Origin of the sequence: Streptomyces bullii, from assembly GCF_042657145.1 — a bacterium.
GTDB classification, from domain to species: Bacteria; Actinomycetota; Actinomycetes; order Streptomycetales; family Streptomycetaceae; genus Streptomyces; species Streptomyces bullii.
In genome coordinates this window covers 1-57671 of sequence record NZ_JBHSNY010000004.1, presented here as the reverse complement: position 1 = coordinate 57671, position 57671 = coordinate 1, and the positions used below count along the sequence as shown (strand labels likewise).

Annotated in this window: 42 protein-coding genes, 1 tRNA gene, 2 rRNA genes and 4 pseudogenes (1 of these 49 running past the window's edge); 15 read left to right on the top strand and 34 right to left on the bottom strand. The window is 71.3% G+C overall.

Annotation, left to right across the window (positions count from 1 at the left end):
• On the top strand, nt 1-985 hold the 3' portion of the coding sequence (locus tag ACFPZJ_RS11640) for a trypsin-like serine peptidase (RefSeq protein ID WP_381020255.1). Its footprint begins 245 nt before the window's first position; the window shows 985 of its 1230 coding nt (coding positions 246-1230); its start codon lies beyond the left edge, outside the window; its stop codon occupies nt 983-985.
• 144 nt (nt 986-1129) lie between these two features.
• Here ACFPZJ_RS11640 and hflX read toward each other — a convergent pair whose 3' ends face one another.
• The 6 genes from hflX to miaA form a co-directional block, all read right to left on the bottom strand.
• Complete coding sequence (gene hflX / locus ACFPZJ_RS11635) at nt 1130-2629, bottom strand: GTPase HflX (protein WP_381020253.1); 1500 nt, start codon at nt 2627-2629, stop codon at nt 1130-1132.
• A 368-nt stretch (nt 2630-2997) separates the two neighbouring features.
• Entirely contained in the window at nt 2998-4530 is a 1533-nt protein-coding gene (locus tag ACFPZJ_RS11630; RefSeq protein WP_381020251.1) for a M1 family metallopeptidase, read from the bottom strand.
• A 102-nt stretch (nt 4531-4632) separates the two neighbouring features.
• Nucleotides 4633-6804, bottom strand: coding sequence for a RelA/SpoT family protein (locus ACFPZJ_RS11625; protein ID WP_381020249.1), 2172 nt, complete (start codon nt 6802-6804; stop codon nt 4633-4635).
• Between the two features lie 283 nt (nt 6805-7087).
• Entirely contained in the window at nt 7088-7966 is an 879-nt protein-coding gene (gene dapF, locus ACFPZJ_RS11620; protein WP_381020248.1) for a diaminopimelate epimerase, read from the bottom strand.
• A 42-nt stretch (nt 7967-8008) separates the two neighbouring features.
• Nucleotides 8009-8509, bottom strand: a complete 501-nt coding sequence (locus ACFPZJ_RS11615) for a hypothetical protein (protein WP_381021276.1) — start codon at nt 8507-8509, stop codon at nt 8009-8011.
• Nucleotides 8510-8617: 108 nt separating this feature from the next.
• Nucleotides 8618-9556: a tRNA (adenosine(37)-N6)-dimethylallyltransferase MiaA gene (gene miaA / locus ACFPZJ_RS11610; RefSeq protein ID WP_381020246.1), complete on the bottom strand. Its 939-nt coding sequence runs from the start codon at nt 9554-9556 to the stop codon at nt 8618-8620.
• 181 nt (nt 9557-9737) lie between these two features.
• Between miaA and ACFPZJ_RS11605 the strand changes: the two genes are divergently transcribed.
• Both ACFPZJ_RS11605 and ACFPZJ_RS11600 read left to right on the top strand, forming a co-directional pair.
• Nucleotides 9738-10016, top strand: a complete 279-nt coding sequence (locus ACFPZJ_RS11605) for a hypothetical protein (protein ID WP_381020244.1) — start codon at nt 9738-9740, stop codon at nt 10014-10016.
• A 25-nt stretch (nt 10017-10041) separates the two neighbouring features.
• On the top strand, nt 10042-10311 hold the full coding sequence (locus ACFPZJ_RS11600; protein ID WP_381020243.1) for an antitoxin: 270 nt from the start codon (nt 10042-10044) through the stop codon (nt 10309-10311).
• 599 nt (nt 10312-10910) lie between these two features.
• On the opposite strand, the gene ACFPZJ_RS11595 is transcribed toward ACFPZJ_RS11600, so the two are convergent.
• The 4 genes and pseudogenes from ACFPZJ_RS11595 to ACFPZJ_RS11580 form a co-directional block, all read right to left on the bottom strand.
• On the bottom strand, nt 10911-11624 hold the full coding sequence (locus ACFPZJ_RS11595) for a class III extradiol dioxygenase subunit B-like domain-containing protein (protein ID WP_381020241.1): 714 nt from the start codon (nt 11622-11624) through the stop codon (nt 10911-10913).
• Between the two features lie 119 nt (nt 11625-11743).
• Nucleotides 11744-13264, bottom strand: a complete 1521-nt coding sequence (gene miaB / locus ACFPZJ_RS11590) for a tRNA (N6-isopentenyl adenosine(37)-C2)-methylthiotransferase MiaB (protein WP_381020239.1) — start codon at nt 13262-13264, stop codon at nt 11744-11746.
• Between the two features lie 65 nt (nt 13265-13329).
• Nucleotides 13330-13452 (bottom strand): annotated as a pseudogene (locus tag ACFPZJ_RS11585) (LuxR C-terminal-related transcriptional regulator); the annotation flags it as partial.
• 125 nt (nt 13453-13577) lie between these two features.
• Nucleotides 13578-13985, bottom strand: a complete 408-nt coding sequence (locus ACFPZJ_RS11580) for a pyrophosphohydrolase domain-containing protein (RefSeq protein WP_381020237.1) — start codon at nt 13983-13985, stop codon at nt 13578-13580.
• Between the two features lie 131 nt (nt 13986-14116).
• On the opposite strand from ACFPZJ_RS11580, the gene ACFPZJ_RS11575 reads away from it, so the two are divergent.
• Nucleotides 14117-15112, top strand: coding sequence for a TAXI family TRAP transporter solute-binding subunit (locus ACFPZJ_RS11575; RefSeq protein ID WP_381020235.1), 996 nt, complete (start codon nt 14117-14119; stop codon nt 15110-15112).
• A gap of 141 nt (nt 15113-15253) precedes the next feature.
• Here ACFPZJ_RS11575 and ACFPZJ_RS11570 read toward each other — a convergent pair whose 3' ends face one another.
• A complete protein-coding gene (locus tag ACFPZJ_RS11570; RefSeq protein ID WP_381020233.1) occupies nt 15254-16660 on the bottom strand; it encodes a sensor histidine kinase in 1407 nt (468 codons plus the stop codon).
• A gap of 9 nt (nt 16661-16669) precedes the next feature.
• Nucleotides 16670-17356: a response regulator transcription factor gene (locus ACFPZJ_RS11565; protein WP_381020232.1), complete on the bottom strand. Its 687-nt coding sequence runs from the start codon at nt 17354-17356 to the stop codon at nt 16670-16672.
• A gap of 290 nt (nt 17357-17646) precedes the next feature.
• Between ACFPZJ_RS11565 and ACFPZJ_RS11560 the strand changes: the two genes are divergently transcribed.
• The 6 genes and pseudogenes from ACFPZJ_RS11560 to ACFPZJ_RS11535 form a co-directional block, all read left to right on the top strand.
• Nucleotides 17647-18423, top strand: coding sequence for an amino acid ABC transporter ATP-binding protein (locus ACFPZJ_RS11560; protein WP_381020230.1), 777 nt, complete (start codon nt 17647-17649; stop codon nt 18421-18423).
• Between the two features lie 102 nt (nt 18424-18525).
• Complete coding sequence (locus ACFPZJ_RS11555) at nt 18526-19374, top strand: glutamate ABC transporter substrate-binding protein (RefSeq protein ID WP_381020229.1); 849 nt, start codon at nt 18526-18528, stop codon at nt 19372-19374.
• A gap of 132 nt (nt 19375-19506) precedes the next feature.
• Nucleotides 19507-20184 (top strand): amino acid ABC transporter permease, encoded by a 678-nt coding sequence (locus tag ACFPZJ_RS11550; RefSeq protein WP_381020227.1) that lies wholly within the window; start codon nt 19507-19509, stop codon nt 20182-20184.
• Nucleotides 20181-21086: an amino acid ABC transporter permease gene (locus ACFPZJ_RS11545; RefSeq protein WP_381020225.1), complete on the top strand. Its 906-nt coding sequence runs from the start codon at nt 20181-20183 to the stop codon at nt 21084-21086. The genes ACFPZJ_RS11550 and ACFPZJ_RS11545 overlap by 4 nt, the downstream gene beginning before the upstream one ends.
• A gap of 242 nt (nt 21087-21328) precedes the next feature.
• Entirely contained in the window at nt 21329-22936 is a 1608-nt protein-coding gene (locus ACFPZJ_RS11540; RefSeq protein WP_381020224.1) for an FAD-dependent monooxygenase, read from the top strand.
• Between the two features lie 25 nt (nt 22937-22961).
• Nucleotides 22962-23144, top strand: a pseudogene (locus tag ACFPZJ_RS11535) (rhodanese-like domain-containing protein); the annotation flags it as partial.
• Nucleotides 23145-23182: 38 nt separating this feature from the next.
• Here the strand turns inward: ACFPZJ_RS11535 and recX are convergent.
• The 4 genes from recX to ACFPZJ_RS11515 form a co-directional block, all read right to left on the bottom strand.
• A complete protein-coding gene (gene recX / locus ACFPZJ_RS11530; protein ID WP_381020222.1) occupies nt 23183-24043 on the bottom strand; it encodes a recombination regulator RecX in 861 nt (286 codons plus the stop codon).
• Between the two features lie 3 nt (nt 24044-24046).
• A complete protein-coding gene (gene recA / locus ACFPZJ_RS11525) occupies nt 24047-25174 on the bottom strand; it encodes a recombinase RecA (protein ID WP_381020221.1) in 1128 nt (375 codons plus the stop codon).
• Nucleotides 25175-25531: 357 nt separating this feature from the next.
• Nucleotides 25532-26800, bottom strand: a complete 1269-nt coding sequence (locus ACFPZJ_RS11520) for an AI-2E family transporter (protein ID WP_381020219.1) — start codon at nt 26798-26800, stop codon at nt 25532-25534.
• 60 nt (nt 26801-26860) lie between these two features.
• Entirely contained in the window at nt 26861-27055 is a 195-nt protein-coding gene (locus tag ACFPZJ_RS11515) for a DUF3046 domain-containing protein (protein ID WP_381020217.1), read from the bottom strand.
• 79 nt (nt 27056-27134) lie between these two features.
• Here ACFPZJ_RS11515 and ACFPZJ_RS11510 point away from each other — a divergent pair, with 79 nt between their 5' ends.
• Nucleotides 27135-28079, top strand: coding sequence for a hypothetical protein (locus ACFPZJ_RS11510; protein WP_381020215.1), 945 nt, complete (start codon nt 27135-27137; stop codon nt 28077-28079).
• Nucleotides 28080-28136: 57 nt separating this feature from the next.
• On the opposite strand, the gene ACFPZJ_RS11505 is transcribed toward ACFPZJ_RS11510, so the two are convergent.
• The 3 genes and pseudogenes from ACFPZJ_RS11505 to ACFPZJ_RS11495 form a co-directional block, all read right to left on the bottom strand.
• Complete coding sequence (locus ACFPZJ_RS11505; RefSeq protein ID WP_381020214.1) at nt 28137-28442, bottom strand: AzlD domain-containing protein; 306 nt, start codon at nt 28440-28442, stop codon at nt 28137-28139.
• On the bottom strand, nt 28439-29170 hold the full coding sequence (locus ACFPZJ_RS11500) for an AzlC family ABC transporter permease (protein WP_381020212.1): 732 nt from the start codon (nt 29168-29170) through the stop codon (nt 28439-28441). The genes ACFPZJ_RS11505 and ACFPZJ_RS11500 overlap by 4 nt, the downstream gene beginning before the upstream one ends.
• A pseudogene (locus tag ACFPZJ_RS11495) lies at nt 29095-30035 on the bottom strand (AraC family transcriptional regulator). Before ACFPZJ_RS11495 ends, ACFPZJ_RS11500 begins: the two are co-directional and overlap by 76 nt.
• 117 nt (nt 30036-30152) lie before the next feature.
• Here ACFPZJ_RS11495 and ACFPZJ_RS11490 point away from each other — a divergent pair.
• Both ACFPZJ_RS11490 and ACFPZJ_RS11485 read left to right on the top strand, forming a co-directional pair.
• On the top strand, nt 30153-35219 hold the full coding sequence (locus tag ACFPZJ_RS11490) for an ATP-dependent helicase (RefSeq protein ID WP_381020210.1): 5067 nt from the start codon (nt 30153-30155) through the stop codon (nt 35217-35219).
• Nucleotides 35220-35264: 45 nt separating this feature from the next.
• Nucleotides 35265-36089 (top strand): Fpg/Nei family DNA glycosylase, encoded by an 825-nt coding sequence (locus tag ACFPZJ_RS11485; RefSeq protein ID WP_381020209.1) that lies wholly within the window; start codon nt 35265-35267, stop codon nt 36087-36089.
• Between the two features lie 6 nt (nt 36090-36095).
• On the opposite strand, the gene ACFPZJ_RS11480 is transcribed toward ACFPZJ_RS11485, so the two are convergent.
• The gene (locus ACFPZJ_RS11480; protein WP_381020207.1) at nt 36096-36581 is read right to left on the bottom strand and encodes an SRPBCC family protein; all 486 of its coding nucleotides are present in this window, start codon (nt 36579-36581) and stop codon (nt 36096-36098) included.
• Nucleotides 36578-36952, bottom strand: coding sequence for an ArsR/SmtB family transcription factor (locus tag ACFPZJ_RS11475; protein ID WP_381020205.1), 375 nt, complete (start codon nt 36950-36952; stop codon nt 36578-36580). Before ACFPZJ_RS11475 ends, ACFPZJ_RS11480 begins: the two co-directional genes overlap by 4 nt.
• Before the next feature lie 105 nt (nt 36953-37057).
• Between ACFPZJ_RS11475 and ACFPZJ_RS11470 the strand changes: the two are divergent.
• Nucleotides 37058-37484, top strand: a pseudogene (locus ACFPZJ_RS11470) (SDR family oxidoreductase).
• A 1085-nt stretch (nt 37485-38569) separates the two neighbouring features.
• On the opposite strand, the gene ACFPZJ_RS11465 reads toward ACFPZJ_RS11470, so the two are convergent.
• The 9 genes from ACFPZJ_RS11465 to ACFPZJ_RS11425 all read right to left on the bottom strand — a co-directional run bounded on the left by ACFPZJ_RS11465 (nt 38570) and on the right by ACFPZJ_RS11425 (nt 53218).
• Nucleotides 38570-39040: a Dps family protein gene (locus tag ACFPZJ_RS11465; RefSeq protein WP_381020203.1), complete on the bottom strand. Its 471-nt coding sequence runs from the start codon at nt 39038-39040 to the stop codon at nt 38570-38572.
• A gap of 250 nt (nt 39041-39290) precedes the next feature.
• Complete coding sequence (locus ACFPZJ_RS11460) at nt 39291-39671, bottom strand: helix-turn-helix domain-containing protein (protein WP_167997591.1); 381 nt, start codon at nt 39669-39671, stop codon at nt 39291-39293.
• 94 nt (nt 39672-39765) lie between these two features.
• Entirely contained in the window at nt 39766-40326 is a 561-nt protein-coding gene (locus ACFPZJ_RS11455; RefSeq protein ID WP_381020202.1) for a CinA family protein, read from the bottom strand.
• Nucleotides 40323-41210 (bottom strand): CDP-diacylglycerol--glycerol-3-phosphate 3-phosphatidyltransferase, encoded by an 888-nt coding sequence (gene pgsA / locus ACFPZJ_RS11450; protein ID WP_381020201.1) that lies wholly within the window; start codon nt 41208-41210, stop codon nt 40323-40325. Before pgsA ends, ACFPZJ_RS11455 begins: the two co-directional genes overlap by 4 nt.
• The gene (gene rimO, locus ACFPZJ_RS11445; protein ID WP_381020199.1) at nt 41207-42679 is read right to left on the bottom strand and encodes a 30S ribosomal protein S12 methylthiotransferase RimO; all 1473 of its coding nucleotides are present in this window, start codon (nt 42677-42679) and stop codon (nt 41207-41209) included. Before rimO ends, pgsA begins: the two co-directional genes overlap by 4 nt.
• 92 nt (nt 42680-42771) lie before the next feature.
• Nucleotides 42772-43611 (bottom strand): helix-turn-helix domain-containing protein, encoded by an 840-nt coding sequence (locus ACFPZJ_RS11440; RefSeq protein ID WP_381020197.1) that lies wholly within the window; start codon nt 43609-43611, stop codon nt 42772-42774.
• Between the two features lie 265 nt (nt 43612-43876).
• Nucleotides 43877-46597 (bottom strand): DNA translocase FtsK, encoded by a 2721-nt coding sequence (locus tag ACFPZJ_RS11435; RefSeq protein ID WP_381020195.1) that lies wholly within the window; start codon nt 46595-46597, stop codon nt 43877-43879.
• Between the two features lie 167 nt (nt 46598-46764).
• Nucleotides 46765-47445 (bottom strand): response regulator, encoded by a 681-nt coding sequence (locus tag ACFPZJ_RS11430; protein ID WP_381020194.1) that lies wholly within the window; start codon nt 47443-47445, stop codon nt 46765-46767.
• 307 nt (nt 47446-47752) lie between these two features.
• Complete coding sequence (locus ACFPZJ_RS11425) at nt 47753-53218, bottom strand: HAMP domain-containing protein (RefSeq protein WP_381020192.1); 5466 nt, start codon at nt 53216-53218, stop codon at nt 47753-47755.
• 396 nt (nt 53219-53614) lie between these two features.
• Between ACFPZJ_RS11425 and ACFPZJ_RS11420 the strand changes: the two genes are divergently transcribed.
• Nucleotides 53615-56371 carry a SpoIIE family protein phosphatase gene (locus ACFPZJ_RS11420; protein WP_381020190.1) on the top strand — a complete coding sequence of 919 codons (2757 nt, stop codon included), beginning with the start codon at nt 53615-53617 and terminating at the stop codon, nt 56369-56371.
• A gap of 44 nt (nt 56372-56415) precedes the next feature.
• On the opposite strand, the gene ACFPZJ_RS11415 is transcribed toward ACFPZJ_RS11420, so the two are convergent.
• The 4 genes from ACFPZJ_RS11415 to ACFPZJ_RS11400 form a co-directional block, all read right to left on the bottom strand.
• Nucleotides 56416-56491 (bottom strand) — tRNA-Thr (locus ACFPZJ_RS11415).
• Between the two features lie 76 nt (nt 56492-56567).
• Nucleotides 56568-57230 (bottom strand): DegT/DnrJ/EryC1/StrS family aminotransferase, encoded by a 663-nt coding sequence (locus ACFPZJ_RS11410; RefSeq protein ID WP_381021274.1) that lies wholly within the window; start codon nt 57228-57230, stop codon nt 56568-56570.
• Between the two features lie 114 nt (nt 57231-57344).
• Nucleotides 57345-57461, bottom strand: a 5S ribosomal RNA gene (rrf, locus tag ACFPZJ_RS11405).
• Between the two features lie 105 nt (nt 57462-57566).
• Nucleotides 57567-57671 (bottom strand): 23S ribosomal RNA (locus tag ACFPZJ_RS11400); the annotation flags it as partial.

Below are 57671 nucleotides of genomic sequence, written 5' to 3'. Positions count from 1 at the left end.
CAAGTGGAAGAACGGCGCCTGGAAGAACTGGGACAGGGACGACTGGCTGCGCGAGGCCAACGAGTTCATCAACCCCATCATCGAGGGCCTGTGGGACCCGGACCGCATGCGGGAGGCCGAGGAACCGGACGACCAGGGTGTCGACGACAGCGACCTCTCCGGTGACCAGGGTGTGACCGACCCGGAGCCGCGGCCGGTCCAGGCGCAGGCCGTGCCGCCGTCGTACCACGCCAACGCCCCCACGGCGGGCAAGGTGTTCTTCGACTCCCCCGAGGGCACGATGGTGTGCTCGGCGACGGTCGTGCAGGACCCGGCGCATCCCGGCAAGTCCAACCTGGTGTGGACGGCGGGGCACTGTGTGCACGCGGGCAAGAAGGGCGGCTGGTACCGCAACATCGCGTTCGTGCCGTCGTACAACGACAAGGGCATGTCCAGCGCGCAACTCCAGGACGCCGCGCGTGAGGAGGTCGCTCCCTACGGTGTCTGGTGGGGCGACTGGGCGCAGACCTCCGACCAGTGGATCGAGCAGGGCGGCGCGACGGGCGGCGACGGCGCCTCGTACGACTTCGCCGTCATCCACGTGACGCCGGAGGAGGGCAGCGGCGGCAAGTCGCTGGAGGAGACGGTCGGTTCGGCGCTCCCGGTGGACTTCAAGGCCCCGGCCGTGCCGCAGGTCAAGAGCGTGACCGCGATCGGCTACCCCGCCGCGCCGCCGTACGACGGCCAGACGCTGTACCGGTGCCAGGACCGGCCGGGACGGCTGTCGCTCAGCGCTTCCGACCCGACGATGTATCGCATCGGCTGCTCCATGACCGCCGGTTCGTCCGGCGGCGGCTGGGTCGCGACCGGCTCGGACGGCAAGCCGGCGCTCGTCTCCAACACCTCGATCGGCCCGGTGACGTCGGGCTGGCTGGCGGGCCCGCGGCTCGGCGCGGAGGCCAAGGGCGTGTACGACGGCGTCAGCGAGAAGTTCGCCGACCGGTGACGATCGGGCGCACCCTGGCAGCCGGCTGAGCCGAAGCCGGAAGGACGGCGGCCGGTGATTCCGACAAGCTGGAGGCCCGCTCCCTCGCGGTCAGCGGGGAGCGGGCCTTCCGGCTGTGGGCGTCAGACGACGGGAGCCGGAGCGTCAGACAGCGGGAACCGGCGCCGGAGCGTACCGCGTGAGCTCCGCGGCCAGCTCCTCGTGCACCCGCACCTTGAGCAGGGTGCCCTCCGCGGTGTGTTCCTCGGAGATCACCTCGCCCTCGTCGTGGGCGCGGGCGACCAGCTTGCCGTGGGTGTACGGCACGAGCGCCTCGATCTCGACCGACGGCCTCGGCAGCTCGTTGTCGATGAGCGAGAGCAGCTTGTCGATGCCCTTGCCGGTACGGGCCGACACCGCGATCGAGTGCTTCTCGACCCGCAGGAGCCGCTGAAGGGTCAGCGGGTCGGCCAGATCGGCCTTGTTGATCACGACGATCTCGGGTACGTCGGTGGCGCCGACGTCCCTGATCACCTCGCGCACGGCGGCCAGCTGCTCCTCCGGGTTCGGGTGCGAACCGTCCACCACGTGCAGGATCAGGTCGGACTCGCCGACCTCCTCCATCGTGGAGCGGAACGCCTCGACCAGGTGGTGCGGCAGATGGCGCACGAAACCGACCGTGTCGGCCAGCGTGTACAGCCGCCCGCTCGGCGTCTCGGCCCGGCGCACGGTCGGGTCGAGGGTCGCGAACAGGGCGTTCTCCACCAGCACGCCCGCGCCCGTGAGGCGGTTGAGCAGCGAGGACTTGCCGGCGTTGGTGTAGCCCGCGATGGCGACCGAGGGCACCTTGTGGCGCTTGCGCTCCTGGCGCTTGATGTCGCGGCCGGTCTTCATCTCCGCGATCTCCCGGCGCATCTTCGCCATCTTCTCGCGGATCCGGCGCCGGTCCGTCTCGATCTTGGTCTCACCGGGACCACGGGTGGCGAGACCGCCGCCCTTGCCGCCGCCCATCTGCCGGGACAGCGACTGACCCCAGCCTCGCAACCTCGGCAGCATGTACTGCATCTGCGCGAGCGCGACCTGCGCCTTGCCCTCCCGGGACTTGGCGTGCTGGGCGAAGATGTCCAGGATCAGGGCCGTACGGTCGACGACCTTGACCTTGACGACGTCTTCGAGGTGGATGAGCTGGCCCGGGCTGAGCTCACCGTCGCAGATGACGGTGTCCGCGCCCGTCTCGAGGACGATGTCGCGCAGCTCCTCGGCCTTGCCGGAGCCGATGTACGTCGCCGCGTCGGGCTTGTCGCGGCGCTGGATCACGCCGTCGAGGACGAGGGCGCCGGCCGTCTCCGCGAGGGCGGCGAGCTCCGCGAGAGAGTTCTCCGCGTCCTGCACGGTTCCCGAGGTCCACACGCCGACGAGCACGACGCGCTCCAGGCGGAGCTGGCGGTACTCGACCTCGGTGACGTCCTCGAGCTCGGTGGAGAGGCCCACGACGCGGCGCAGAGCCGCGCGCTCGGAGCGGTCGAACTGGTCGCCGTCCCGCTCTCCGTCGATCTCGTGGCTCCAGGCGACGTCCTCTTCCATCAGGGCATCGGCCCGAAGGCCCTCGGGATAGGTGTACGCGAGGCGCTTGGTGTCCTGGGAAGGGGAAGAAGAGGAGGTCATTGGGTCCTTACGTCGATGGGAAACCGTCTGCGGCGACGGAGCGGAGCTTCGGATGCCTCGGCGAGCCTCGGCCGGTTCGGAGTGAATCCGTCACTGCTCACAACGCACGAGTACCCCGGGAGATTCCCGCGTCCCGTGCGCGCCGACCTCACGATGGTCGCACGGCACGCCCCGTCTCGTCACCGTGTTATCACGCGCCCGGCTCCCCCGGACGCGCCCGCCCCCCGGACTCACCCCGTCCCGGACACGGCCGCCAACCGGACGCCTCCCGCCCTCCCCGGCGTCCCCCGAGCACCCGCCCTCCCCAGACGTCCCCCCGCTCCGACCCAGCCGCCTGACCGCACGCCCCACCACCCCCTTGCCCCCGACTAACCCGACACGCCCGCCCCCCTCACCAGCGCGCCCCGCTTCATCGCTGCGGTGTCCTTCCCCCCTCGGGCCGCCTTCCAGCCCGCGTGACCGGGCATCGGCGGGGTCTTCTCGCCGTACAGCCACGCCTGGAGGAAGCCACCCAGGTCACGCCCGGCGACCTCGGAGGCGAGCCGGACGAAGTCACCGGTCGTGGCCGTGCCGTCCCGGTGGCGGTCCACCCAGAACCGCTCCAGGCGCTCGAAGGCAGGGCGGCCGATCTCCTGGCGCAGGGCGTACAGCACGAGCGCGGCGCCGTCGTAGACGTTCGGCCGGAAGATGCCGATCTTCTGCCCGGGCTTCGGAGCCTTGGGCGCCGCGGGCGGCCCGCCGGACGCCCGCCAGCGGTCGGAGGCGCCGTACGCGGCCTTCATGCGCGCCTCCAGCGACTTGCCCGCCTTCTCCTCCGCGTACAGGGCCTCGTACCAGGTGGCGTGCCCTTCGTTGAGCCACAGGTCGGACCAGGCACGGGGGCTGACGCTGTCGCCGAACCACTGGTGGGCCAGCTCGTGCACCATGATCGACTCGACGTACCACTTGGGGTAGGAGGACCCGGTGAAGAGTCCCCGCTCGAAGAGGGCCAGGGTCTGCGTCTCGAGTTCGAAGCCGGTGGTGGCGTCGGCCACGAGCAGGCCGTACGTCTCGAAGGGGTAGGCGCCGACCTTGCTCTCCATCCAGGCGATCTGGTCGGGGGTCTTCTGCAGCCACGGTTCGAGGGCGGCGCGGTGTTCGGTCGGCACGACGTCCCGGACGGGCAGGCCGCGCGGGCCGGTGCGGTGCAGGACCGTGGAGCGGCCGATGGAGACCTGCGCGAGTTCGGTGGCCATGGGGTGCCGGGTCCGGTACGTCCAGGTCGTCGTCCCGCCGGACCTGTCCACGTCGGTGGGCAGGCCGTTGGCGACGGCCGTGTGGTCGTCGGGCGCGGTGACCCGGATGGTGAAGAGCGCCTTGTCGGAGGGGTGGTCGTTGCACGGGAACACCAGATGGGCGGCGTCGGCCTGGTTGGCCATGGCGAGACCGTCGGCGGTGCGCACCCAGCCGCCCTCCCGGCCCTTCGGAGAGGCGGGGTCGCTGGTGTGCCACACGGTGATCCGCATCCAGTTGCCCCGGGAGACCGGCTCCTCGGGCGTGATCACGAGGTCCTCGCCGGCGTCGGCGAACGCGGCGGGCCGGCCGTCGACCTGGACGGAGTGGACCGTGCCGTGGGCGAAGTCGAGGTTGACGCGGTCCAGGTCGGCGGTCGTCCAGGCGTCGATCGTGGTGACGGCCTGGAGGGGCTCGGTGTTGGCGCCCGGGTAGCGGAAGGCGAGGTCGTACGCGGCCACGTCGTATCCGGGGTTGCCCAGGTACGGGAAGAGGCGGTCGCCGACCCCGAGCGGGACCGCGGGGGCTCCGGCGGCCACCAGGCAGAGGGAGACGGCGGAGGCCAGCAGCGCCGCGGCCGTACGACGGCGGAGGCGGGGGCCCTGGGAGCGGAGCGGAGTGCGCGGCATGCACCACGGCTACCAGCGCGCGCGTGCGCCGCGGCGGCGACGCGCGACCGGCCCACCCGAACCGGGGAACGTCGCCTGCGCCGGGTGCCGAGGGGACGCCGGCTACGAGCGTGACTGCGCCTGCGCGTGGGCGCGGCTCACGTCGTACACGCCGGCCACGTTGCGCATCGCCCGCATGAGGACGGGCAGGTGGGCGGCGTCCGGCAGCTGGACGGTGTACGTGTGGCGTACGCGCTGCTGCGTGGGGGGTTCCACGGTCGCGGAGACGATCTCGGCGCCTTCGCCGGCCATCGCCTCGGTGAGGTCGGCGAGCAGATGGGGACGAACGAACGATTCGGCGACCAACGTGACCCGGCACTCGGTGGTGTCGCCCCAGCGCACGACGGTCTCCGCGCGCCCCGCGCTCCGCATGCGCGCCACCGCCGCGCACCCGACACGGTGCACGGTCACCACTCCGCCGCGCACGACGAAGCCGGTGACCTCGTCGGGCGGTACGGGCGTGCAGCAGCCGGCGAGCCGTACGGTCGCGCCGGGCCGGTCGACGAGGACACTGGCGGCGCGGCCGTCGGCGGACCCCTCGACGCTCGGGCCGGCGGCCGGGCCCTCAGTGCCGGAGCCCTGACCGGCGGGCCCGTCCGCGCCGGGCCGGAAGGCCGTCACGGGTTCCTCGGGCACGGGCGAGCCGTCCTGCGCCGGGTGGGTGGCCAGCCAGCGCTGGATGGCGATCCGGGCGGCGGGCGTGTGGGCGTGCTCCAGCCACTCCCTGGAGGGCCCGGAGGCCGGGTCCTGGCCCATGAGGAGCTGGACGGTGTCGCCGTCCCTCAGGACGGTGCTCAGGGTCGCCAGACGGCCGTTGACGCGGGCGCCGATGCACGCGTGCGCGTCCTCGCCGTACTGCGCGTAGGCGGCGTCCACGCAGGTCGCCCCCTCGGGCAGGCCCAGCGTGCCGCCGTCGGGCCGGAAGACGGTGATCTCGCGGTCCTGGGCGAGGTCCTCGCGCAGGGTGGACCAGAAGGTGTCCGGGTCGGGTGCGGCCCGCTGCCAGTCGAGGAGCCGGGAGAGCCAGCCGGGCCGGGTGGGGTCGACGCGTTCGCCGTCGGCCGGGTCGTCGGGCGCGGGCGCGTACGGGTTGCCGAGGGCGACGACACCGGCCTCGGCGACCTTGTGCATCTGGTGCGTGCGGACGAGGACCTCGACGACCTGTCCGTCCTCGCGCGCGACGGCGGTGTGCAGCGACTGGTAGAGGTTGAACTTCGGTACGGCGATGAAGTCCTTGAACTCCGAGACGACCGGCGTCATACAGGTGTGCAGTTCGCCCAGGACGGCGTAACAGTCGGCGTCCTCGTTGACGAGCACCAGCAGGCGCCCGAAGTCGGCGCCGCGCAGCCGGCCGCGTTTGCGGGAGACGCGGTGCACGGAGACGAAGTGGCGGGGCCGGATGAGGACCTCGGCCGGGATGCCGGCCTCCTTCAGGACTTTGCGCGTCTCGTCGGCGACCTCGGCGAGCGGGTCGTCCGCGCGGGAGGCGTTATCGACGATCAACGCCCTGGTGCGCTCGTACTCCTCCGGGTGCAGGATCGCGAAGACGAGGTCTTCCAGCTCGGTCTTGAGGGCCTGTACGCCGAGCCTTTCGGCGAGCGGGATGAGGACGTCACGGGTCACCTTGGCGATGCGCTCCTGTTTCTCGGGGCGCATCACGCCGAGGGTGCGCATGTTGTGCAGCCGGTCGGCGAGTTTGATCGACATCACCCGCACGTCGTTGCCGGTGGCGACGAGCATCTTGCGGAAGGTCTCGGGCTCGGCGGCGGCGCCGTAGTCGACCTTCTCCAACTTGGTGACGCCGTCGACGAGATAGCGGACCTCCTCGCCGAACTGCTCCCCCACCTGATCGAGGGTCACCTCGGTGTCCTCGACGGTGTCGTGGAGCAGGGAGGCCGTCAAGGTGGTGGTCTCGGCGCCGAGTTCGGCGAGGATCAGGGTCACGGCGAGCGGGTGCGTGATGTACGGCTCGCCGCTCTTGCGCATCTGGCCGCGGTGCGAGGACTCGGCCAGGACGTAGGCGCGGCGCAGGGGTTCCAGGTCGGCGTCGGGGTGGTGGGCACGGTGGGCCTCGACGACATGGCTGATGGCGTCGGGCAGCCGGTCGCGGGCGGCGGGCCCGAGCAGCGCGGCCCGGCCCAGGCGGCGCAGGTCGAGGCGTGACCGGGCCTTCCTGCGTGGCGCGGTGGGCACTACCGGGCCTGGGCTCGCAGGGTTCGTGGCATCCGCGCTCATGGGCACCTCCGGCTGCGTGGACCGGCGGACGGGGTGCCCCAGGGCGTACGGAGGCACCGGGGATGGCGACCGGATCCCCCGTCCGGGCCGGTGCTTGATGCTATCGAGCCCAGCACGCGCGCCTGACCGCCTCTCGCCGAGCGTGAAACGGATCACCCATTCGAGCGAAGGCCTGCGGGGTGACGTTTCTGCACCGCGAGGCGCGCGGCGAGAAGCGGTTTCCGGCCACCTGGCGTGAAGCAGCCGGTAACGCACCCTGAACGAACCGGGTACCGTGCCGGTGTCAGGCCCTCCGGCGGACGGCGTCCTCCAGCCACTCAGCGTCGATCTCGCCCTCGGCGACGATCACCGCGGGGCCGGTCATCTCGATCTCGCCGTCGGGGCGCTCGGTGATCACGAGTGTTCCGCCGGGGACGTCCACGGTGTACGTCGCCGGGGTGCCCGAGACCGCCGGGTCGATGCCGTCGCGGCGGGCGGTGGCCACAGCGACCGCGCACGCGCCCGTGCCGCAGGAGCGGGTCTCGCCGGCGCCGCGCTCGTGCACGCGCATCGCCACGTGCCGCGGACCGCGGTCGACCACGAACTCGACGTTCACACCGTCCGGGTAGGCGGCGGCCGGGCTGAACGGCGGCGGGGAGTGCAGGTCGCCGGCGTGCCCGAGGTCGTCGACGAAGGCCACCGCGTGCGGGTTGCCCATGTTCACGTTCCGCGCGGGCCAGCTGCGCTCGCCGACGCTCACCGTGACGTCCCCCTCGGGCAGCAGCGCGCGGCCCATGCCGACGGTGACGTCACCGTCCTTCGCCAGGTGCACGGTCTTCACGCCGCCGCGCGTGGCCACCGCGAGGTCCCCCTCGGCGACGTGTCCGGCGCGCTGGAGGTACCGCGCGAACACCCGCACGCCGTTGCCGCACATCTCCGCGACGGAGCCGTCGCCGTTGCGGTAGTCCATGAACCACTCCGCGTCGGCCGCCATGTGCCGGGCCTCCGGGTGCGCCGCGGACCGCACCACGTGCAGCAGTCCGTCACCGCCGATGCCGGCGCGGCGGTCGCACAGGGCGGCGACGGCGGCCGGGGGCAGGTCGATGACGTTGTCGGGGTCCGGGACGATCACGAAGTCGTTCTCGGTGCCGTGCCCCTTGAGGAAGGCGATCCGCGTGCTCATTCCTCGATCGTACGGGGTGGGTACGACAGACCGACGTGGGCGTCAGCCACGCAGCCGGGCGACTCTCCACACCGCCAGGACGACCACCGCGGCGACCACCACGACGTACGCGGCCACGACCCGCCAGTCGAGTCTGCGCCCGGAACCCCGGGCCGGCAGGCCCGGCCAGGTGTAGCCGACGCGGCGGGCGGCCATCATGCCCCAGCCGGCCGCGCACGAGCAGATCAGCAGTCCCAGCATGGCGATCACGGCCCCGCTGTCGCCGAAGTCGAAGGCGAGCGGGAAGGCGAACATCAGGGAGCCGACCGCGGCCAGGCCCACGATGGGCGCGAGCTGCCAGAGCCGCAGCCTGCGCTGTGGACGCAGCTCGACCTCGACCTCGCCGCCCAGCATCTCGTCGGGCTCGGGGCCGTCGTCGGTCACGCCGCCCTGCGTCTCGTCGGGCCCGTCGGAGCTGAGACGGCCCGCCTCCTGCTCCGGTTCGCTCCGGTCGACGGGAACGGGTTCGGTGCTCTGTGCGGTGTCGCGAGGGCCGGCCTCCATCGCCACGCGCCCTCCCAACTAGGACTCCACTTGGTCGATCGAAGCTCGATGATGGCACGGCACGACAGGGCTCGATGACGGCCTGGACGTCCCGATGCCATGACGTGATCAGGCTGTAACCGGTCGTTCGACCAAGGACAGCGCGACCTGCGGAAGTTCCGTGAGGTCCGCCGCGGCCCCACTCAACCAGTGCACCCGCGGATCGCGCCTGAACCACGAATCCTGACGGCGCGCGAAGCGTTTGGTGGCACGTACGGTCTCGGCCCGGGCCTCCTCCAGCGTGCACTCCCCGGCGAGCGCCGCGAGCACCTGCTGGTATCCCAGCGCGCGCGAGGCCGTACGCCCCTCGCGCAACCCCTGCGCCTCCAGTGCGCGCACCTCGTCGACCAGGCCGGCCTCCCACATCCGGTCCACCCGGCGCGTGATGCGCTCGTCCAGCTCGGGGCGGGCGACGTCGACGCCGATCTGGAGGGTGTCGTAGACGGAGTCGTGGCCGGGGAGGTTGGCGGTGAAGGGCTTGCCGGTGATCTCGATGACCTCCAGGGCCCGGACGATGCGGCGGCCGTTGCTCGGCAGGATGGCGCGCGCCGCCTCCGGGTCGGCGGCGGCCAGGCGGGCGTGCAGGGCGCCGGAGCCGCGCAGCGCCAGCTCCTCCTCCAGGCGGGTCCGGACCTCGGGATCGGTGCCGGGGAACTCCAGGTTGTCGACGGCCCCGCGCACGTACAGGCCGGAGCCGCCGACCAGGATCGGCCAGCGGCCCTCGGCGAGCAGCGCGTCGATCCGCCGCCGGGCGAGGCGCTGGTACTCGGCGACGGACGCCGTGACCGTCACGTCCCAGATGTCCAGCAGGTGGTGGGGGACGCCACCGCGCTCCTCGGGCGTCAGCTTGGCGGTGCCGATGTCCATCCCTCGGTAGAGCTGCATGGAGTCGGCGTTGACGACCTCGCCGCCGAGCTGTTGGGCCAGGAAAACGCCCAGATCCGACTTTCCGGCCGCGGTCGGTCCGACGACGGCGATGACGCGGGGGGCGGGGGGTGCACTGCTCACCGACACAGTCTCGCAAACCTCGCACCGTGACCTCGAACGAGTTACGTGACGGTGCGGGCGCGAGGTCGTTGCCCGTTGCGAGGTTCCTGCCGCCGGATCACAGAGGCGGTGGCCCGGCCGGCGCAAACGGACGCACCGGGCGACGCGGGATTTCGCCCGCACGAGTAACGTTGGAGTGGATATGGGCGTTTTTGCACGGCTTCTTCGGAGGTCGAAGGCCACGGGGGAGGCACCGGCCACCGAGGCCGCGGCCGAGACTTCGGCAACCGGGCCCGCGGCGGAGGAGAAGTCCGAGGCGGCTGAGGCGAAGGGGTCCTCCTCCGAGGCGGCGGGGACGACGGGGACGGAGCCGACGGCGGATTCCGCCCAGGGCACCGGCACCGAGGGAGTCGAGATCCCCAGGCAGCAGTCCACCGAGGAGGCGGCCGACAACGAGGCCGGCGAGGGCGCCCGCGCGTAACCCGCCTCGCGAGGGAAGGTGAACCATGGGTCTCCTGGACAACGTGAAGGCCAAGCTGGGCCCGGCCAAGGCCAAGGTCTCCGACCTGGCGCTGCGGCACGAGGACAGGATCCAGCACGGCCTGGACAGGGCTGCCCAGGTCGTCGACAAGAGGACCAAGGGCAAGTACAGCGACAGGATCCAGAAGGGCACGGGCAGGGCCAAGGGGGCCATGGACCGACTCGCGCACAAGGGCGACACCGGACCGGAGACGGGCGGCACCACACCGCCGGCCGCGCCACCGCCCACTTCCTGAACGGCGCATCGACGGACGGCCGCGGAGCACGAGGGCTCCCGGCCGTCCGCCGTATCCGGCATCGGTACGGCCCGCAGTGTCGCCGCGGTGCGGCCCGCCCCGGCGGCTCGGCTCGCCTCCTCCTGCGGTTCCGCTCGCCCCGTCGCCACGGTGCGGCGCCCGTCTCCGCGGTGGGGCACGCCTCTGCCTGCGATTCCCCTCGCCCCGTCGCCGGGGGCGGTTCGACGCGGCCCCGCGGTTCCGCACGCCTCCGCCCGCGATTCGGCCCACCCGTCGCTACGGTGCGGTTCGACGCGGCCCCGCGGTTCGGCACACCTTCCTCCGCGATTCGGCCCGTCCGTCGCTACGGTGCGGTTCGACGCGCCCCCGCGGTTCGGCACACCTTCCTCCGCGATTCGGCCCGTCCGTCGCTACGGTGCGGTTCGACGCGCCCCCGCGGTTCGGCACACCTTCCTCCGCGATTCGGCCCGTCCGTCGCTACGGTGCGGCTCGCCCCCGCCTGCGATTCGGCCCACCCGTCGCTACGGTGTGGCTCGCCCCGACGCTGCGGTTCCCGCTCGCCCGTCCCGGCGAATCGGCCCGCCCGTCAGCGCCGGTTCCTACGACCAGGCCGCCACGACGTACCCCACGCCGTACGGCGCGTCCTCGTACAGCAGTGCCCCGTCGAGGGGCGTGCTGCCGGCGGCGCCCGCGAGGACCTGCCACGGAGCCCGGCCCGACACCTTGAGCTCCCGTGCCAGCTCGGTGTCCAGCGCCTCCAGCGCGGTCACGTCCGCCGTGCCCAGCGCACGCGCCACCTGTGCGTCGAAGTATTCCGCCCGCTCGTCTAGGTACCCCGGTGCCTTGAGCGAGCGGCACGCGCTGGCGTCACCCATCACCAGCAGTGCCACCCGCTCGGGCCGCCCGCCGATCTCCCTGCCGATCTGGATGCACCGCTCGGGCGCGAGAGGTCCCCCCACGGCGAGCCCCTCGATCGGGGCGTCGGCCCACCCGGTCCGCTCCAGCAGCCACGCCGCCACGGCGAGGGAGTACGGCAGCCGCCGCTCGCCTCCCGTGTCGTTGCCCGCGCCCAGGCGCACGTCCACGTCCACGCCGAAACCGCGGAACGATCCCCGCGCGCCCTCCGGGTACTGTTCGGGCCCGGCGCTGTCCGCGGGTCCCACGACCACGAGCCGGTCGGGCCGGGCGGCGGCGAGCACGCCGAGCGCGTCCGTGCACGCGGTGCGCGCCGCGTCCAGCTCGGGTGCGGCGCCCGCGGCGACCTCCGGGACCAGCAGGGGCGGGCAGGGGCAGACTGCGGCGGCGACAAGCATGATCGGCAGCGTAACCCGGAGGTGACGTCCTCGATGGAGCGGCCCGCGTCGCCTCGTCGCCGTGGACCGGGTGGGAGAGCTGGTGCAGCGGGCGGTCGCCCCCGTGGCGCGGCAGGACCTCAGTCGCAGCCGCAGCCGCTTCCCGTGGCGACCGGCAGCTGCTGTGGCACCCCGATCTTGGGAAGGCCGAGCATGACGCCGGCCGGCTTGGCGGCCTTCTCGGCGTTGCGCTTCTCCCAGGCGTCGCCCGCGCGCGTGCGGCGCACGTGCAGCACGGGGCCCTCGGCGAGGAGGTGGTGCGGGGCGGCGTAGGTGACCTCGACGGTGACCACGTCGCCGGGGCGGATCTCCTGCTCCGGCTTGGTGAAGTGCACCAGGCGGTTGTCGGGGGCGCGGCCGGACAGGCGGTGGGTGGTGCCGTCCTTGCGGCCCTCGCCCTCGGCGACCATCAGCTCCAGGGAGCGGCCGACCTGCTTCTTGTTCTCCTCCCAGGAGATCTCCTCCTGGAGGGCGACCAGACGCTCGTAGCGCTCCTGGACGACCTTCTTGGGGATCTGGCCGTCCATCTCGGCGGCCGGGGTGCCCGGGCGCTTGGAGTACTGGAAGGTGAACGCCTGGGCGAACCGCGCCTCGCGCACCACGTGCAGCGTCTGCTCGAAGTCCTCCTCGGTCTCGCCGGGGAAGCCCACGATGATGTCGGTGGTGATGGCCGCGTGCGGGATGGCCTCGCGCACCTTGCGGATGATGTTCAGGTACCGCTCCTGGCGGTAGGAGCGGCGCATCGCCTTGAGGACGGTGTCCGAACCGGACTGCAGCGGCATGTGCAGCTGCGGCATCACGTTCGGCGTCTCGGCCATGGCGGCGATGACGTCGTCGGTGAAGTCGCGCGGGTGCGGGGAGGTGAAGCGCACCCGCTCCAGACCGTCGATCGTCCCGCAGGCGCGCAGCAGTTTGCTGAAGGCCTCGCGGTCGCCGATGTCGGAGCCGTAGGCGTTGACGTTCTGGCCGAGCAGGGTGATCTCGGAGACGCCCTCGCCGACCAGGGCCTCGATCTCGGCCAGGATGTCGCCGGGCCGGCGGTCCTTCTCCTTGCCGCGCAGCGCGGGGACGATGCAGAAGGTGCAGGTGTTGTTGCAGCCGACGGAGATGGAGACCCAGGCCGCGTAGGCACTCTCGCGCCGGGTCGGCAGCGTGGAGGGGAACGCCTCCAGCGACTCGGCGATCTCGACCTGCGCCTCCTCCTGCACGCGCGCGCGTTCCAGCAGGACGGGCAGCTTGCCGATGTTGTGCGTGCCGAAGACGACGTCCACCCAGGGCGCCCGCTTCACGATGGTGTCGCGGTCCTTCTGCGCCAGACAGCCGCCGACCGCGATCTGCATCCCGGGCCGCCTGGCCTTCTTCGGGGCGAGGTGGCCGAGGTTGCCGTACAGCTTGTTGTCGGCGTTCTCGCGGACCGCGCAGGTGTTGAAGACGACGACGTCCGCGTCGCCGTCGGAGCCCTCGGGGGCGCGCACATAGCCCGCGTCCTCCAGCAGCCCGGCCAATCGCTCGGAGTCGTGGACGTTCATCTGGCACCCGTAGGTGCGTACCTCGTATGTGCGCGTGCCGCCCACTGACTGGCTCCGGTCGATGCTGCTCATGGGACAAGGGTAGGCGGTCGGCGGATGTGGCTCGGGCCACCTGTGGATATCGGCGGCGGGCGGGTTCAGGGGTCGGTCAGGCCCGCGCGGATCGCGTACCGGGTGACCTCCAGGCGGTCGCGCAGGCCGAGTTTGCGCAGCAGGTCGGCGCGGTGACGTTCGACCGTCCTGACACTGATGAGGAGCAGCGAAACGGCGGGCGGACGCGCAGCCCAACGGCACCACCGCGCAGACCGCCCGCCACCCGCGGACAGGTCCACGTGCCGTACCAGACCGGCAATGAGGCAGAAGGGCACACAGCGCATGCCCCCCGTCACTCAGCCGCGCCCGGCACCCACCCCTGCCGCCGCAGTACGCCCGACACGTCCGGGGGCTCGTAGTGCTCGCCCTTGAGGACCTTGCCGTCCGCGCGGCGGGTGACCTGGCCGTCGGGGCCCAGCTTGGTCATGTTGGAGCGGTGGATCTCGGCTATCACCGCGTCGAGGTCGATGCCGTGCACGAGGGCGGTGCCGTACGCCACATAGACGACGTCGGCCAGTTCGTGGGCGAGCCTGTCGAGCGGGCCCCGCACCGATACCTCGGCGACCTCCGCGGCCTCCTCCGCGAGGAGTTCGCCGCGGTGGGCGGCCAGTTCCGGTGAGACCTCGGTGGGTATGTCGCGGGCGTCCAGCCCGAAGGCGAGGTGGAAGGCACGGACCAGGTCGGCGGGCGAGGAGCTCATGCCGCGACTGTAGCGACCGCCTGTGACAGTCATTCCCGGTGCTCCCTTGGGCTCACCTCCGCCCCTGCAGGACCGGGCCCCCGTGCCCCCGCCCTGGTCAGCGCGGCGTACGAGCTGGCAGGATCGCGCGCATGTCCAAGGTGTTGTCCCGTATCGGCAGACGCCGGGCCCTGCAGGGCGCGGCCGCCGGCGTCGTGGTGCTCGGGTTGCTGCTGTGGTGGCTGCGGCCCTGGGCCGAGGAACCGCCGGCCGGGTCGATCACGTTCAGCACGGGCACGCGCGCGGGGGTCTATCAGAAGTACGGCGCCCTGCTGCGCAAGGAACTCGGCAAGGACATGCCGGACCTGAAGGTGCGGCTGCAGACCAGCCCGGGCTCGCAGGAGAACGTCAAGCGCGTGGCCACCGGGAAGGCCGACTTCACCATCGCCGCGGCCGACGCGGTGGAGACGTACAAGCTCGAAGACCATGCCGGTGCCGACCGGCTGCGCGGTGTCGCCCGCCTCTACGACGACTACGTGCAGCTCGTCGTCCCGCCCGACTCCGACATCCGTTCCGTCGCGGACCTGCGGGGCAAGCGCGTAGCCATAGGGCTGCCCGACTCGGGGGTCCGGCTGATCGCCAACGCGGTGCTCCAGGCGGTCGGCATCGACCCCGAGAGGGATATCACCCCCTCGTCGGACGGCATCGACACCGGTCCGAGGAGGCTGGGGCACGGCCTGGACGCGTTCTTCTGGTCGGGCGGGCTGCCCACGGGCGGGCTGCAGGGGCTCGCCAAGAAGTCCGCCTTGCGGTTCGTGCCGATCGATGCCTCCCTCGTAGCCAAGCTGCACGACCGGGGCGGTGCCACGCGGTACTACCGCGCGACCAGCATGCCGGAGACGGCCTACCCGGCCGTCCAGCAGGGCAAGTCGGTGCCGACGCTGGCGGTGTCCAACCTGCTGGTGACACGGGAGGACATGGACGACCGGATCACCGAGTGGCTGACCCGTACCGTGATCAACAGCCGCGACCGCATCGGCGATCGGGTCCACTCGGCCCAGCTGGTCGACGTCCGTACAGCCATCTACACCGACCCGCTTCAGCTGCACGAGGGAGCCCGGCGCTACTACCGCTCGGTCAAGCCGTGACGGCCGTGCCCGAGGGCGGTCGCTGACGGCCGACCGACGGTGGTCCGTTGCGGCCGTACCGACGGTGGTCCATGACGGCCGCACCCGAGCTATGAGGCGTGACAGCCGCAGCAACGGTCGTACGTGGCGGCTGCCGGTGGTTCACGCTGCCGGTGCCGACCTCGGTACCGTCACCGTCACCTTCAGCCCGTGCGGCTCGTGGTGGTCGTACCCGATCGAGCCGCCGCCCGCCGCGAGCAGGGCCCGGGAGATGGACAGGCCGAGGCCGGAGCCCTTGATGTTCTGGTGGCGGCCGCTGCGCCAGAAGCGGTCTCCGACGCGGGCCAGCTCCTCGTCGGTCAAGCCGGGGCCGGTGTCGGTGACCACGACGGTCGAGCTGCCGCCGTCGGAGGCGACGGTCACCTCGACCGTCCCGTCCTTGGGCGTGAACTTCACCGCGTTGTCGATGACCGCGTCCAGCGCGCTGGACATGGCGACCGGGTCGGTCCACGCCGTGGTGGGCGGGCAGGTGCCCACCAGCCGTACGCCCTTGGCCTCGGCGGTCGGGGACCAGGCCGCGACCCGTTCGGCGGTGAGCGCGCCGATGTCGGTGATCTTCAGGTCGGCGTCGGTGTGCTCGGCGAGCGCCAGATCGAGCAGGTCGTCCAGGACCTGCGCCAGGCGCTTGCCCTCCGCCTGGACCGAGGCGATCTCCTCGTTGCCCTCGGGCAGTTCGAAGGCGAGGAGCTCGATGCGCAGCAGCAGCGCCGAGAGCGGGTTGCGCAGCTGGTGCGAGGCGTCGGCGACGAAGGCGCGCTGCTGCTCCAGCACGTTCTCCACGTTGTCCGCCATCTCGTTGAACGACCGGGCCAGCCTTCTGAGTTCCGGCGGCCCGCTCGCCACCGCGACCCGGGACTTCAGGCGCCCGGTGGCGATGTCGTGGGTGGTGGCGTCCAGGATCCGTACGGGTTTGAGGACCCAGCCGGTCAGCCGCAGCGCGGCGCCGACGGCGAGCAGCATCGCGGCGCTCTCGCCGGCGCCGATGAGCAGCCAGCCCCGCAGGGTGCGGGAACGCATCTGCCCGGTCGGCGAGTCGGTGACGACGACCGCGACGACGTCGCCGTCCCGGATGACCGGCGAGGCCACCACCAGGGTGCGCCGCTGCCAGGGCCAGACCTGCTCGGGGTCGTGGCTGCGGCGGCTGAGCAGCGCCTCGGCGAAGGCCGCGCGCACCTCGCCCGTCTTGGGCAGGCGCCAGGAGGACGGGGCGTGGGCCATCGGCTGTTCCGTGCGGTAGAAGACACCGGCCCGTATGCCGTAGACCTTGTAGTAGCTGTCGAGCTCGCTCTGCAGGGTCTCCTTGCGCTCGTTCGTGGCCTCGGCGGGGGACGTGGTGGGCGTCTCGGTGACGAACTGGGCGAGGGCCGCGAAACGCGCGGTGTCGTCGATCCGGTCCACCACGACCTTCTGCTGCTGGGCACCGGCCAGGCTGACGGCGAGCGGGACGCCGAGCGCGAGCAGCACGGCCGCCATCAGGACGATGAGCAGCGGGAGCAGACGTGTGCGCACCCTGCCCCGCTACCCGGTGGGCGCGACGAGCCGGTAGCCGACGCCGCGCACGGTCTCGATGAGGGCGGGCATCCGCAGTTTGGCGCGCAGGGAGGCGACATGGACCTCCAGGGTGCGTCCGGTCCCCTCCCAGCTGGTGCGCCACACCTCGCTGATGATCTGTTCCCGGCGGAAGACCACCCCGGGACGCTGGGCCAGCAGGGCCAGGAGGTCGAACTCCTTGCGGGTGAGCTGGACGACCGAACCGTCGACGCTGACCTGGCGCGTCGGCAGTTCGATGCGCACGGGGCCGAGGAGCAGTTCGGTCTCGCTCCCGCTCTGCGGGTCCTCGTGGACGGTGCGGCGGCTGACCGCGTGGATCCGGGCGAGGAGCTCCCCGGTGTCGTACGGCTTCACCACGTAGTCGTCGGCTCCCAGGTTGAGGCCGTGGATGCGGGAGCGCACGTCGGAACGCGCGGTCACCATGATCACCGGGGTGCTGGTGCGCTTGCGGATCTTGCCGCAGACCTCGTATCCGTCCTGGTCGGGAAGGCCCAGGTCGAGGAGGACGACGCCGAAGCCGTTGCCCTCGGGGACGAGGGCCTGGAGTGCCTCCTCACCGCTGCGCGCGTGAGTGACGTCGAAACCGTGCCGCGCCAGGACCGCCGACAGCGCTGCCGCGACGTGGTTGTCGTCCTCGACGAGCAGCAGTCTCATCCGGGCCCCCTTCGGTTCATCGGCCGTACGATCTGGGTGTGTACAAAAAGGCGTGCACGCGCGCGCGTGCACCTTGTGCAGTCACGCTGATGGATGAGGACGGCGTCAAGAGGGTTCCGGTTGCGCGTCGCTTCCGTTATCCGGCCGATATGAGCCCTGCTGACAAGTGCTACGACACGTGTCCGATTGCTATCGGATCGTGATGCTCAGATTCCCCTCAAGAGTAATGACGCAGGTCGTAGAGGGTTACTACTGTCCTCCGAAACCGAGGAGGACGGAGCCTGAGAGCGATGACCGAAGTATCGGTGGCCAAGGAAGACGTGGCCGCGACCGGCGAACTGGTCGTCCTGAAGAGCGTCAACAAGCACTTCGGCGCGTTGCACGTTCTCCAGGACATCGACCTGACGATCGCCCGCGGAGAAGTCGTCGTCGTCATCGGACCCTCCGGGTCCGGCAAGTCCACCCTGTGCCGCACCATCAACCGCCTGGAGACGATCGACTCCGGGACGATATCGATCGACGGCAAGCCGCTGCCCGCCGAGGGCAGGGAGCTGGCGCGGCTGCGGGCCGACGTCGGCATGGTCTTCCAGTCCTTCAACCTCTTCGCGCACAAGACCGTGCTCGAGAACGTGATGCTGGGCCAGATCAAGGTCCGCAAGAAGGACAAGGCGCAGGCCGAGGAGCGGGCCCGGGCCCTGCTCGACCGGGTGGGCGTCGGCGCACAGGCCGACAAGTACCCGGCACAGCTCTCCGGTGGTCAGCAGCAGCGCGTCGCCATCGCGCGGGCCCTGGCCATGGAGCCGAAGGTCATGCTCTTCGACGAACCGACCTCGGCTCTCGACCCGGAGATGATCAACGAGGTTCTGGAGGTCATGCAGCAGCTCGCTCGCGACGGCATGACCATGATCGTCGTGACCCATGAGATGGGTTTCGCACGATCGGCGGCAAACCGCGTGGTGTTCATGGCCGACGGCCGCATCGTCGAGGAGGCTGCGCCCGACCAGTTCTTCAGCAATCCGCGCAGCGACCGCGCCAAGGACTTCCTGTCCAAGATCCTGCACCACTGACGGCGCCCGTCGCGCCCCGCGACGACCAGCGTCACCCGCATCAACGGCTTTCATCGACGCTATTCATCGACGGCTCTCTCTTCACGGCAAAGGATGTTCACCATGAAGTTCCGCAAGGTCACCGCGGCGTCCGCCACCGCTCTCGTCCTCGCTCTGACCGCTACCGCGTGTGGTGGTGACAACGGCGGCGACTCGAACGGCGGCTCGGGCTCCGGCGGCGGCGACAAGATCAAGATCGGGATCAAGTACGACCAGCCCGGCCTCGGCCTGAAGGAGCCGGACGGATCCTTCTCCGGCTTCGACGTGGACGTGGCGACGTACGTCGCCAAGGAACTGGGCTACGAGCCCAACCAGATCGAGTGGGTCGAGACCAAGAGCGCCGACCGTGAGAACGCGCTGGCCCGTGGGGACGTGAAGTTCATCGCGGCCACCTACTCGATCACGGACGAGCGCAAGCAGAAGGTCGACTTTGCCGGTCCTTACCTGCTGGCCCACCAGGACCTGCTGGTCAAGGCGGACTCCGACATCAAGGAGGGAACCGACCTCAACGGCAAGAAGCTCTGCTCGGTGACCGGTTCCACCTCGGCGCAGAACGTCAAGAACGAGATCGCGCCGAAGGCTCAGCTGCAGACGCTCGGCGGCTACTCGGAGTGCATCGCGGGTCTGCAGAGCGGTGCCCTCGACGCCGTGACCACGGACGACGCCATCCTCGCCGGCTTCGCGGCGCAGGACCAGTACAAGGGGCAGTTCAAGCTCGTCGGGCTCAAGCTGAGCAACGAGAACTACGGCATCGGTGTGAAGAAGGGCGACACCGCGACCGTGAACAAGATCAACGACGCCCTGGAGAAGATGGTCAGCGACGGCTCCTGGAACAAGGCCGTCACGGAGAACTTCGGGCCGGCGAACTACAAGAACGAGGAAGCCCCGAAGATCGGCCAGATCGTCCAGTAACGCGGGACTCCGCCGACGCAGGATCCCCGCGGTCGCAGCGGGGATCCGCAGGCGCGCCGCCGCCCGTCGCTTCTCCGGCGGCGGCGCGGCACGTCCGCCACGTATGCCACACACCCGGAAGCGCGGGAGATCGTGTTCGACTTTCTTTCTGACTATGACAACCCGACCCTGCTGGGCGCCTTCTGGGTCACGGTGCAGCTCACCGTCTTCTCGGCCATCGGCTCCCTGATCTGGGGCACCCTGCTGGCGGCCATGCGGGTCAGCCCGGTTCCGCTGATGCGCGGATTCGGCACCGCCTACGTGAACATCGTCCGGAACATCCCCCTGACCGTCATCATCGTCTTCACGTCCCTCGGCCTCGCCAACATCTTCGGCGTGACCATGGGTGCGCCCGACGACTTCGAGGCCAAGGCCTTCCGCCTCGCGGTCCTCGGCCTCGTCGCCTACACCGCGGCCTTCGTGTGCGAGGCCATCCGCTCGGGCATCAACACGGTGCCCGTCGGACAGGCCGAAGCGGCCCGCGCCATCGGGCTGAGCTTCAGCCAGGTTCTGCGTCTCGTCGTGCTGCCGCAGGCATTCCGGTCCGTCATCGGCCCGCTGGCCAACGTGCTCATCGCCCTGACCAAGAACACGACCGTGGCAGCCGCGATCGGCGTGGCGGAGGCCGCCCTCCTGATGAAGGAAATGATCGAGAACGAGGCACAGACGCTGCTCATCGGGGCGATCTTCGCCTTCGGATTCGTGGTACTGACCCTGCCCACCGGCCTGATCCTCGGTTGGCTGAGCAAGCGACTGGCGGTGAAGCGGTGACCTCCGTTCTCTACGACGCCCCTGGCCCGAGGGCCAAGCGGCGCAACCTGCTCCTCTCGGTGGTCTTCTTCGTCCTGCTCGCCCTGCTGCTGTGGTGGGTCTGGCAGACGATGGACGACAAGGGGCAGATGCAGTGGTCCCTGTGGAGGCCCTTCACCACGTCCGAGGCCTGGACGACGTACCTGCTGCCGGGCCTGGCCGACACCTTGAAGGCCGCGGTGCTGGCCATGGTCATCGCGCTCCCGCTGGGCGCCGTCCTCGGCATCGCACGCCTTTCCGACCACCGCTGGGTGCGCATTCCGGCCGGCGCGGTCGTGGAGTTCTTCCGGGCGATCCCCGTGCTGCTGCTGATGCTGTTCGCCAACGAGTTCTACGTCCGCTCCACGGACATCTCCAGTGACGTGCGGCCCATGTACGCGGTCGTTACCGGCCTGGTGCTCTACAACGCCTCGGTCCTCGCCGAGGTCGTCCGCGCGGGCATCCTGTCCCTGCCGAGGGGGCAGTCGGAGGCCGCGATGGCGATCGGCCTGCGCAAGACCCAGACGATGACCAACATCCTGCTGCCGCAGGCAGTCACCGCCATGCTGCCCGCCATCGTCAGCCAGTTGGTCGTGATCGTGAAGGACACGGCGCTGGGCGGCGTGATGCTCGGGTTCACCGAGCTGCTCAGCACGCGCGCCACGCTCGCGGCCAACTACGCGAACGTGATTCCCAGCTTCATCGTGGTGGCGGTCATCTACATCATCCTGAACTTCATCCTCACCTCCTTCGCCTCCTGGCTGGAGGCCAGGCTGCGCCGCAGCAAGCGCAGCACGGGTGCGGTGGTCGGCGCCGAGGAGGTCGATGACCTCAACGCAGCCGAGATCGGTGGTCATGCCAAGACCGAGGGTGGCACCACCTGACACGGGTCAAGCGATCACAATGCGAGGGGCAGTGGCGCGATCGCCACTGCCCCTTCGTCGTCGCGGCCGGGAACACCGACCGCTTCCCCGACCGGGTCACTGACACAGCCGCACCGGCTCGTCCGTCGCTTGACGCAAGCACCGGCAATAGGTTGCATACGTTCTGTGATCGTGCACCCTGCTCCACCTTCCTGTTCAGCTGCGTTCCTCATGACGTCACCACGGGCAGGGGGCGCCGCGCCGTGGATCCGGTGATCATCGTCGGAGCGGGGCCCGTCGGGCTCACGCTCGCACTGGCGCTGGCGCGTCAGGAAGTGCCGTCCGTCGTCCTCGACGAGGGACCGGGCAAGGACGAACAGCGCCCCGCGCGCACCGTCGTCCTGCGCGAGGAGACCGCGGCGCTCATGGAACGGCTCACCGGCGTCCGCCTGGGCGGGCCCGGAACCCGTTGGGCCGGATGGCGGTCGATGCGGCGCAAGCAGGTGATGCGCGAGGTCGCGTTCGACGACACCGAGCCCGCGCCGCTGCACATCGCCCAGCACGTCCTGACCGGCGCCCTGCGCGCGGCCCTCTCCGGCGAGCCGCTCGTCAAGGTGGCCACCGACAGCCGTCTGGACGCCGTCGAGCAGGAGACCTCGGGCGTCACCGCCCACACCCGCGGCCCCAAGGGCACGTGGTGGCGTGGCAGTTACCTGGTCGGCTGCGACGGCCCCCGCTCGACGGTCCGCAAGCTCCAGGACATCCGCTTCCCCGGCCGTACGGCGGTGGAACGTCACGCCGTGGCCGCGCTGCGTACGGAACTGCCGTGGACCGACGAGGCGTTGCTCCACCGCATGCCGCCCTGGCGCACGTCCGGTCCCTCGGCCGGGGAGATCACCGCCCGTCCCCTCCCCGACGGCGTGTGGCGCCTGGACTGGCTGCTGCCGCCGGGCAAGGACCTGGTCACCCCCGAACTGCTGCTGGCCCGGATCCGGGAGACCCTCGCCGGCTGGACCGGCGACGCGACACCTTCGTACGAACTCCTGGACACCGGCGTCCACACCGTCCACCACCGGCTGGCACGCCGCTGGCGGGTCGGGCGGGTGTTCCTCGCCGGGGACGCGGCGCACCTGCTCGGCGCGCTGGGCACGCACGGGCTGGACGAGGGGCTGCGGGACGCCGACAACCTGGCCTGGAAGCTGGCCCTGGCCTGGCATCACGGCCCGCAGGAGGCGCTGCTCGACAGCTACCAGGCGGAGCGGCGCGCGGTGGTCGCCGCCCGGCTGCGGGCCGCCGACCAGGTGCTGCCGCTGCTGCGCGGCAGCGGGAACCTGCGCTCCTACGTCCCCGGATCGGCCCGCAACCACGACGCGCTGCTCAGCGACGGCCACCTGGGGCATGGATCGCTGGGCGCGCCGGGGGCGTACGCCGACTCCCCGCTCGCGCCCCGGCGCCTCGACGGCGAGGTGCCCGTCGGCACACCGCCCGGAGCGCAGGTCGCCGACGTACGGGTCACGGCGGAGGACGGTTCCTTCGTCCAACTGCGGGACCGGCTCGGCCGCGGCGCGCTGCTCGTGCTGCTGATCGCGCCGGGCACGGGCGTCTGGGAGCGCCGGCACTGGGTGTCCGCCGGGATCATGCCCCGGCTCGCCGCGGCGGTGGCCGCCCTGCCGCACCCCGCCGAACTGCTGGTCGCCGAGCGCTATCCGGGGGCGGCCGCGCACACGGTCCTTCTCGTGCGTCCCGACGGCCATCTGGTCACCGCGCTGAGCGGCGTACGCCCGGCCGATCTGTACGCGGCGGCGGAGGCGACGCTGGGCGGCCCGGCGCGGGCGGAGGCCGGCGCGGGCGTCTCGGCGGGCTCGTCCTGACGGGCTTGTGACCGGTGGCGCCGACGGGGCTCGCCGCGCACCCGAGGCCACGAGCCATGCCCTGCGCGTCGTCGTCATCTGCGACGAGGGCTATGCCTCCAGCCTGGCGGCGGAGTCCCTGCACCGCCTGGGCCTGCACCGGGCCACCGATCTCGTCGGGGGGTTCCAGGCCTGGCGGGCGGCGGGGTTGCCGGTGACGTCCCCGTGATGCCATCGCCCTGTCGTCAGGCAGTCACCTCCCCGTGGTCACCCCTCGTCGTCAGCCCCGTAGTCGAGGAAGTCCGCGTCCTCGCCCTCCTCTTCCAGTGCCTGCCGGACGACACGCAGGGCCAGGCCCTGGGGGTAGCCCTTGCGGGCGAGCATGCCGGCGAGGCGGCGGATGCGTCTGTCCCGGTCGAGGCCGCGCGTGGAGCGCAGCTTGCGGTCGACGAGGTCGCGTGCGGTCGCTTCTTCCTGGTCGGAGTCGAGTTGGGCGACGGCCGCGTCGATCAGCGTGGAGTCCACGCCCTTGGTGCGCAGTTCCTGGGCGAGCGCGCGTCGGGCGAGGCCCCGGCCGTGGTGCCGCGACTCCACCCAGGCGTCCGCGAAGGCACGGTCGTTGATGAGGCCGACCTCCTCGAACCGCGACAGCACCTCGTCGGCGGCGTCGTCCGGGATCTCCCGTTTGCGCAGGGCGTCCGCTAGCTGCTTACGGGTCCGCGGGGTCCCGGTGAGCAGACGCAGGCAGATCGCCCGTGCCCGCTCGACCGGGTCCCCTGGAGGCTCCTCCTGCTCGGCCCTCGACAAGGAGGAGGCGCCTCCGTCCTCGGCGGTCGCCTCGCCGACAGCACGTCGGCGACGCCCGCGCCCGCCGTGCGACCCGCCGTCACGCGAGCCGCCTCCGCGCGAGCCGGCCGCCCGGCGCGTCCCTCGGCCACGGCGCCGGGCACCGCCCGAGTCCTCACCTTCGGCGCCGTCCGCGCCGGAGGTGTCGTACCACCCGTCGTCCTCGTAGGCGTCGCCACCGTCCGCGGCCGGGGCTGCGGACGGGTCGCCTTCAGTGCCCCTCCCCCGTGGGGCGCCGAAGGCGGCGTACTCGTACTCGGCCCAGTCGGTTCGTCGGGTCACGGGTCAGCTCTTGGCTGCCGCGGCCTTGGACTTGGTGGCCTTGGCCGCTGCCGGGGCGGGCACCGCCGGTGCGGCGTCGGCCGGGGCGGCGGAGACCGCGGCGTCCTTGCCCGGCTCGGCGACCGGCTCCTCGGGCCGCACGCCGACGCCCAGCTTCTCCTTGATCTTCTTCTCGATCTCGTTGGCCAGGTCGGGGTTGTCCTTGAGGAAGTTGCGCGCGTTCTCCTTGCCCTGGCCGAGCTGGTCGCCCTCGTACGTGTACCAGGCGCCGGCCTTGCGGACGAAGCCGTGCTCCACGCCCATGTCGATCAGGCCGCCCTCGCGGCTGATGCCCTGGCCGTAGAGGATGTCGAACTCAGCCTGCTTGAAGGGCGGCGCCACCTTGTTCTTGACGACCTTGCAGCGGGTGCGGTTGCCGACCGCCTCGGTGCCGTCCTTGAGGGTCTCGATGCGACGGATGTCGATGCGCACCGAGGCGTAGAACTTCAGCGCCCGGCCACCGGTCGTGGTCTCCGGGGAGCCGAACATGACGCCGATCTTCTCGCGAAGCTGGTTGATGAAGATCGCGGTGGTCTTGGACTGGTTGAGGGCACTGGTGATCTTCCGCAGGGCCTGGCTCATCAGACGGGCCTGCAGACCGACGTGGCTGTCGCCCATCTCGCCCTCGATCTCCGCGCGGGGGACGAGCGCGGCGACGGAGTCGATGACGATGAGGTCGAGGGCGCCGGAGCGGACCAGCATGTCCACGATCTCCAGGGCCTGCTCGCCGTTGTCCGGCTGGGAGAGGATCAGGTTGTCGATGTCGACGCCGAGCTTCCTCGCGTACTCGGGGTCGAGGGCGTGCTCCGCGTCCACGAAGGCGACCTGGCCGCCGGCCTTCTGGGCGTTCGCCACGGCGTGCAGGGTCAGGGTCGTCTTACCGGAGGACTCCGGTCCGTAGATCTCCACCACACGGCCGCGCGGCAGGCCGCCGACGCCGAGGGCCACGTCGAGCGCGGTCGACCCGGTCGGGATGACCTCGATGGGCTCCTTCGACCGCTCGCCCATGCGCATGACCGCGCCCTTGCCGAATTGCCGTTCAATCTGTGCGAGCGCGGCGTCCAGGGCCTTCTCGCGGTCGGTTCCTGCCATGGGTTCCACCCGGTTTGCTTGAGTCGATCGCTTCACGTCAAAGACGCTAACGCCTGCCACTGACAATGCGCCCCGACGCACGTCCGGCTGTGGATAACTCGGGCACTTCTCCACTCAAACCGTATCGAAACGCCCGCCGTTGAGCCTCGCCGGAGCCTCCATAAGAATGGATGTTCGATTTCTGTGTCAAGCGCACCTCACAGCACCGGGAGAGCGAGAGGGTGCTTGCCAAGGCCTGATGGCCCGCCGCCTCGTGAAGCCACTCGGCGCGCAGACTTCTACGCCCCCGCTCCAGCCGCGCAACCCCAGTGACGACCCGCGCGGCCCACCGACTCACGCGCTCCTGAGCAGGCTCCCTCAGGAGGAGCCCTCCCCGGAGCCGTGGCCACCCGGCCGTACCTGCCCCGGCCGCCCGGCCCACAGTCGCCGCACGCGCGTGAAGAGGCCCGGGCCGTCGCCCGATCTGCGGTGACCGTGCACGCGCGGGTCGTCCGTGACGTCGTACCGCTTCACGTACGCGCCCAGGAACGCCTGGAGCGTGGCGATCGCCGGGATGGCGATCAGCGCGCCGACGGCCCCGAGGAGGGCGGTGCCCGCGACGACCGAACCGAAGGCGACCGCGGGGTGGATGTGGACGGTCTTCGCGGTCAGCTTGGGCTGCAGCACGTAGTTCTCGAACTGCTGGTAGATCACGACGAAGATCAGCACCCACAGCGCGTACCACGGGTTGACCGTGAACGCGATCAGCATGGGCAGGGCGCCCGCGAGATACGTGCCGATGGTGGGGATGAACTGCGACACCAGCCCCACCCACACGGCGAGCACGGGCGCGTACGGGACGTCCAGGATCTCCAGCAGGACGTAGTGCGCGATGCCGGAGATCAGCGCCATCAGGCCGCGCGAGTAGAGGTAGCCGCCGGTCTTGTTCACGGCGATCTCCCACGCGCGCAGCACCTCGGCCTGCCGTGCGGGCGGCAGGACGGAGCAGAGCGCCCGGCGCAGCCGCGGGCCGTCCGCGGCGAAGTAGAACGAGAACAGCGCGATCGTCAGCATCTGGAAGAGGCCCCCGAGAACCTGGGCGGACACGTCCAGGACGCCTGTGGCGCTGTTCTGCACGTAGTTGCGCAGCCAGTCGGAGCGGAGCAGTCCCTCCTGGATGTCCACGCGTCTCAGGTCGGTCTTGAAGTGCGTGTTGATCCAGTTGATCACGGAGTCGAGGTAGGCCGGGAAGCCTTCGACCATCTTGATGATCTGGTCCGCCAGGATGGACCCGAGCAGGGTGACGAAGCCCGCCGCCACGACCGTCACGCCGATGAAGACGATGAAGGTGGCCAGTCCTCGGCGCATCCCCCGCGAGGCCATCCAGCTCACCGCGGGCTCGATGGCGAGCGCCAGGAAGAACGCGATGAGGACGTTGATCAGCAAGCCGGTCAGCTGGTGAAAGGCCCAGCTGCCCAGCTGGAACACCGCGACGAGCGCGAGCGCGAGCACCATGGCGCGCGGCAGCCAGCGCGGCATGCGGGCGCTCGGCCCGGCCGTGCCGTCGGCCGGTGGCCCGGCGGGCGGCGTGGTGCCGAACGGGGATGCGTGTGGGGCTGCCTGCCCGGACTCGTCAGTGGGTGCCACGGGTCAAGTCTCGCCCACACCACCGACAGCCAACCGCCGTCCCGCTGTCTTGGTGCTCGATCAGCGCTTCTCCCGCGGCACGTTCATCACCGAGCACACCACACGCCACACGTCCTTGGCCTCCCAGCCGGCGTCCAGGGCCTGGTGCACCGTGCGTCCGCCGAGCTCCGTCATCACGTGGTCGCGCGCGAAGGTGTCGGCGTAGCCCGGACCGAAGTGCTCCGCCATCCGCTGCCAGAAGACCGTCAACCGCATGCCCCCAGTATCCCGCTCCCGGGTGTGGGCCTGGGCCGGGACCGCTGCGAGACCGCTTTCCGCCCTACGGTTTGGTCGCATGGCCGAAACAGGAGATTCCCCGCTCCCCCCGACGCCCCCCGCGCACACCCCGCTCGCGCGGGCCGAGCGGTTCGTGTGGCTCACCGCGCGCGTGCTGGAGCAGCGTCTCTTCGCGCACCACTTCCGGGGCGGCGACGCCGACCCCGTGGAGACGGCGCTGGACGCCTACGGCAACGACGACGGCGGGTACGGCCACGCGCTGGAGCCCGATCTGCGCGGCCCCGTCAGCCAGCCCCTGCACACCGCGCACGCCCTGCGTGTCCTGGACGCCATCGGGCGCTGCGACGGCCGGCGCGTGGAGCGCCTGTGCCGCTATCTGACGTCCGTCTCCACACCCGACGGCGCCCTTCCCGCGATCCATCCCAGCCAGCGCGACTATCCGGCGGCCCCCTTCGTCCCGGTCGTGGACGACCCGCCCAGCGCCCTGCTGAGCACCGGCCCCGTGGTGGGCCTGCTGCACCGCAACGAGGTGTGGCACGCCTGGCTGTTCCGGGCCACGGACTTCTGCTGGCAGACCGTCGAGTCCTTGGAGAAGTCCCACCCGTACGAGATCGAGGCCGCCGTCGCCTTCCTGGACTCCGCCCCCGACCGTTCCCGCGCCGAGGCGGCCGCCGACCGCCTCGGCCGCCTGGTGCGCGAGCACCGCCTCGCGGCCCTGGACCCGGACGACCTCGCCGCGTACCCGGTGTCCCCCGGCTACGCCCCCGGGGAGCACCACTTCCCCCACGACTACGCGCGGACGCCGCACTCCCTGGCGCGCGCGTGGTTCACGGACGACGAGATGGCCCGTTCCCTGGACTTCCTCAGGGCGGAACAGCAGGAGGACGGCGGCTGGCCGATCCGCTGGCGCCAGTGGGCACCGGCCCCCGCCCTGGAGGCACGCCCCGTGGTGACGATCGAGGCCCTGCTCACCCTCAGGGCGTACGGCCGCCCCATCACCTGATCGTCATCCGTCCAGGGCCCACGCCCTCGCGGTCATCCCACGGTCCCATCCCCGTGGTCATCCCAGGGCCCGAACCCCCGCGGTCACCACCACGGCCGCCGCGACGACCAGCAGGAAGGGCGCGCGCAGCATCAGCGCCACCGCAGCGGCGCCCAACCCCGCGGCCCGCGCGTCCAGCACCAGCGTCTGCCCGTCGGCGAAGGTCTGCTGGGCCGTGAGGGCGGCGAGCAGCGCGACGGGCAGCAGGGCGGCAAGCCGCTTCACCACAGGCCGCTCGAGGGCGCCGGCGGGCACCAGCAGCCCGGCCAGCTTGACGAGGTAGCACCCCAGAGCGGTCACACCGACCGCGATCCAGATGTTCAACGCTTACCCCCGGCCGCCTCGTCACGTTCCCCGCGGCGGCGCCCCTCCGCCCACAGCACGGTCGGAGCCGCGAGCGCGGCCACCAGCACGGGCACTCCGGCGGGCAGCACGGGCAGCAGACCGAGCCCGAGCAGGACGGCGAGCCCGGCGACCGCCCGTGCCCGCCCGGTCCGCAGCATCGGCGCGAGCAGCGCCAGGAAGACCGCGGGCCCCGCGGCGTCCAGCCCCCACGCGTCGGTGTCGCCGAGGGCCTCCGCCCCCAGCGCGCCGAGCAGCGTGGTGAGGTTCCACAGCAGGTACAGGCTCAGTCCTGTCACCAGGAACCCGATCCGCGCGCTGCGCCGGGTCGGCTGCGCGAGCGTGACGGCGGCCGTCTCGTCGATGACCCACTGCGCCGCGAACGGCCGCACCGCGCGCGGGAGGGCCAGCACCTGCGACAGGCGCAGCCCGTAGAAGGCGTTGCGCACTCCCAGGAAGAAGGCGCCCGCGGCCGCCGTGAACGGGCCGCCACCGGCCGCGAGCGCCCCCACCAGGGCGAACTGGGACGCCCCGGTGAACACCAGCAGGCTGAGCGCACACGTCTGCGCCACCGTGAGCCCGCTGCCGGCCGAGGTCACCCCGAAGGCGAACCCGGACAGTCCTACGGCGACCCCTACCCCGAGGGCGTCCCGGACGACGGCACGGTCCGGCTTGTCCCGTACCTCTGCGAGAGCTGTCTGTTCTGCCACGCCCCGGACGCTACGAGAGCGGTCCGCGCACGTCTTGTACGTTCTTGCGCTCACGCTGGTACGCCCCGGGAGGCACCCCGACGCTGCGGGTGAAGTGCCGGTTCAGATGCGGCTGGTCGGTGAAGCCCACGGCAAGGGCCGCCTCGGACGGCGTCACGCCGGTGTCCAGGAGCCGCCGGGCCCGCCGCACGCGCGCGTCCGTGAGCCACGTGTGCGGCGGCATCCCGTAGGCGTCGCGGAACGCGCGGAGCAGAGCGAACGGGCTGGTCCCGAACTCCCCGGCCAGTTTCTCCAGAGTCGGCGGATCGGCCATCCGCTCCTCCAGCACCGCACGCGCGCGTGCCGCGATCCGGGCGCCGGCCGTCCGCACGTCCCGCCGCGGCAGCGGCCCGCCGTTCAGCCGCAGCAGCCGGGTCACGGCGACCCGCAGCAGCGTGTCGGCAGCCAGCGCGTTCCCCTCGTCGGCGGCGCGCAGGACCTGGTGCACCAGTCCCACGGTGTAAGGGTCGTCCAACACCGGGCTGACGAACCCGGGTGTTCCGCGCAGAGTCGTCGTCTCGGCCGCGATCCCGGCGACCACCTCGGGCGACGGATAGACGGCCCCGTACCGCCACCCCTCCGGAACACCGGCCCGCCCGGTGTGCGGTGTGTCCGGATTGACCAGCGCGAGTGCCCCGGCACCCGCGTACTGATCGCCCCCGCCGTGATGGAAGACCTCCACCCCGTCGGCGATGGCGGCGATCACGAAGTGCTCGTGCGTGTGCCGCACGAACGTCTTCCGGATGTAGCGGGCGCGCAGCAGATCGACACCGGGCAGCTCGTCGTACTGCCAGTGCCGAGCGCGCTCCTTGCCCGAATCCGCCATACGGCCATTGTCACCGGACCCGATGCGGCGAGCGCGGTGCGGTGAGCAGGCGCCCGGGGCAGCTGCCGACGGATCCCGCGACCGCCCGTTGTCAGTGCCGGGGTGCACGATGGACGCATGGTCAGCAACGCGCACCGAGCCCTGGACGGCTTCTCCCCCGCGACCCGCGGCTGGTTCACGGGTGCCTTCTCCGCGCCCACCGCGGCCCAGGCCGGCGCGTGGCAGGCCATCCGTGAGGGCTCGGACGTGCTCGTCGTGGCGCCCACCGGCTCGGGCAAGACCCTGGCGGCCTTCCTCGCGGCGCTCGACCAGCTGACCTCCACCCCGCCGCCGGCCGACCCTAAGAAGCGCTGCCGCGTCCTCTACGTGTCTCCGCTGAAGGCCCTGGCCGTCGACGTGGAACGCAACCTGCGCAGCCCCCTGACCGGTATCCGCCAGGAATCCGTGCGCCTGGGCCTGCCCGAACCCGAGGTGAAGGTCGGCATCCGCTCGGGCGACACCCCGGCCGCCGAGCGCCGCGCCCTGTCCACCCGCCCGCCGGACATCCTCATCACCACCCCCGAATCACTGTTCCTGATGCTCACGTCGGCCACGCGCGACGCGCTGACCGGCGTCGAGACGGTGATCCTGGACGAGGTGCACGCCGTCGCCGGCACCAAGCGCGGCGCGCATCTGGCGCTCACCCTGGAGCGCCTCGACGAGCTCCTCCCCAGGCCCGCCCGCCGCATCGGCCTCTCGGCGACGGTCCGCCCGGTCGACGAGGTCGCCCGCTTCCTCTCGCCGCGCCGCAAGGTGGAGATCGTCCAGCCGGAGTCGGGCAAGGAATTCGACCTCTCCGTCGTCGTCCCCGTGGAGGACATGGGGGAACTGGGCGGCTCGCCGGTCGCCGACGGCTCGGAAGGCGCGGAGCGCCCGTCGATCTGGCCGCACGTCGAGGAGCGCATCGCCGATCTCGTCCAGTCCCACCGCTCCACAATCGTCTTCGCGAACTCCCGCCGCCTCGCGGAACGCCTGTGCAACCGCCTCAACGAGATCGCGTACGAACGCGCAACCGGCGAAACCCTCGACGAGCACCACGCGCCTGCCGAGCTCATGGGCGGCTCGGGCGCGGCCCAGGGTGCCCCGCCCGTCATCGCCCGCGCCCACCACGGCTCGGTCTCCAAGGAGCAGCGGGCCCTGGTCGAGGAGGACCTGAAAGCGGGCCGCCTCCCGGCCGTGGTCGCCACCTCCAGTCTCGAACTCGGCATCGACATGGGCGCGGTCGACCTGGTGGTGCAGGTCGAGTCCCCGCCCTCCGTCGCCTCCGGCCTGCAGCGTGTGGGCCGGGCGGGCCACCAGGTCGGCGCGGTGTCCACCGGCGTCGTCTTCCCCAAGTACCGCGGCGACCTCGTCCAGGCCGCGGTCGTCACGGAACGGATGCGCACCGGCGCCATCGAGGCGCTGAAGGTCCCCGCCAACCCCCTGGACGTCCTCGCTCAGCAGCTCGTGGCGATGACGGCGATGGACACCTGGCAGTTCGACGACCTGCTGGCCACGGTCCGCCGCGCCGCGCCCTTCGCCTCGCTCCCCGAGTCCGCGTTCACCGCGGTGCTGGACATGCTCGCCGGCCGCTACCCGTCCGACGCGTTCGCGGAGCTGCGCCCGCGCGTGGTGTGGGACCGGGTCGCCGGCACGATCACGGGCCGCCCTGGCGCGCAGCGCCTCGCCGTCACCTCCGGGGGCACGATCCCCGACCGCGGGCTGTTCGGGGTCTTCCTCGCGGGCGCCGACCCGAAGAAGGGCGGCGGCCGGGTGGGTGAGCTCGACGAGGAGATGGTGTACGAGTCCCGGGTGGGAGACGTCTTCACACTCGGCACCAGCTCCTGGCGCATCGAGGACATCACGCGCGACCGCGTCCTGGTCTCCCCCGCGCCGGGCGTCCCCGGCCGGCTCCCCTTCTGGAAGGGCGACCAGCTGGGCCGTCCGCTGGAACTGGGCCGCGCGCTGGGCGCGTTCCTGCGCGAGGTCGGTTCGCTGCCCAAGGAGGACGCCCGGCTGCGCCTGCTCGCGGCGGGCCTGGACGCGTGGGCGGCCGACAACGTGCTCTCCTACCTGGACGAGCAGCGCGAGGCCTGCGGTCACGTCCCGGACGACCGCACGATCGTCGTGGAGCGCTTCCGCGACGAGCTCGGCGACTGGCGCGTCGTCGTGCACTCCCCGTTCGGCGCCCAGGTGCACGCCCCGTGGGCGCTCGCCCTGGGAGCCCGGCTCTCCGAGCGCTACGGCATGGACGCGCAGGTCATGCACGCCGACGACGGCATCGTGCTGCGCCTGCCGGACGCCGACCTGATGGGCCTGGACCTGCTCGACCAGGAACCGATGAAGGCCGGCACGGAGTACGACGCGGACCAGGCTCCACTCGGCGCGACGGACGTCGTCTTCGACAAGGGCGAGGTCGACCAGATCGTCACCGACCAGGTGGGCAGCTCGGCCCTGTTCGCGTCCCGGTTCCGCGAGTGCGCCGCCCGCGCGCTGCTGCTGCCGCGCCGCAACCCGGGCAAGCGCACCCCGCTGTGGCAGCAGCGCCAGCGCGCCTCCCAGCTGCTGCAGGTGGCGAGCGAGTTCGGCTCCTTCCCGATCGTCCTGGAGGCGGTCCGGGAATGCCTCCAGGACGTCTTCGACGTCCCCGGGCTCGTCGAGCTGATGGGCGACCTGGAGTCCCGCAAGGTGCGCCTGGTCGAGGTCACCACCCCGGAGCCGTCCCCCTTCGCGCGTTCCCTCCTGTTCGGGTACGTCGCCCAGTTCCTGTACGAGGGGGACTCCCCGCTCGCCGAGCGCCGCGCCGCCGCCCTCTCCCTGGACTCGCGGCTGCTGGCCGAGCTGCTCGGCCAGGCGGAGCTGCGCGAACTGCTCGACGCCGAGGTGCTGGCCGAGCTGGAGCGGGAGCTGCAGTGGCTCACTGAGGACCGCCGTGTGAAGGACGCCGAGGGCGTCGCCGACCTGCTGCGTGTGCTCGGTCCGCTCACGGACGCCGAGCTGGCCGAGCGGGGCGCCGAGCCGCAGTGGGCGCGGGAGCTGGCGGGTGCCCGCCGCGCCATCCGGGTCCGGGTCGCGGGCGCCGACCACTGGGCGGCGATCGAGGACGCGGGCCGCCTGCGCGACGCGCTCGGCACGGCGCTGCCGGTCGGCGTCCCGGAAGCCTTCATGGAACCCGTCAAGCACCCGCTCGGCGACCTCCTGGCGCGCTTCGCCCGCACCCACGGTCCGTTCACGTCGGCCACGGCGGCGGCCCGCTTCGGCCTGGGCGTGGCGGTCACCGAGGGCGCCCTTCAGCGGCTCTCGGCGACCGGGCGGGTCGTCCAGGGCGAGTTCCATCCGGCCGGGATCGGCCAGGAGTGGTGCGACGCGGCCGTCCTGCGGCGCCTGCGCCGCCGTTCGCTGGCCGCCCTGCGGCACGAACTGGAGCCGGTGCCGCCGCCCGCGCTCGCCCAGTTCCTCCCGCAGTGGCAGCACATCGGCAAGGGGCACTCGCTGCGCGGCATCGACGGGCTGGTGCGCGCCGTCGAGCAGTTGCAGGGCGCGTCCGTCCCCGCCTCGGCCCTGGAGAAGCTGGTCCTGCCGTCCCGGGTGGTGAACTACAGTCCGGCGATGCTGGACGAGCTCACCTCAGCCGGGGAGGTGGTGTGGGCCGGAGCGGGCTCCCTGCCCGGCAAGGACGGCTGGGTCTCTCTCTACCTGGCCGACGCCGCCCCACTGCTCCTGCCGCCTGCGCACCCCCTGGAACTGACCGCGCTGCACCAGTCCGTCCTGGACACCCTCTCCGGTGGCTACGGCCTGTTCTTCCGCCAGATCGCCGACCAGGTCCGCGCCACCACCCACCCCGACGCGACCGATCCCCAACTGGCCGACGTGCTCTGGGACCTGGCCTGGTCGGGGCACCTGACGAACGACACCCTCACCCCCATGCGCTCCCTGCTGGGTTCGGGCCGCACCGCGGGCTCCACGGCCCACCGGGCCAAGCGCGCCGTCCCGCGCGGGCGCTACGGCTCGCTGACGGCCGCCGCGCGCCCCGCCTCCCGCAGTGGCCCGCCGACCGTCGCCGGCCGCTGGTCACTGCTGCCCGAGCGGGAGGCCGATGCCACGGTGCGCGCCCACGCGCTGGCCCGCACGCTCCTCGACCGGCACGGCGTGGTGACCCGGGGCGCCGTCGCCGCGGAGGGCGTCGAGGGCGGCTTCTCGGCGACGTACCGCATCCTGTCCGCCTTCGAGGACAGCGGCCAGGCCCGGCGCGGCTATGTGGTGGAGGGCCTGGGTGCCGCCCAGTTCGCGATGGACGGCGCCGTGGACCGCCTGCGCGCGGTCGCGAACGCCCGTGACCGGGGCGAGGACCTCCCCGGCCCGGCGCCCTCGTCGCCCACACCGTACGGCCCCACGCCGACGCCGGGCACACCGTACGGCTCCCCGCCCGGCGCGCCCAACGGCTCGGCACCGGGCACCAGGGCCCCGGACGCCTTCGGCGGCTCCACGCCGTACCCCGCCCCCGACGTCCAGGACCCCCGCTACTCCGACGCCTCCCCCGAGCCGAACGGCTTCGACCCGTCCACCGCCGACCACACCGGACAGATCGATCCCTGGCAGGACGGCTTCCCGGGACTCGACAGCGACTTCGACACCCCGGCCCCCCACCCTGCGGCACCGGGCGACTACATCTCCCCCCGGGATTTCGCCCCGCAAGCGCCCCCGCCGTGGCAGACCGGCGGACGCGCCCCCTTCGACCCCAGCTTCCCCGGCCGCCGCAACCGCCCCGACCCCGCCTCCCGGGGGGTCGTCCTGGCCGCCGCGGATCCGGCCAACGCGTACGGGGCGGCCCTGCCCTGGCCCGAGCCCCCGACCGGCGCCGGGCACAAGCCGGGCCGCAAGGCGGGTTCCCTGGTCGTGATCGTCGACGGGGAGCTGACGCTCTACATGGAGCGTGGCGGCAAGACCCTGCTGGCGTGGCCCGCGGACCCGGACGGCAGTCCCTCCGACGACCCCCGCCTGCGGACCGCCGCCGAGGCCCTCGCTGCCGCGGCCCGCGCGGGCTCCCTCGGCACGGTCACGGTGGAACGCGTCAACGGCGCCTCGGCGCTCACGTCCCCCATCGGCGCTCTCCTGGAAGGAGCGGGTTTCATCGCGACCCCGCGCGGGCTTCGGCTGCGGGCGTGAGCCCGCGCCCCTCCCCATGTCCGCGCCGCGTGCGACCCTTGACCCATGCCCGAAGGAGACACGGTCTGGCAGACCGCGAGACGGCTGCACAGCGCCCTCGCGGGCAAGGTGCTGACCCGCAGCGACTTCCGGGTCCCCCGGTACGCCACCGTCGACCTCACCGGCCGCACCGTCCTGGACGTCACCCCTCGCGGCAAGCATCTCCTCACCCGCGTCGAGGGCGGCCTGACGCTGCACTCGCATCTGAAGATGGACGGCTCCTGGAAGGTGTACGCGGCCGGGCAGCGCTGGAGCGGCGGCCCGGCCCACCAGATCCGCGTGATCCTCGGCACCGCCGACGCCACCGCCGTCGGCTACCGGCTCCCCGTGGTGGAACTCTTGCGCACCAGCGAGGAGCCACGCGCCGTCGGTCACCTGGGCCCCGACCTGCTGGGCCCGGACTGGGACCCCGAGCAGGCCCTGGCCAACCTCCGCGAGGACCCCACCCGCCCGCTCGGCGAGGCCCTGCTCGACCAGCGCAATCTCGCCGGCATCGGAAACGTCTACAAGTGCGAGCTCTGCTTCCTGCTCGGCGTCACCCCCTGGCTGCCCGTCGGGGAGCTGCCCGCCGAGCGGGCCGCGAAGCTGCCGGAGCTCGCGCAGAAGCTCCTGGAGACCAACCGCGACCAAGCGATCCGCAGGACGACGGGCCGCCGCGGCCAGGACCTGTTCGTGTACGGCCGCGCACCGCGCCCGTGCCTGCGCTGCCACACCTCGATCCGCGTGGCCGACCAGGGCGACGGCTCCCGCGACCGCCCCACGTACTGGTGCCCCACCTGCCAGACGGGCCCCGCCCCAGCACCGCGTCGCCGAGCCGGGGCCGCCGGCTGACGGGAATCAGGCCGCGAGCAGTGCGTCGATCTGGCCGACGGCCTGCTGGAGGCCTTCGACCATGCCCATGTCCGCCAGCCGCTCCATGTCCTCCCGGGACTCGAACACCGAGCGGAGTTCCATCCGCGTACCGCCGTCGTGTGCGGTGAGCCGCACGCGCGCCGTGGTGGTCGGCATGGCCTCGCTCGGCTTGCCCTCCTGGTCGGCGAACCCGTCGACGAACTCCAGTGACGTGGGCGGCTCGACGGCCGTGACACGCCACCAGCCGCGGTACTTCTCGCCCTCGGGGCTGGTCATGAAGTAGGTGACCTCCCCGCCCGGGGTCAGATCGTGCTCCTCCACGGTCGCCGGGTACGTCGGCGGGCCCCACCAGCGCTCCAGCTGCCGCGGGTCGGCCCACAGCTGCCACACGCGCTCGACCGGGGCGGCGAAGTCGGCGACGAGAGTGAGAGTCAGCCGGTCGAGGTCCTTGTCCACGCTGGTGACAGTCATCGGTCCTGTCCTTCCGTCGAGTTGTCCACTGCGGGGCCGGCGTCCTCCGCGAGGAGACGGGACATCCGCTCCACCCGCCCGCGCCAGGCCGTCTCGAGCTCGTCGAGGGCCTGCCGGGCCCGGTCCACGGCTTCGGGATCGGTACGCACGAGCTGCTCCCGTCCCCGGCGCTGTTTGGTGACCAGACCGGCCCTCTCCAGCACCGCGACGTGCTTCTGCACGGCGGCGAAGCTCATCGGATAGGCCTCCGCCAGCCGCGACACCGACAGCTCGCCCCGCACACAGCGGCGGAGTATGTCGCGACGCGTGGCATCGGCCAGGGCGTGGAACAGCCGGTCCACGGTTTCGTCGATCGATCCATCTACAACCATTTGGTTGTAGATTAACTCCACCCCCACCCGCTGTAAAGCGCTCGGCCCCGACTTGATCCCACTCCCTCAATTGACGCCCCGTCAGGAGTTCCCTGCCGTCCCCGCATGCCCCTCCCTGCGTACGACCTCACCGGCCGCACGGCGTCCGTCACCGGCGCGGCGAGCGGCATCGGCCGGCCCTGCTGCTCGCCCAGGCGGGCGCCTTCGTGCACTGTGCGGACCGGGACGAGCAGGGCCTGCACGAGACGGCGACCCTGACCCAGCGCGGGAACGGCACCGCCCACTCCCATCCCCTAGACGTCACCGACCGCGGCCGGCTCGCCCGGGCCGTCGCCTCCTGCGGCACCTCGACGTACTGCCGGCCGTCGCCGGAATCATGCACAGCAGTCCCGTGGCCCGGATGTCACCCCTGGGCCGGGTCGGCGAACCACAGGACGTCGCCCACGCGGTCCTGCACCTGGCATCCGACGCCTCGGCCTTCACGACGGGCCAGATCCTCCGCCCCGACGGCGGCGTCGCGATGCCCGGGTAGTCCCGTCGGATGCCCTGGTAGTCCCGTCCGCCGAAGCGGCACCGCCCGAGGGCGATGCATCGGCAACGTCCGCCTTCCCCGAGGGCGCCGCATCGGCAGCGCCCGCCGTCCCCAAGTCCGCCACATCGGCAACGTCCGCAGTCCCCGAGGGCACCGAAGGCACCGTACGACCCCCCACCGCGCCCCCCTCGTCCGCGGACACCGCAGGAGCGGAGCCCTCCCCCGAGCCGGCCCATACCGAGGGCGACGAGGGCCCCGGTCGCACCTCCGTCACACCACCGCCGTCCCCCGGCACCGCACCGACCGAGCCCGCCCCCACCGACCGCGGGGGCCGCGATCCGCCCCCGGCAATACCATCCGAGCCCCCCGACGCCCCAGGGGCGGGGCCCAGCTCCAGTCCCGCAACCACCGTTGGACCCAAGCCGCCCCCTGCCGCGTCCCCCGCATCCCCCGAAGCCCTGGGGGCTGAGCCCGCCCGCCAGGCCTGCCGCCACCGTCCGGTGGCCACGGCCCCCGCCGCCCGCCGCTTCGGCATGCAGTGCACCGGCAGCAGGCTCAGCCCCCACCCCCCGGCAGCGACCACCCCCTCCAGGGCTCCGGCGTCGGGTGCCGTGGCGAGCCGCCACGCAGCCCACCACCACAGCACCGCGACTCCGAGGACGGCCCCCCAACGCACCGTCCGCCCCAGCATGGCCGCCCACCTCCAGGCGGACGCTATTCGGCGACTGACGCCCCGGGACAGGGCGCACCGACGGCACAGAGGCGCACCACGAGCCACCACCCGCGGTACAAAGACCCCCACCTGCAGCGCATCGACCACCCCCCGTCGCACACCGCCCCCCACCCGCGCCGCATCACCCACCCCCCGTCGCACGGCAGCCCCCACCCGCGCCGCATCGACAGCCCGCCGCGGCATATCGCCCCCGACCCCCAGCACATCGACCGACGCGCGCCGCACGCCACCGCCTACCTGCGCATCACCCATCCCCCACCCCACACCGGCCCCCACACACCGCCCACCCGCCACCTCCCGGCGGCGCAAGCCGGCGCACCCCCCACAAGCCCCCCACGACCCCGAAGGCACGTCACCCGTTCTCGGCCTGGAACATCCAGTGATGCTTCTCCAGATCGCCCGTGATACCGATGAAGATGTCCTGGGTCACGGGGTCCGCCTCCGCGGTCGCCCCGATCCGTTCCCGCATCCGTACGATCACCGCGCCCAGCGCCTCCACGAGCGTCGCCACCGCGGCCGAGTCGTCGACCCACCCCTCGGGCGTGACACCGATACCGCTGCCCACAGCCACCGTCGCGGCACGCCCGTCCGGCGGAACGCCGAGCGCGGCGGCCCGCTCCGCGAGGGTGTCGGAGTGCGCCCGCGCCGTGTCGACGACCTCGTCGAGCTGGAGATGCACGGACCGGAACCGCGGTCCCACCACGTTCCAGTGGATCTGCTTGGCCACGAGGGCGAGGTCCACCATGTCGACGAGCGCGCCCTGCAGCGACTCGGACACGGTCTTCAGGTTCGCGTCGGACAACGGGCTCTTCACGACGTACATCCGGACCTCCGTCGACTCGTCCCCGCCATGTCCCTCAACGATGACCGCCGCACGCCACCCCGGCAAACGCACACATACCGGATGCTCGGACCGGTACGGGACACCACCCGGACAAGCGAAAACCCCGGCGGTACCTCTCCGGCTCCTCCGGACAGGCCCCGACCGGGGCATCACCACATGTTCTCAGCGCCTCACGGCGCCCTGCGCTCCAGCCGCGCACGTGCCGCGTACGGCACTGGCGTTCACACGCTCACGCGGCGACGACGTCCACCGCTTCGGCGGGCGCCTTGATGGTCACCCGTTCCGGTGGCACACCGGTCACCGAAACGGAGCCCAGCATCGGACGAACCGGCGTGGGCACAGGCTCACTGGGGGTGGCCGCAGCCGACTGGGCCAGCTCGGCGAGGGCGAGCTCGTCGCTCACTTCCCGCATGAGCTCGGACATCCGTACGTCCAGCGCGTCGCAAATGGCGGCGAGCAGCTCGGAGGAAGCCTCCTTCTGCCCCCGCTCCACCTCGGAGAGATAGCCGAGTGAGACTCGGGCGGACGAGGAGACTTCGCGCAGAGTACGGCCCTGGCGCTGGCGCTGCCGACGCAGCACGTCACCCAGCAGGCGACGGAGCAGAATCATCGGTGGCTCCCTCCTCGGACCGCGTAGCCGCATCCTTCTCGCCCCACCGTACCGCCTCGCGCTGCGGCCGTGCGGGGAGCGATGTCGTGTTCACTCAGGGCTGCAAACATCCAAACCCCCCGTTCCGTTCCGTATCCTGTGCCCGCTCATTCCCGGTCTGTTCGCCCGCAAGCTCCTCCAGGAGGAGTGCGAGCACGCTCCGTACACTCTCCATACGAATTTCCGCGCGGTCGCCGTTCAACCGCAGGGGCGCCACTTTTCCGCCAGAGGCAGAACCGGAACCCGGCCCGAAGGGCCCGTCCACGGCTACGAACACGGTGCCGACCGGCTGCCCGTCCTGCGAATCCGGGCCCGCCACGCCGGTGGTCGCCAGACCCCAGTCGGCGCCGAGCGCCTTGCGCACGCCCGCCGCCATCTGGGCCGCCACCTGCGGGTTCACCGCTCCGTGGGCCGCCAGCAAAGTGGCGTCCACACCGAGCAGTCCCGCTTTCAGTTCGGTGGCGTAGGCGGTCACCGAGCCCCGGAAGACCTTCGACGCCCCGGGGACCGATGTGATCTCCGCCGCGACGAGACCACCGGTCAGCGACTCGGCGACAGCGAGCGTCTCGCCCTTCACCGTCAGTAGTCGCACCACGTCGGTGGCCGTGGAACTCACGCTTCCTTCTCCTCCAACGCCGCCTTGCGCTCGGCGATTCCCCGCCTGCGCAGCACAATGGCTTGTCTCACATAGTCGAGTCCGGTCACCACGGTCAGCACGACCGCCGCCGCCATCACCCAGAACCTCAAAGTGGCCAGCCACCCCGTCAGTGCCAGTACGTACATGCCGACGGCAACGCCCTGGGTGAGGGTCTTGAGCTTGCCTCCGCGGCTGGCGGGGATGACGCCGTAACGAATGACGAGAAAACGCAGCAGGGTGATGCCGAGTTCCCGTCCGAGGATGACGCCGGTGACCCACCACGGCAGATCGCCCAGTGCGGAGAGACAGATCAACGCCGCTCCCATGATCGCCTTGTCGGCGATGGGATCGGCGATCTTCCCGAAGTCGGTGACGAGGTTGTAGGTGCGCGCCAAATGACCGTCGAACAGGTCGGTGATCATGGCGATGGCGAAGGCCGCCCACGCGAAGGAGCGCCACGCGGGATCGTGCCCGCCCTCGGCCAGCATCAGCGCCACGAAGCCCGGTACCAGGATCAGCCGGAGCACGGTCAGCAGGTTGGCGATGTTCCAGACGCTGGCCTGGTTGACGGCAGCGGCCGCCAGCTTCCCGCCCCGCGCGGGCCCGGACTGCCCACCGCCCTGCGCCCCGGGGGCACCGCCGGGCTCGGCGCCCGAAGTCCCGTCGGCCCCCGAGGTCCCGCCTCCGGATACCCCGCCGGCCCCGGAAGCGCCCTCATCGGCCGTCCGGGCGGCCACACCGTCAGCCGCCCGCGCGGTCGCACGGCCGCCGGCCGTCCCCGGCACAGCTCCCGGGCCCGCGCCCGCCGCGGCCCTCCTCGCGCCGGAGGAGCCTCCCGCCGCGGATGCCGGTACACCGGTCATCTGCCCGCCTCCTCACTCCACGCGAGCGAGCCCGTCAGCGGCTCGGCCACCAGGTCGGCACCTTCCGTACCGACCACCTTCGCCTCGACCATACGGCCGACGCTCAGGCCCTCGCCGCTCGTGAGCAGCACCTGGCCGTCCGTCTCGGGCGCCTGGTGCGCGCCGCGGCCGTGGACGCCCTCCTCGTCGTCCACGGACTCCACCAGCACCCGCACGGTCTCCCCCACGCGTTCCTCGGCGCGCTGCGAGACCAGTTCCTCGGCCAGCCGGGAGACACGTGCCAGCCGCTCGGCGACGACGTCCTCGGGGAGCTTGTCGTCGTACGTCGCGGCCTCCGTGCCCTCCTCGTCGGAGTAGCCGAAGACGCCGATGGCGTCCAGCCGCGCGTGGTTCAGGAACCGCTCCAGCTCGGCCAGGTCGGCCTCGGACTCGCCGGGGAAGCCGACGATGAAGTTGGAGCGCACGCCGGCCTCGGGGGCCTTGCTCCGGATGGTGTCGAGCAGCTCCAGGAAGCGGTCGGTGTCACCGAAGCGGCGCATGGCGCGCAGCACGTCGGGCGCGGAGTGCTGGAAGGACAGGTCGAAGTACGGGGCGACCTTCGGCGTCGAGGTCAGCACGTCGATGAGGCCGGGGCGCATCTCGGCCGGCTGGAGGTAGCTGACCCGCACCCGCTCCAGGCCGTCGACCTCGGCGAGCTCGGGCAGCAGCGACTCCAGCAGACGGATATCGCCGAGGTCCTTGCCGTAGGAGGTGTTGTTCTCGGAGACCAGCATGATCTCCTTGACGCCCTGCTCGGCCAGCCAGCGCGTCTCGTTGAGCACGTCGCTCGGGCGGCGGGAGATGAAGGAGCCGCGGAAGGACGGGATGGCGCAGAAGGAGCAGCGCCGGTCGCAGCCGGAGGCGAGCTTCACCGAGGCGACCGGGGAGCCGTCCAGACGGCGGCGCAGGGGCGCACGGGGGCCCGAAGCGGGCGCGACGCCCTCCGGGAGATCGGCCGGGCCGTGCCCCGGGAGCGCCACGGAGGCGGCGGACCGCTGTCGCTCCGCCGGGCTGATCGGCAGCAGCTTGCGCCGGTCCCGCGGCGTGTGCGAGGCGTGCACGCCACCGCTCAGGATGGTCTGCAGCCGGTCGGAGATGTCGGTGTAGTCGTCGAAGCCGAGCACGCCGTCGGCCTCGGGGAGGGCCTCGGCGAGTTCCTTGCCGTACCGCTCGGCCATGCAGCCCACCGCCACGACGGCCTGGGTTCTCCCGTGCCCCTTGAGATCGTTGGCCTCCAGGAGGGCGTCGACGGAGTCCTTCTTGGCGGCCTCGACGAAGCCACAGGTGTTGACGACGGCGACGTCCGCGTCCGCGGCGTCCTCCACGAGCTGCCAGCCGTCCGCCTCCAAACGGCCTGCGAGCTCCTCCGAGTCCACCTCGTTACGGGCGCAGCCAAGGGTGACGAGTGCGACGGTACGGCGTTCAGGCATGGGCTCAAGACTACTTCGTTCCGCCGACAGCCCATGTCGACGGGGTTGGCCGATCTTGGCCAACCCCGTCGCCACTCAACCTTTTCGGAGCCCTATCCGGCCTCGGGGTCGCCCTTTGTGTAGGTCAGGCGCTCCACGGAGCCCGGCTGGAAGTCGTCGTCGATCTTCTTGCCGTTCACGTGCAGATCGATCGCGCCGGCGTCCCCGAGGACCAGGTGGACCTTGGAACTGTCCTGGAAGACCTTGGAGTCGCCCTGCTTGAGGAATCCGTCGAACAGCAGGCGGCCGTTGTGGTCCTTGGCGGAGATCCAGCTGCGGCCGTCGGTGGCGCTCACCTGCACCGGCACCTTGTCCTGGGGCGCGGCCGCGATCGCGCTGTCGGACGGCTTCGGCTTCGGCCCGGTGGGCTTCTTGGACTTGGGGGTCGGCGAGACGGACTCGCCGGCCGAGGAGACGGAGCCGTCGGCGACATTCGCCCCGGCGCCCTCGTCGTCACCGCCGCTGAACAGCGTGAACCCGACGAAACCGACCACGGCGACGATCGCGGCGACCATGGCCGCGGTCCAGTTGGGTCCGCGCCGCTCGGGACGGATGCGTTCCGCCTCGAACAGGGGTGCGGCTGGGGTCGGGGCCGGTCGCCCGCCGTGGTCCGCGTCGTACTGGGCGAGCAGCGGGGCCGGGTCGAGGCGGACGGCCTTGGCCAGGGTCCGGATGTGCCCGCGGGCGTAGACGTCACCGCCGCAGGGCGCGAAGTCGTCCGCCTCGATGGCGTGCACGATGGCGATACGGACCCGGGTGGCGCTACTGACGTCGTCGACGGTCAACCCCGCGTCGATGCGCGCCTGTTTCAGCGCGTGGCCGATGGAGGGGCGGACTTCCTCGGAAACGTCTTCGAAGGGACGCTCGTCTTCAGGGGAGTTGCCGATGGACACGGGGGCGCCTTTCGAGCGTGTAGCCGCCTGTGCTGGGAATTCAGTCTAGGGGGGGTGCAAAAGGGTGGGGCAACCGGGCGGTAGCACTTTGTACGCCATCGGGATGGCCCGGCATCCCGACGGTGGAGTACCTGCTTGTCGTTTCCCTCAACTTGACGTACGGCCAAGGGAAACGGTTGCTCAATGATCCCTTACGGGTGAGTCACGATATGGACACCCCGTCGCGGTCCCGCCCCGCGAGCGACCACCGTGCCGCGCCGTCTCCCTACCCTTCAGACTCCCCACGGATCATGGCGAGCACGCCATCCAGCTCGTCAGGCTTCACAAGAACGTCACGAGCCTTCGAACCCTCGCTCGGCCCGACGATGTTCCGCGACTCCATGAGGTCCATCAGCCGCCCGGCCTTGGCGAAGCCGACGCGCAGCTTGCGCTGGAGCATGGAGGTCGACCCGAACTGCGTGGAGACCACCAGCTCGGCCGCCTGGCACAGCAGGTCGAGGTCGTCGCCGATGTCCTCGTCGATCTCCTTCTTCTGCTTGCCGCCGACGACGACGTCGTCCCGGAAGACGGGCGCCATCTGGTCCTTGCAGTGCCGGACGACGGCCGCGACCTCCTCCTCGGTCACGAACGCGCCCTGCATCCGGACCGGCTTGCTCGCGCCCATCGGCAGGAACAGCCCGTCGCCCTTGCCGATCAGCTTCTCGGCCCCCGGCTGGTCGAGGATGACGCGCGAGTCGGCGAGGGAAGAGGTGGCGAAAGCGAGCCGCGAGGGCACGTTCGCCTTGATGAGACCGGTGACGACGTCGACCGACGGCCGCTGCGTGGCGAGCACCAGGTGGATGCCGGCCGCGCGCGCGAGCTGCGTGATCCGCACGATCGCGTCCTCGACGTCACGCGGCGCGACCATCATCAGGTCGGCGAGCTCGTCGACGATCACCAGCAGGTACGGGTACGGCTGCAGCTCCCGCTCGCTGCCCTCCTGCGCCGTGACCCTGCCGTCGCGCACGGCCTCGTTGAAGTCGTCGATGTGCCGGAACCCGTACGCCGCCAGGTCGTCGTACCTGAGGTCCATCTCCCGTACGACCCACTGCAGCGCCTCGGCGGCCCGCTTCGGGTTGGTGATGATCGGCGTGATCAGGTGCGGGATGCCCTCGTACGCGGTGAGCTCGACGCGCTTGGGGTCGACGAGGACCATGCGCACGTCCTCCGGGGTCGCCCGCATCATGATCGAGGTGATCAGGCAGTTGATGCAGGACGACTTGCCGGAACCGGTCGCGCCGGCGACCAGGATGTGCGGCATCTTGGCGATGTTCGCCATCACGTAGCCGCCCTCGACGTCCTTGCCGAGCGCCACCAGCATCGGGTGGTCGTCCTCGGCCGCCGCCGCCAGGCGCAGCACGTCACCGAGGTTGACCATCTCCCGGTCGGTGTTGGGGATCTCGATGCCGACCGCCGACTTGCCGGGGATCGGGCTGATGATCCGCACGTCCGGGCTGGCGACGGCGTACGCGATGTTCTTGGTCAGCGCGGTGATCCGCTCGACCTTCACCGCGGGGCCGAGCTCGACCTCGTAGCGGGTGACCGTCGGACCGCGTGTGAAGCCGGTGACGCGGGCGTCGACCTTGAACTCGGTGAAGACGGTGGTGAGCGCCTCCACTATGGCGTCGTTGGCGGCGCTGCGCGCCTTGCCGGGGCCACCGCGCTCGAGCAGGTCGAGTGACGGCAGGGCGTACGTGATGTCGCCGGACAGCTGGAGCTGCTCGGCACGCGGGGGCAGGTCGCGGGGCTCGGCGGGCGGCGGCGCCTTGGTGAGGTCGGGGACGGCCGCCTTCGGCTTGTCCTGCCCGGGCTTCTCCGGCTGGGGACGGGCCGCCGGCACGGGCGTCGGGGTCGTCGGCTCGCGGTCGCCGACGCGGACGCCCTGGGTGAGGTCGGCGACGATCGGCGACGGCGGCATCCCGTGCAGCACGGCACCGTCGAGCGCGGCGGCGGCCGCCGCGGCGACGTCCACCGCGTCCCTCGGCCGGTCCATGTCGGGCTGCGGCACGGCGGACCGCCGGGGCCGGCCGCGTCGCCGCGAGAGCGCCTCCTGCTCCGAGCTGTCGGGGTCGTACTCCTCGGGGGCGCTCCGTCGCCGACGGGGGCGCGCGGGCAGCGCCTCGCGCCACTGCTCCTCGTACCGCTCGTCGTCCTCACCGAACTCGTGCGGCTCGGGGTCGTGGACGATGCCGAGCTTCGTGCCGAGCAGCCGCAGCCGCTGCGGGATGGCGTTGACCGGCGTGGCGGTGACCACCAGCAGCCCGAAGACCGTGAGCAGCACGAGCAGCGGTACGGCCAGCACGTCGGTCATGGCGTACGACAGCGGTGTCGCCGCCGCCCAGCCGATCAGCCCCCCGGCGTCCCTTATGGCCTGCATGCCGGCGTCGCGTGCCGGGGAACCGCAGGCGATGTGCACCTGGCCGAGCACCCCGATCAGGAGCGCGGACAGGCCGATGACGATGCGCCCGTTGGCCTCGGGCTTCTCCGGGTGCCGGATGAACCGTACGGCGATGACGGCGAGCAGGATCGGCACCAGCAGGTCGAGACGGCCGAAGGCGCCGGTCACCAGGATCTCGACGAGGTCGCCGACGGGTCCCTTCAGGTCGGCCCAGGTGCCGGCCGCGACGATCAGCGCGAGGGCGAGCAGCAGCAGCGCGACGCCGTCCTTGCGGTGCGCCGGGTCCAGGTTCTTGGCCCCCTGCCCTATGCCGCGGAACACGGCGCCGACGGCGTGCGCCAGCCCCAGCCACAGGGCGCGCACGAGCCGGTAGACGCCCCCGGTCGGGCTGGGCGCCGGTTTGGGCACGGCCTTCTTCGCCGCGGCCTTCTTGGCGGGTGCCTTCTTCGCGGGGGCTTTCCTGGCAGCGGCCTTCTTCGCCGGAGCCTTCGCTGAAGCGGCCGCCTTCTTCGCGGGCGGCTTCTTGGCTGCGGAGGGACGTGAGGCCATAGGTGTGAGGTTACCGGTGGAGACGACGGTGGACACGTGCGCCTCAGGCTTCACCCGTTCGTGTCGCCTTTGCGAGGGCGGGAAACTGACGCCGGCTCACCCTCAGGCGGGGTGCACAACCCACGCGGGCAGGCCTCGGCGCCGGGCAACGCCCCACCAGGTGCTGGTCAGCTCTGCGAGGGAACCGAGTTCGTACTGCCCGTCCCCGGCTCCAGCGCGTCCAACGCCCGCCGCAACCCGGTCAGCTTCCGCTCCAGATGCGCCGCCGTGGCGACCGCCGCCGCGTCCGTCGACTCGTCGTTGAGCTGCTTGGTCAGCGCCTCGGCCTGCTCCTCGACCGCCGCGAGCCGCGCGGACAGCTCCGCGAGCAGCCCCGCCGGCTCCTTCGCCTCGCCGCCGGCGTTCTTGCCGCCGCCCTCCAACTGGAGCCGCAGCAGCGCCGCCTGCTCCCGCAGCTGGCAGTTCTTCATGTACAGCTCGACGAAGACCGACACCTTCGCGCGCAGGACCCACGGGTCGAACGGCTTGGAGATGTAGTCCACCGCGCCCGCCGCGTACCCGCGGAACGTGTGATGCGGGCCGTGGTTGATCGCGGTGAGGAAGATGATCGGGATGTCCCGGGTCCGCTCCCGCCGCTTGATGTGCGCGGCGGTCTCGAAACCGTCCATGCCCGGCATCTGGACATCCAGCAGAATGACCGCGAAATCGTCCGTGAGCAGTGCTTTGAGCGCTTCCTCCCCGGACGATGCCCGCACCAGCGTCTGATCGAGCGCAGAGAGGATCGCCTCCAGCGCCAGCAGATTCTCCGGCCGGTCATCGACCAGGAGGATCTTGGCCTTCTGCACCATGGCCCGCCCTCCTCGCCCCGGCTTGGGGCCTCCCCTGTCCGCAGGACCTGGGGAAGCACCGGCGGGTGCCGCCCCAGGGGACGACTCCCTTGCGCCGCCCGTCCTTGTGCCGGTCATCGTAGCCGCACCCCGCCCGTCGCCACACCCTGTCACCGCGATGTCACTGTGCACGTAGCAGAAACGCAGCAGGAGACCAGAAGGTTCCCCGAATCCCGTACTTCTACACGACGCCGGGCACCCTGTGTCAGCGACCCGGCATCGACACCGAACCTTTCCTCCACGGTCGCGCAAAAGTCGAACGTCGCCCTCACTCTCCCCGCATCCACTGCTCCATCACCGCCAGCAGGTGATCGGGGTCGACCGGCTTGGTCACGTAGTCGGAGGCGCCCGACTCGATCGCCTTCTCCCGGTCGCCCTTCATCGCCTTCGCGGTGAGCGCGATGATCGACAGCCCGGCGAACTGCGGCATCCTGCGGATCGCCGTCGTGGTCGCGTACCCGTCCATCTCGGGCATCATGATGTCCATCAGCACGACCGCCACGTCGTCGTGCTGTTCCAGCACCTCGATGCCCTCACGGCCGTTCTCCGCGTACAGCACGGACAGGCCGTGCTGCTCCAGCACGCTGGTCAGCGCGAAGACATTGCGGATGTCGTCGTCGACGATGAGCACCTTCTGCCCGCCGAACCGGACGCCGCGGTGTATCCGCGGCGCCTGGTGCTGCTCCGCGGACGTCCACTGACCGTCCTGCTGCGCCGGGCGCTGCTCCAGCTCGGGCATCCTGCGCCGCCGCCGGAACAGGGCGGCCGGGCCGTTCTGGGTCTCCTGGTACGACTTCACCTCGGCCGGCGTCTCGACCTCCACGTCGGACAGCTCCGAGGAGGAGGCCACCAGATCACCGGCCTCCAGGGCGGGCATGGGCTGCTGGTAGCCCTGCGGCGGCAGCTCGGTCGGGTGCAGCGGCAGGTACAGCGTGAACGTCGAGCCGCGCCCCGGCTCGCTCTGCGCGTGGATCTCACCGCCGAGCAGCTGCGCGATCTCCCGCGAGATCGACAGCCCGAGCCCCGTTCCGCCGTACTTGCGGCTGGTCGTGCCGTCGGCCTGCTTGAACGCCTCGAAGATCACCCGCATCTTGCTGGCCGCGATCCCGATGCCGGTGTCGGTCACCGAGAACGCGATCAGGTCGGCGTCCGGGTCGGTCAGCGACCCGGTCTCCAGCAGCTGCTCCCGGATCTGCTGCGGCACGTCCTCCCGCGCCGGCCGGATGACCAGCTCCACCGAACCGGAGTCGGTGAACTTCACGGCGTTGCTGAGCAGGTTCCGCAGCACCTGAAGCAGCCGCTGCTCGTCGGTGTGCAGGGTGGCCGGCAGCTCCGGGGACACCCGTACCGACAGGTCCAGGCCCTTCTCCGCGGTCAGCGGCCGGAAGGTGGCCTCCACGTAGTCCACGAGCTGGACGAGCGCGATGCGCGTCGGGGAGACGTCCATCTTGCCCGCCTCGACCTTCGACAGGTCGAGGATGTCGTTGATCAGCTGGAGCAGGTCGGATCCGGCGCCGTGGATGGTCTCGGCGAACTCGACCTGCTTCGGGGAGAGATTGCCCTCGGCGTTGTCGGCGAGCAGCTTGGCGAGGATCAGCAGCGAGTTGAGCGGCGTGCGCAGCTCGTGCGACATGTTGGCCAGGAACTCGCTCTTGTAGCGCATGGAGACCGCGAGTTGCTCGGCGCGCTCCTCCAGGACCTGCCGCGCCTCCTCGATCTCGGTGTTCTTCACCTCGATGTCACGGTTCTGCTGGGCCAGCAGCTCGGCCTTCTCCTCCAGTTCGGCGTTGGACGCCTGGAGGGCCTTCTGCCGCTGCTCCAACTCGGCCGACCGCTCACGCAGTTGCTCGGTCAGCTCCTGCGACTGCGCCAGCAGCCGCTCGGTCTTGGTGTTCACCGAGATGGTGTTGACGCTCGTCGCGATCATCTCGGCGATCTGGTTCAGGAAGTCCTTCTGGATCTGGGTGAACGGTGTGAAGGATGCCAGCTCGATGACGCCGAGCACCTTCCCCTCGAACAGCACCGGCAGCACGATCACCTGCGCGGGCGGCGCCTCCCCGAGCCCCGAGGAGATCTTCAGATAGCCGCTGGGCGCGTTCTCCACGAGGATCGTGCGCTTCTCCATGGCGGCCGTCCCGATGAGCGCCTCGCCGGGCCGGAACGACGTCGGCATGGAGCCCATGGAGTAGCCGTACGAGCCGAGCATGCGCAGCTCGTACTGGTCGTCGTCCGCGGCGTTCATGTCCTCGCCGTCGACCAGGGGCATCGCGAGGAAGAACGCGCCGTGCTGCGCGGAGACCACCGGGGTCAGCTCGCTCATGATCAGCGACGCCACGTCCTCCAGGTCCCGGCGGCCCTGCATCAGCGCCGAGATCCGGGCCAGGTTGCCCTTGAGCCAGTCCTGCTCCTTGTTGGCGATCGTGGTGTCGCGCAGGTTGGCGATCATCTTGTTGATGTAGTCCTGGAGCTCCTGGATCTCTCCGGACGCGTCCACGTCGATCTTCAGGTTCAGGTCGCCCCGGGTCACCGCGGTCGCCACGCGCGCGATGGCACGCACCTGCCGGGTCAGGTTCCCGGCCATCTCGTTCACCGACTCGGTCAGGTCCCGCCAGGTGCCGTCGACGTCACGCACGCGTGCCTGGCCGCCGAGCTGGCCCTCCGTGCCCACCTCACGGGCGACTCGGGTGACCTCCTCGGCGAAGGACGACAGCTGGTCGACCATCGTGTTGATGGTCGTCTTCAGCTCCAGGATCTCGCCGCGCGCGTCGATGTCGATCTTCTTCGTCAGGTCGCCCTTGGCGATCGCCGTCGTCACCATGGCGATGTTGCGCACCTGGCCGGTCAGGTTGGACGCCATCTGGTTCACGGACTCGGTGAGGTCCTTCCACGTACCGGCCACACCCGGTACGTGCGCCTGACCACCGAGGATGCCGTCCGTGCCCACCTCACGGGCCACCTTGGTGACCTGCTCGGCGAACGAACTCAGCGTCTTCACCATCGTGTTGATGGTGTCGGCGAGCTGCGCGACCTCACCGCGCGCCTCGATGGTGACCTGTCGTGTCAGGTCGCCGTTGGCGACGGCCGCCGAGACCTGCGAGATGTTCCGCACCTGCATGGTCAGGTTCTTGGCCATCAGGTTGACGTTGTCGCTCAGGTCCTTCCAGATGCCCGTGACACCCGGCACGTGCGCCTGGCCGCCCAGGATGCCCTCGGTGCCCACCTCGCGGGCCACCCGGGTCACCTGCTCGGCGAACGACGATAGCTGGTCCACCATCGTATTGACGGTCGTGACGAGCTCCAGGATCTCGCCCTTGGCGTCGACGGTGATCTTCTTCGACAGATCGCCCTTGGCGACCGCCGTCGTGACCTCGGCGATGTTCCGCACCTGCATGGTGAGGTTGTTCGCCATGCCGTTCACGGACTGCGTGAGGTCCTTCCAGGTACCTGAGACGCCCTGCACCTCGGCCTGGCCGCCCAGGATGCCCTCCGTACCCACCTCACGGGCCACCCGGGTGACCTCCTGGGCGAAGGACGACAGCTGGTCGACCATCGTGTTCAGGGTGTTCTTCAGCTCCAGGATCTCCCCGCGCGCGTCCACGGTGATCTTCTGCGACAGGTCACCCCGGGCCACCGCGGTCGCCACCTGCGCGATGTTGCGGACCTGCGCGGTGAGGTTGCCGGCCATGCCGTTCACGGAGTCCGTCAGATCGCGCCACACACCGGCGACGCCGGGCACCTGCGCCTGACCGCCCAGGCGGCCCTCCGTACCCACCTCACGGGCCACCCGGGTGACCTGCTCGGCGAACGACGACAGCTGGTCCACCATCGTGTTGATGGTGTTCTTCAGCTCCAGGATCTCGCCGCGCGCGTCGACGTCGATCTTCTGCGACAGGTCACCCCGGGCCACGGCCGTCGTCACCTGCGCGATGTTGCGCACCTGGGACGTCAGGTTCCCGGCCATCGAGTTGACGGAGTCCGTGAGCTCCTTCCACGTGCCCGACACACCGTCCACACGCGCCTGACCGCCGAGGCGGCCCTCCGTGCCCACGTCCCGGGCCATCCGCGTCACCTGGTCGGCGAAGCTGGACAGCTGGTCCACCATGGTGTTCACGGTGTTCTTCAGCTGGAGCATCTCGCCGGAGACGTCGACGGTGACCTTCTGCGACAGATCACCGTTGGCCACGGCCGTCGTCACCTGGGCGATGTTGCGCACCTGACCGGTGAGGTTGCGGAACGCCGTGTTGACGGAGTCCGTCAGGTCCTTCCACGTCCCGGCCGCGCCCGGCACCTGCGCCTGACCGCCCAGCTCACCCTCGACGCCGATCTCCCGCGCGACCCGCGTCACCTCGGCACCGAAGGCGGACAGCTGGTCCACCATCGTGTTGACGGTGTTCTTCAGCTCCAGCATCTCCCCGGCGACGTCCACGGTGACCTTCTGCGACAGATCACCGTTGGCCACGGCCGTCGTCACGGCGGCGATGTCCCTCACCTGCGTCGTCAGGTTCCGGAAGACGGTGTTGACGGAGTCCGTCAGGTCCTTCCACGTCCCGGCGGCACCCGGCACGTTCGCCTGGCCGCCCAGCCGCCCCTCGGCACCGACCTCGTTGGCGACACGCGTGACCTCGTCCGCGAAGATCCGCAGCGTCTCGGTCATCTGGTTGATCGTGTCAGCGAGCTGCGCGACCTCGCCGCGCGCCGGGACGGTCACCTTCCGCGACAGATCGCCGTTGGCGACGGCGGTCGTCACCTCGGAGATGCCGCGCACCTGGGCGGTGAGGTTCCCCGCCATCGTGTTGACGGAGTCGGTGAGCTCCTTCCACACCCCGTCGACCCCGGGCACCCGCGCCTGACCACCGAGAATGCCCTCGGTGCCCACCTCACGCGCGACCCGGGTCACCTCGGACGAGAACGCCGAGAGCTGGTCCACCATCGTGTTGACGGTGTTCTTCAGCTCCAGCATCTCGCCGGCGACATGCACCGTGACCTTGCGTGACAGGTCACCCTTGGCCACGGCCGTCGTCACCAGCGCGATGTCGCGTACCTGGGCCGTCAGCCGGTACGCCATCGTGTTGACGGACTCGGTGAGGTCCTTCCAGGAACCGGACATGCCACGCACGCGTGCCTGCCCGCCCAGCTTCCCCTCGGTACCGACCTCGCTGGCCACGCGCGTGACCTCGTCGGTGAACGTCGACAACTGGTCGACCAGGTTGTTCACGGTCCGCGCGACCTTCAGGAACTCGCCCCGCAGCGGATGCCCGGTCCCGTCCGGCGCCTGCGTCCGCAGCTCCATGCGCGGCGACAGATCACCCTCGGCCACCGCGGACAGCACCCGACTGACCTCGGAGACGGGCCGTACGAGGTCGTCCACCAGCGCGTTCGAGTTGTCGATCGCGGTCGCCCAGGAGCCCTCGCAGGCCCCCGTCTCCAGCCGCTCCGTGAGCTTGCCCTCACGGCCGACCATGCGCCGCACCCGCGACAGCTCGCCCGTCAGGTGCAGGTTGCGGTCGGCCACCTCGTTGAAGACCGCCGCGATCTCGGACATCACACCGTCGCCGGACACGGTGAGCCGCTTGCGGAAGTTCCCGTCCCGCATCGACACGAGAGCCGCCAGCAGTCGGTTCAGCGCAGCCGTGTCCACCTCGGTGGTGCCATTGCGCCCTTTGCCCTGATTGCTCGGGGACTGTCCGCCTTTCGCGCGCGTCCTCGTGCCACGCGTCGCTGCGCCAGACTCCACTGTGTCCCTCCCGCAGGGGTCGACCATTACTGCCGTGCTCGGGTACTACCGCTCGGCGTACCGTTTACTGCTGCGTATTCCTGCTTACTACTGCGCACCTGTGCCCGACATACCAGGCCGCTGCCGGGGCTGCTGCCCGGAGTGCGCACATGTCACTCAGCCTGGCCGTACCTTCACAAGAAGCTTGCCCAGTGTTTCACCCTGCCCGAACCAGGCCATAACAGTTCGGCAGCTTCGCACATCGTCCGCACACCCTCCGGACGGAAACACTGCAGACCGGCATCCGCATGGACCGCGAAGGTAAGTAACCTTGCATCCGGCTGTCCAGCCGCGCCGGTCCGTCCGGCCTGGGCGGTGGCACGAGAACGAGCGGGCATCGGAGGGGCGGCCGCACACATGACCACCGGACTGATCCCGGGGGAGCAGCCCCCGGACCCACGGCCGACGGGCGCGCGGATGCCGCATCAGCGGCGCGAGCAGGTCGGCCATGGAGACCAGCCCAACGAGAACCGGTCGAGGAGTTCTGTGATCACCGCGCGCGCGGCCGCCAGCTTCGATCCCGTCGGTCGATCGGTCGCGAGCGCCCGATCATTCGTCCGGGACACCCTCCAGGGCTGGGGCTTCGCCGACATCGTCGACGACGCCGTGGTCCTCACCAGCGAACTGGTGACGAACGCCGTCGTCCACGCCGGCACCTCCGCCGACGTGCTGTGCCTGCGCAGCGACGACGGCGTACGCGTCGAGGTGGCCGACCGGTATCCGGAACGCGAGATCCCGCTGCAGGCCTCCGCCGTCAACATGGGCAGCCCCGACCGCGAGGGCGGCCGCGGTCTCCAGCTGTGCGCGGCCCTCGCCGGCCGCTGGGGCGTGGAGTACACCCCCACCCACAAGACCGTCTGGTTCCAACTCGATCTCCCCGAACGCCCTGTGGGCACCCGCGCGGCCGGCCCCTCCCTCCCCGCCGACCTCCTCCCGCTCGCCGACGGCCGGGTACGGGTCGCCGTCGTGCAGATCGACCGCGCTGGCAACGTCACCTCCTGGAACGAGGACGCCGAGGAGCTCTTCGGCTTCACCGCCGACCAGGTCACCGGCAAGCCGCTCACCGACCTGGCGGCCTGGCCCCACACCCCGGGCACCAGCACCGGCATCGCCGAGGCGCTCCAACTCTCCCGCTGGGAGGGCAGTTACGGCATCCGCGGCGCCCACGGCCGCGTCATCCCCGTGTACGCCTCCCACCTCAGGGTCCGCGACACGGGCGGCGAGCCGTCAACCGTCTGCCTCCTCGTACGGGACCACGAACGGGCTGTTCTGCAGACGCCGCTGCGCGTCCCGGCCTCCGACACCGCGTCCTCCGGCGAGGGCCAGAGCACCGACCCCTTCGAGGTGTTCATCGGCTCCCCCGCCCCGGACGACCTCGACGGCCTCCTCCAGCGCACGGTGGAGCGCGCCCGCGACATGCTCGACGGCGACTCCGCGTTCCTGCTCCTGGCGACCGACGACGAGACGGAGCTGGAGGTCCGCGCCTCCACGGGCCTGCCCTCGGCCCGCCAGCGCTTCGCCCGCGTGCCCGTCGAGGCCGGCCCCGGCCGCTACGGCTCGGCCCGCATGCCGGCCGTCCACGACGACCTGACGGCCGTCCCGGGCGCCGTCCCCCTCCTCAACGGCACCGGCATGCGCTCGGTCGTCACGGTCCCGCTGAAGGTCGAGGGCCGCCTCACGGGCTCCCTGGGCGTCGCCGCCGAGGCCCCCGGCCGCTACTCCAACGAGGAGGCCCTGCGCCTGCAGTTCGCCGCCGACCGCATCGCCCTGGCCGTCGAGTCGGCCCGTCTGGGCGAACTGGAACGCCTGCGCCGGGGCTCGCTCAGCTTCCTGGTCGAGGCCTCCGACCTGCTGGCCGGCACCCTGGACCGCGACCAGACCCTGGCCCTGATGGCCCAGATGACGGTCCCGACCCTGGCCACCTGGTGCGCGGTCTACACGATCGCCGACCAGGCCTCCGAGCCGTACCTGTCCTACGTCCTGCACGAGGACGAGGAGCTCATCGACGGCATCAAGTCGCTGCTGTCGAAGATCCCCGCACCCGACCCGGTACCGACCCCCGGTGCCCGCGTCTGGACGGCACCCGGCGAGGTGGCCCACCAGGCCGCCCTGCGCAGCTCCATGCGCAGCCTCGGCCTGAGCGGCGGACCGACCCACCAGGTCACACCCGGCATCGGCCCCACCCTCGCCACGGCCTCCGCGGTGGGCGGCGAAACGGTCGTCTTGCCCCTGGTGGCCCGCAACCGCGTCATCGGCATGCTGACCCTCGGCAAACCCACCGACGAGCACTTCCGCCAGGAGATCCTGGAACTGGCCGAGGACCTGTCCCGCCGGGCCGCCCTGGCCCTCGACAACGCCCGCCTGTACTCGGAGCGCACGGCGATCAGCCAGTCCCTCCAACGCAGCCTCCTGCCCCCCGAGCTGCCCACGATCGACGGCGTGGAGGTCGAGGTCATCTACCGCGCGGCCGGCGAGGGCAACGAGGTCGGCGGTGACTTCTACGACGTCTTCCCGATCCGCGACAACGCCTACGGCTTCGCCATCGGCGACGTCTGCGGTACGGGCCCGAACGCGGCGGCCGTCACGGGCCTGGCCCGCCACGCGCTCAGGCTCCTGGCCCGGGAGGGCCTGAGCGGCCCGGCGGTCCTGGAGCGCCTGAACTCCGCGATCCTCGACGAAGGCGCCCGCAGCCGGTTCCTCACGCTCCTGTACGGCGAGATGCGCCCGCAGGAGGACGGCAGCGCGGAACTGAAGGTGGTCTGCGCCGGCCACCCGCTCCCGCTCCGCCTGCGCCAGGACGGGACCGTCGAGCCGGCCGCCGAACCCCAGCCGCTCCTCGGTGTCATCGACGACCTGGAACTGTACGAGCAGACGGTGACACTCGACCCGGGCGACGTTCTCCTCTGCGTCACGGACGGCGTCACCGAACGCCGCGAGGGCACCCGCATGCTGGGCGACGACGGTCTCGCCGACGTCCTCACGACCTGTACGGGCCTGACCGCGGGCGCGGTCGCGGCCCGCATCATGCGCGCCGTGGAGCGTTTCGCCTCCGATGCCCCGTCCGACGACATGGCCATCCTGGCGATGCGCGTGCCGGAGCCACACCAGGACTGAGAGGCACGCGAAAGGCCCCGCCCGATCGGGCGGGGCCTTCTGGCTGGAGCCCCCAAACGGAATCGAACCGTTGACCTTCTCCTTACCATGGAGACGCTCTGCCGACTGAGCTATAGGGGCCTGTCGCCTTGTTCGAGGCTTCCCTCGCGGCAACGGAATAGATCATACCCTGCCCACAGCGGTGCTCCCAACCACGTCAGAACGCAGGCTGCAGAAGCCCCCCGAGGGCATTGCACGCGGACACGATCCGCTGCATGTCCCGCTTGGTCAGTGCGGCGTCCACCGGCAGCGCGAGCGTCTCGTCGGCGGCTCGTTCCGTCTCCGGCAGGGACACACAGCGCCGGAACTCCGGCAACCTGTGCACGGGCGTCTTCACCGGCACGTGGCACTCAACTCCCCTGCCCCGCACGGCCCGGGCGAAGGCGTCCCGGTCCGGTCGCCCGTTCCCCGGTACGCGTACGACGTACTGCTGATAGGTGTGCCCGTCGCCCCCGTCGGGCGTCCGCACACCCCTCAACTTGGCGTCGAGATAAGCCGCCCGTTCCCGCCGCTGAGCGACTTCGTCGTACGGCGCCTCGGACTCCCCCTGCTCCAGCACCAGCAGACCGTGCCGCTGCCCCACGGCGTGCAACCGCGGCACGTCCGCGGGCCGTCCGAAGCGGTGTACGGCAACGACGGCCGCCGTCCGGGGCGTTATGGCCGCTTCCACGGCAGCCGTGTCGAGGCAGTACGTCACGGGATCTATGTCGGCGAACACCGGAAGCGCACCGGCCAGCGTCACGGCCTCGGCAACCTCGACGTTCCCGAAGGCCGGCACGACGACCTCGTCACCGATTCCGACGCCGGCGGCCCTGAGCATTGCAGCAGTACCCATGCTGTGGATGCTGGTTGCGCCACGTGAACTCCAAGTGACGCACAACAAAAAAGGGTTGGACCCGGAACCGAAGTTCAGGGTCCAACCCTTTCAATATTTGTTCGGCGGCGTCCTACTCTCCCACAGGGTCCCCCCTGCAGTACCATCGGCGCTGTAAGGCTTAGCTTCCGGGTTCGGAATGTAACCGGGCGTTTCCCTCACGCTATGACCACCGAAACCCTAATGGTTTCGAGCGAACAAGCACACTCTTCAATTGTGTGTCCAGCTCAAAGCCGGCAACTGTTCGTTGCCTCAGAACTAACACAGTGGACGCGAGCAACTGAGGACAAGCCCTCGGCCTATTAGTACCGGTCAACTCCACACGTTACCGTGCTTCCATATCCGGCCTATCAACCCAGTCGTCTACTGGGAGCCTTACCCTCTCTA

Bases quoted from the DNA above. Each gene is read 5' to 3' on its own strand.
- ACFPZJ_RS11625 (WP_381020249.1), bottom strand. From the start codon at position 6,804: ATGAGCGCGGATGCCACGAACCCTGCGAGCCCAGGCCCGGTAGTGCCC.
- pgsA (WP_381020201.1), bottom strand. From the start codon at position 41,210: ATGACCGGTGTACCGGCATCCGCGGCGGGAGGCTCCTCCGGCGCGAGG.
- ACFPZJ_RS11580 (WP_381020237.1), bottom strand. From the start codon at position 13,985: ATGAGCTCCTCGCCCGCCGACCTGGTCCGTGCCTTCCACCTCGCCTTC.
- ACFPZJ_RS11465 (WP_381020203.1), bottom strand. From the start codon at position 39,040: ATGTACGTCGTGAAGAGCCCGTTGTCCGACGCGAACCTGAAGACCGTG.
- ACFPZJ_RS11430 (WP_381020194.1), bottom strand. From the start codon at position 47,445: ATGGTGCAGAAGGCCAAGATCCTCCTGGTCGATGACCGGCCGGAGAAT.
- ACFPZJ_RS11435 (WP_381020195.1), bottom strand. From the start codon at position 46,597: ATGGCCTCACGTCCCTCCGCAGCCAAGAAGCCGCCCGCGAAGAAGGCG.
- recA (WP_381020221.1), bottom strand. From the start codon at position 25,174: ATGGCAGGAACCGACCGCGAGAAGGCCCTGGACGCCGCGCTCGCACAG.
- ACFPZJ_RS11420 (WP_381020190.1), top strand. From the start codon at position 53,615: ATGACCACCGGACTGATCCCGGGGGAGCAGCCCCCGGACCCACGGCCG.
- rimO (WP_381020199.1), bottom strand. From the start codon at position 42,679: ATGCCTGAACGCCGTACCGTCGCACTCGTCACCCTTGGCTGCGCCCGT.
- hflX (WP_381020253.1), bottom strand. From the start codon at position 2,629: ATGACCTCCTCTTCTTCCCCTTCCCAGGACACCAAGCGCCTCGCGTAC.
- ACFPZJ_RS11565 (WP_381020232.1), bottom strand. From the start codon at position 17,356: ATGAGACTGCTGCTCGTCGAGGACGACAACCACGTCGCGGCAGCGCTG.
- ACFPZJ_RS11555 (WP_381020229.1), top strand. From the start codon at position 18,526: ATGAAGTTCCGCAAGGTCACCGCGGCGTCCGCCACCGCTCTCGTCCTC.
- ACFPZJ_RS11595 (WP_381020241.1), bottom strand. From the start codon at position 11,624: ATGCTTGTCGCCGCCGCAGTCTGCCCCTGCCCGCCCCTGCTGGTCCCG.
- ACFPZJ_RS11630 (WP_381020251.1), bottom strand. From the start codon at position 4,530: ATGCCGCGCACTCCGCTCCGCTCCCAGGGCCCCCGCCTCCGCCGTCGT.
- ACFPZJ_RS11475 (WP_381020205.1), bottom strand. From the start codon at position 36,952: ATGGTTGTAGATGGATCGATCGACGAAACCGTGGACCGGCTGTTCCAC.
- ACFPZJ_RS11410 (WP_381021274.1), bottom strand. From the start codon at position 57,230: ATGCTCAGGGCCGCCGGCGTCGGAATCGGTGACGAGGTCGTCGTGCCG.
- ACFPZJ_RS11560 (WP_381020230.1), top strand. From the start codon at position 17,647: ATGACCGAAGTATCGGTGGCCAAGGAAGACGTGGCCGCGACCGGCGAA.
- ACFPZJ_RS11485 (WP_381020209.1), top strand. From the start codon at position 35,265: ATGCCCGAAGGAGACACGGTCTGGCAGACCGCGAGACGGCTGCACAGC.
- ACFPZJ_RS11460 (WP_167997591.1), bottom strand. From the start codon at position 39,671: ATGATTCTGCTCCGTCGCCTGCTGGGTGACGTGCTGCGTCGGCAGCGC.
- miaB (WP_381020239.1), bottom strand. From the start codon at position 13,264: ATGAGCAGCATCGACCGGAGCCAGTCAGTGGGCGGCACGCGCACATAC.
- ACFPZJ_RS11490 (WP_381020210.1), top strand. From the start codon at position 30,153: ATGGTCAGCAACGCGCACCGAGCCCTGGACGGCTTCTCCCCCGCGACC.
- ACFPZJ_RS11600 (WP_381020243.1), top strand. From the start codon at position 10,042: ATGGGTCTCCTGGACAACGTGAAGGCCAAGCTGGGCCCGGCCAAGGCC.
- dapF (WP_381020248.1), bottom strand. From the start codon at position 7,966: ATGAGCACGCGGATCGCCTTCCTCAAGGGGCACGGCACCGAGAACGAC.
- ACFPZJ_RS11605 (WP_381020244.1), top strand. From the start codon at position 9,738: ATGGGCGTTTTTGCACGGCTTCTTCGGAGGTCGAAGGCCACGGGGGAG.
- ACFPZJ_RS11510 (WP_381020215.1), top strand. From the start codon at position 27,135: ATGGCCGAAACAGGAGATTCCCCGCTCCCCCCGACGCCCCCCGCGCAC.
- ACFPZJ_RS11480 (WP_381020207.1), bottom strand. From the start codon at position 36,581: ATGACTGTCACCAGCGTGGACAAGGACCTCGACCGGCTGACTCTCACT.
- ACFPZJ_RS11515 (WP_381020217.1), bottom strand. From the start codon at position 27,055: ATGCGGTTGACGGTCTTCTGGCAGCGGATGGCGGAGCACTTCGGTCCG.
- ACFPZJ_RS11575 (WP_381020235.1), top strand. From the start codon at position 14,117: ATGTCCAAGGTGTTGTCCCGTATCGGCAGACGCCGGGCCCTGCAGGGC.
- ACFPZJ_RS11615 (WP_381021276.1), bottom strand. From the start codon at position 8,509: ATGGAGGCCGGCCCTCGCGACACCGCACAGAGCACCGAACCCGTTCCC.